Origin of the sequence: Pseudoalteromonas sp. SG45-3, assembly GCF_014164075.1 — a bacterium.
GTDB classification, from domain to species: domain Bacteria; phylum Pseudomonadota; class Gammaproteobacteria; order Enterobacterales; family Alteromonadaceae; genus Pseudoalteromonas; species Pseudoalteromonas distincta.
Genome location: NZ_JACJEN010000001.1, coordinates 346,923 through 404,593, shown reverse-complemented (window position 1 = coordinate 404,593; position 57,671 = coordinate 346,923). Strand labels below are relative to the sequence as shown.

At 38.9% G+C, this 57,671-nt stretch carries 54 protein-coding genes and 1 tRNA gene (1 of these 55 only partly in view); 10 read left to right on the top strand and 45 right to left on the bottom strand.

The window, feature by feature from the left end:
* Positions 1 to 62: 62 nt before the first annotated feature.
* From H5126_RS01785 to H5126_RS01690, 20 genes are all read right to left on the bottom strand, one after another.
* On the bottom strand, positions 63 to 416 hold the full coding sequence (locus tag H5126_RS01785) for a cupredoxin domain-containing protein (RefSeq protein ID WP_008134637.1): 354 nt from the start codon (positions 414 to 416) through the stop codon (positions 63 to 65).
* A gap of 20 nt (positions 417 to 436) precedes the next feature.
* Complete coding sequence (locus H5126_RS01780) at positions 437 to 2,683, bottom strand: heavy metal translocating P-type ATPase (protein WP_182721250.1); 2,247 nt, start codon at positions 2,681 to 2,683, stop codon at positions 437 to 439.
* Complete coding sequence (locus H5126_RS01775) at positions 2,673 to 3,116, bottom strand: MerR family transcriptional regulator (protein ID WP_182715658.1); 444 nt, start codon at positions 3,114 to 3,116, stop codon at positions 2,673 to 2,675. Before H5126_RS01775 ends, H5126_RS01780 begins: the two co-directional genes overlap by 11 nt.
* Positions 3,117 to 3,624: 508 nt before the next feature.
* Positions 3,625 to 4,122, bottom strand: a complete 498-nt coding sequence (locus H5126_RS01770; RefSeq protein WP_182715659.1) for a DUF2059 domain-containing protein — start codon at positions 4,120 to 4,122, stop codon at positions 3,625 to 3,627.
* A gap of 130 nt (positions 4,123 to 4,252) precedes the next feature.
* Entirely contained in the window at positions 4,253 to 4,585 is a 333-nt protein-coding gene (locus H5126_RS01765) for a Na+/H+ antiporter subunit G (protein ID WP_002958501.1), read from the bottom strand.
* Positions 4,586 to 4,594: 9 nt separating this feature from the next.
* The gene (locus H5126_RS01760; protein ID WP_007378493.1) at positions 4,595 to 4,864 is read right to left on the bottom strand and encodes a K+/H+ antiporter subunit F; all 270 of its coding nucleotides are present in this window, start codon (positions 4,862 to 4,864) and stop codon (positions 4,595 to 4,597) included.
* Entirely contained in the window at positions 4,858 to 5,394 is a 537-nt protein-coding gene (locus H5126_RS01755; RefSeq protein WP_002958499.1) for a Na+/H+ antiporter subunit E, read from the bottom strand. The genes H5126_RS01760 and H5126_RS01755 overlap by 7 nt, the downstream gene beginning before the upstream one ends.
* Positions 5,394 to 6,911: a monovalent cation/H+ antiporter subunit D gene (locus H5126_RS01750; protein WP_024595965.1), complete on the bottom strand. Its 1,518-nt coding sequence runs from the start codon at positions 6,909 to 6,911 to the stop codon at positions 5,394 to 5,396. Before H5126_RS01750 ends, H5126_RS01755 begins: the two co-directional genes overlap by 1 nt.
* Entirely contained in the window at positions 6,908 to 7,261 is a 354-nt protein-coding gene (locus tag H5126_RS01745; protein WP_010554685.1) for a Na+/H+ antiporter subunit C, read from the bottom strand. The genes H5126_RS01750 and H5126_RS01745 overlap by 4 nt, the downstream gene beginning before the upstream one ends.
* A complete protein-coding gene (locus H5126_RS01740; RefSeq protein WP_024603510.1) occupies positions 7,261 to 10,053 on the bottom strand; it encodes a monovalent cation/H+ antiporter subunit A in 2,793 nt (930 codons plus the stop codon). Before H5126_RS01740 ends, H5126_RS01745 begins: the two co-directional genes overlap by 1 nt.
* Before the next feature lie 215 nt (positions 10,054 to 10,268).
* Entirely contained in the window at positions 10,269 to 11,444 is a 1,176-nt protein-coding gene (locus H5126_RS01735) for a hypothetical protein (RefSeq protein ID WP_182693399.1), read from the bottom strand.
* On the bottom strand, positions 11,431 to 12,309 hold the full coding sequence (gene nlpI, locus H5126_RS01730) for a lipoprotein NlpI (RefSeq protein ID WP_182721251.1): 879 nt from the start codon (positions 12,307 to 12,309) through the stop codon (positions 11,431 to 11,433). The genes H5126_RS01735 and nlpI overlap by 14 nt, the downstream gene beginning before the upstream one ends.
* Before the next feature lie 141 nt (positions 12,310 to 12,450).
* Positions 12,451 to 14,577, bottom strand: a complete 2,127-nt coding sequence (pnp, locus tag H5126_RS01725; RefSeq protein ID WP_182721252.1) for a polyribonucleotide nucleotidyltransferase — start codon at positions 14,575 to 14,577, stop codon at positions 12,451 to 12,453.
* A 620-nt stretch (positions 14,578 to 15,197) separates the two neighbouring features.
* Positions 15,198 to 15,467: a 30S ribosomal protein S15 gene (gene rpsO / locus H5126_RS01720; RefSeq protein WP_002958490.1), complete on the bottom strand. Its 270-nt coding sequence runs from the start codon at positions 15,465 to 15,467 to the stop codon at positions 15,198 to 15,200.
* A gap of 153 nt (positions 15,468 to 15,620) precedes the next feature.
* Positions 15,621 to 16,580 carry a tRNA pseudouridine(55) synthase TruB gene (truB, locus tag H5126_RS01715; protein WP_002958489.1) on the bottom strand — a complete coding sequence of 320 codons (960 nt, stop codon included), beginning with the start codon at positions 16,578 to 16,580 and terminating at the stop codon, positions 15,621 to 15,623.
* Positions 16,564 to 17,046, bottom strand: a complete 483-nt coding sequence (rbfA, locus tag H5126_RS01710) for a 30S ribosome-binding factor RbfA (protein ID WP_002958487.1) — start codon at positions 17,044 to 17,046, stop codon at positions 16,564 to 16,566. The genes truB and rbfA overlap by 17 nt, the downstream gene beginning before the upstream one ends.
* Positions 17,047 to 17,155: 109 nt before the next feature.
* Positions 17,156 to 19,816: a translation initiation factor IF-2 gene (gene infB / locus H5126_RS01705; RefSeq protein ID WP_002958484.1), complete on the bottom strand. Its 2,661-nt coding sequence runs from the start codon at positions 19,814 to 19,816 to the stop codon at positions 17,156 to 17,158.
* A 25-nt stretch (positions 19,817 to 19,841) separates the two neighbouring features.
* A complete protein-coding gene (nusA, locus tag H5126_RS01700) occupies positions 19,842 to 21,341 on the bottom strand; it encodes a transcription termination factor NusA (RefSeq protein ID WP_002958483.1) in 1,500 nt (499 codons plus the stop codon).
* Positions 21,342 to 21,380: 39 nt separating this feature from the next.
* The gene (gene rimP / locus H5126_RS01695) at positions 21,381 to 21,836 is read right to left on the bottom strand and encodes a ribosome maturation factor RimP (RefSeq protein WP_002958482.1); all 456 of its coding nucleotides are present in this window, start codon (positions 21,834 to 21,836) and stop codon (positions 21,381 to 21,383) included.
* Between the two features lie 281 nt (positions 21,837 to 22,117).
* Positions 22,118 to 22,194 (bottom strand) — tRNA-Met (locus H5126_RS01690).
* Positions 22,195 to 22,629: 435 nt separating this feature from the next.
* Here H5126_RS01690 and H5126_RS01685 point away from each other — a divergent pair.
* On the top strand, positions 22,630 to 23,091 hold the full coding sequence (locus H5126_RS01685) for a globin domain-containing protein (RefSeq protein ID WP_002958480.1): 462 nt from the start codon (positions 22,630 to 22,632) through the stop codon (positions 23,089 to 23,091).
* Positions 23,092 to 23,405: 314 nt separating this feature from the next.
* Positions 23,406 to 24,962: a cryptochrome/photolyase family protein gene (locus H5126_RS01680; RefSeq protein WP_182721253.1), complete on the top strand. Its 1,557-nt coding sequence runs from the start codon at positions 23,406 to 23,408 to the stop codon at positions 24,960 to 24,962.
* A gap of 60 nt (positions 24,963 to 25,022) precedes the next feature.
* On the opposite strand, the gene H5126_RS01675 is transcribed toward H5126_RS01680, so the two are convergent.
* The 9 genes from H5126_RS01675 to H5126_RS01635 all read right to left on the bottom strand — a co-directional run bounded on the left by H5126_RS01675 (position 25,023) and on the right by H5126_RS01635 (position 34,935).
* Positions 25,023 to 25,469 (bottom strand): Hsp20 family protein, encoded by a 447-nt coding sequence (locus tag H5126_RS01675; RefSeq protein WP_024595972.1) that lies wholly within the window; start codon positions 25,467 to 25,469, stop codon positions 25,023 to 25,025.
* A gap of 238 nt (positions 25,470 to 25,707) precedes the next feature.
* The gene (locus H5126_RS01670) at positions 25,708 to 26,238 is read right to left on the bottom strand and encodes a peroxiredoxin-like family protein (RefSeq protein ID WP_039489283.1); all 531 of its coding nucleotides are present in this window, start codon (positions 26,236 to 26,238) and stop codon (positions 25,708 to 25,710) included.
* 113 nt (positions 26,239 to 26,351) lie between these two features.
* Positions 26,352 to 27,749 carry a sigma-54 dependent transcriptional regulator gene (locus H5126_RS01665; RefSeq protein ID WP_182721529.1) on the bottom strand — a complete coding sequence of 466 codons (1,398 nt, stop codon included), beginning with the start codon at positions 27,747 to 27,749 and terminating at the stop codon, positions 26,352 to 26,354.
* Positions 27,750 to 27,758: 9 nt separating this feature from the next.
* A complete protein-coding gene (locus H5126_RS01660; RefSeq protein WP_039489282.1) occupies positions 27,759 to 28,133 on the bottom strand; it encodes an Hpt domain-containing protein in 375 nt (124 codons plus the stop codon).
* 108 nt (positions 28,134 to 28,241) lie between these two features.
* The gene (locus tag H5126_RS01655) at positions 28,242 to 28,982 is read right to left on the bottom strand and encodes a bifunctional diguanylate cyclase/phosphodiesterase (protein ID WP_039489281.1); all 741 of its coding nucleotides are present in this window, start codon (positions 28,980 to 28,982) and stop codon (positions 28,242 to 28,244) included.
* A gap of 500 nt (positions 28,983 to 29,482) precedes the next feature.
* On the bottom strand, positions 29,483 to 29,773 hold the full coding sequence (locus H5126_RS01650) for a hypothetical protein (RefSeq protein ID WP_182695800.1): 291 nt from the start codon (positions 29,771 to 29,773) through the stop codon (positions 29,483 to 29,485).
* A 687-nt stretch (positions 29,774 to 30,460) separates the two neighbouring features.
* Positions 30,461 to 33,271: a PAS domain-containing hybrid sensor histidine kinase/response regulator gene (locus H5126_RS01645; protein WP_182721477.1), complete on the bottom strand. Its 2,811-nt coding sequence runs from the start codon at positions 33,269 to 33,271 to the stop codon at positions 30,461 to 30,463.
* Entirely contained in the window at positions 33,264 to 33,875 is a 612-nt protein-coding gene (locus tag H5126_RS01640) for an isochorismatase family cysteine hydrolase (RefSeq protein WP_182682043.1), read from the bottom strand. The genes H5126_RS01645 and H5126_RS01640 overlap by 8 nt, the downstream gene beginning before the upstream one ends.
* A gap of 22 nt (positions 33,876 to 33,897) precedes the next feature.
* Entirely contained in the window at positions 33,898 to 34,935 is a 1,038-nt protein-coding gene (locus H5126_RS01635) for a response regulator (RefSeq protein ID WP_259398383.1), read from the bottom strand.
* A 258-nt stretch (positions 34,936 to 35,193) separates the two neighbouring features.
* Between H5126_RS01635 and H5126_RS01630 the strand changes: the two genes are divergently transcribed.
* The 3 genes from H5126_RS01630 to H5126_RS01620 all read left to right on the top strand — a co-directional run bounded on the left by H5126_RS01630 (position 35,194) and on the right by H5126_RS01620 (position 38,289).
* Positions 35,194 to 35,457, top strand: a complete 264-nt coding sequence (locus H5126_RS01630) for a GrxA family glutaredoxin (protein WP_024595981.1) — start codon at positions 35,194 to 35,196, stop codon at positions 35,455 to 35,457.
* A gap of 160 nt (positions 35,458 to 35,617) precedes the next feature.
* The gene (locus tag H5126_RS01625) at positions 35,618 to 37,462 is read left to right on the top strand and encodes a DEAD/DEAH box helicase (RefSeq protein WP_024606656.1); all 1,845 of its coding nucleotides are present in this window, start codon (positions 35,618 to 35,620) and stop codon (positions 37,460 to 37,462) included.
* Positions 37,463 to 37,698: 236 nt separating this feature from the next.
* Positions 37,699 to 38,289 carry a membrane protein gene (locus H5126_RS01620; protein WP_024596511.1) on the top strand — a complete coding sequence of 197 codons (591 nt, stop codon included), beginning with the start codon at positions 37,699 to 37,701 and terminating at the stop codon, positions 38,287 to 38,289.
* A 76-nt stretch (positions 38,290 to 38,365) separates the two neighbouring features.
* On the opposite strand, the gene H5126_RS01615 is transcribed toward H5126_RS01620, so the two are convergent.
* From H5126_RS01615 to prmB, 9 genes are all read right to left on the bottom strand, one after another.
* The gene (locus tag H5126_RS01615; protein WP_182721233.1) at positions 38,366 to 39,919 is read right to left on the bottom strand and encodes an AbgT family transporter; all 1,554 of its coding nucleotides are present in this window, start codon (positions 39,917 to 39,919) and stop codon (positions 38,366 to 38,368) included.
* Between the two features lie 142 nt (positions 39,920 to 40,061).
* Complete coding sequence (locus H5126_RS01610) at positions 40,062 to 40,337, bottom strand: YfcL family protein (protein WP_024596509.1); 276 nt, start codon at positions 40,335 to 40,337, stop codon at positions 40,062 to 40,064.
* On the bottom strand, positions 40,334 to 41,497 hold the full coding sequence (locus H5126_RS01605) for an ATP-NAD kinase family protein (RefSeq protein ID WP_154903375.1): 1,164 nt from the start codon (positions 41,495 to 41,497) through the stop codon (positions 40,334 to 40,336). The genes H5126_RS01610 and H5126_RS01605 overlap by 4 nt, the downstream gene beginning before the upstream one ends.
* On the bottom strand, positions 41,487 to 42,041 hold the full coding sequence (locus H5126_RS01600) for an elongation factor P hydroxylase (RefSeq protein ID WP_182695803.1): 555 nt from the start codon (positions 42,039 to 42,041) through the stop codon (positions 41,487 to 41,489). The genes H5126_RS01605 and H5126_RS01600 overlap by 11 nt, the downstream gene beginning before the upstream one ends.
* 118 nt (positions 42,042 to 42,159) lie before the next feature.
* Complete coding sequence (locus H5126_RS01595) at positions 42,160 to 42,621, bottom strand: zinc-ribbon domain containing protein (protein WP_182721232.1); 462 nt, start codon at positions 42,619 to 42,621, stop codon at positions 42,160 to 42,162.
* Positions 42,622 to 42,682: 61 nt separating this feature from the next.
* Positions 42,683 to 43,330 carry a glutathione S-transferase family protein gene (locus H5126_RS01590; protein ID WP_182715667.1) on the bottom strand — a complete coding sequence of 216 codons (648 nt, stop codon included), beginning with the start codon at positions 43,328 to 43,330 and terminating at the stop codon, positions 42,683 to 42,685.
* Positions 43,331 to 43,436: 106 nt separating this feature from the next.
* Positions 43,437 to 43,814, bottom strand: coding sequence for a DUF4112 domain-containing protein (locus H5126_RS01585; protein ID WP_024591638.1), 378 nt, complete (start codon positions 43,812 to 43,814; stop codon positions 43,437 to 43,439).
* 119 nt (positions 43,815 to 43,933) lie between these two features.
* Positions 43,934 to 45,031 (bottom strand): chorismate synthase, encoded by a 1,098-nt coding sequence (gene aroC / locus H5126_RS01580; protein ID WP_002962170.1) that lies wholly within the window; start codon positions 45,029 to 45,031, stop codon positions 43,934 to 43,936.
* Positions 45,032 to 45,095: 64 nt separating this feature from the next.
* Positions 45,096 to 46,031: a 50S ribosomal protein L3 N(5)-glutamine methyltransferase gene (prmB, locus tag H5126_RS01575; protein ID WP_007580615.1), complete on the bottom strand. Its 936-nt coding sequence runs from the start codon at positions 46,029 to 46,031 to the stop codon at positions 45,096 to 45,098.
* A gap of 152 nt (positions 46,032 to 46,183) precedes the next feature.
* Here prmB and smrB point away from each other — a divergent pair, with 152 nt between their 5' ends.
* Both smrB and H5126_RS01565 read left to right on the top strand, forming a co-directional pair.
* Positions 46,184 to 46,741, top strand: coding sequence for an endonuclease SmrB (gene smrB / locus H5126_RS01570; RefSeq protein ID WP_007377742.1), 558 nt, complete (start codon positions 46,184 to 46,186; stop codon positions 46,739 to 46,741).
* A gap of 27 nt (positions 46,742 to 46,768) precedes the next feature.
* Positions 46,769 to 47,698 carry an AEC family transporter gene (locus H5126_RS01565; RefSeq protein ID WP_182721231.1) on the top strand — a complete coding sequence of 310 codons (930 nt, stop codon included), beginning with the start codon at positions 46,769 to 46,771 and terminating at the stop codon, positions 47,696 to 47,698.
* 1 nt (position 47,699) lies between these two features.
* Here the strand turns inward: H5126_RS01565 and H5126_RS01560 are convergent, their stop codons facing one another.
* The 3 genes from H5126_RS01560 to sixA are packed head-to-tail and all read right to left on the bottom strand — an operon-like array spanning position 47,700 to position 49,294.
* Complete coding sequence (locus H5126_RS01560; RefSeq protein WP_182721230.1) at positions 47,700 to 48,437, bottom strand: SDR family oxidoreductase; 738 nt, start codon at positions 48,435 to 48,437, stop codon at positions 47,700 to 47,702.
* Between the two features lie 8 nt (positions 48,438 to 48,445).
* Positions 48,446 to 48,799, bottom strand: a complete 354-nt coding sequence (locus H5126_RS01555; protein ID WP_076925499.1) for a RidA family protein — start codon at positions 48,797 to 48,799, stop codon at positions 48,446 to 48,448.
* Between the two features lie 24 nt (positions 48,800 to 48,823).
* Positions 48,824 to 49,294: a phosphohistidine phosphatase SixA gene (gene sixA / locus H5126_RS01550; RefSeq protein ID WP_170072110.1), complete on the bottom strand. Its 471-nt coding sequence runs from the start codon at positions 49,292 to 49,294 to the stop codon at positions 48,824 to 48,826.
* A gap of 192 nt (positions 49,295 to 49,486) precedes the next feature.
* Between sixA and H5126_RS01545 the strand changes: the two genes are divergently transcribed.
* Positions 49,487 to 52,210 (top strand): insulinase family protein, encoded by a 2,724-nt coding sequence (locus H5126_RS01545; protein ID WP_182721229.1) that lies wholly within the window; start codon positions 49,487 to 49,489, stop codon positions 52,208 to 52,210.
* 54 nt (positions 52,211 to 52,264) lie between these two features.
* Positions 52,265 to 54,517, top strand: coding sequence for an EAL domain-containing protein (locus H5126_RS01540; RefSeq protein ID WP_154903373.1), 2,253 nt, complete (start codon positions 52,265 to 52,267; stop codon positions 54,515 to 54,517).
* Here H5126_RS01540 and H5126_RS01535 read toward each other — a convergent pair.
* Both H5126_RS01535 and yeiP read right to left on the bottom strand, forming a co-directional pair.
* On the bottom strand, positions 54,514 to 54,708 hold the full coding sequence (locus H5126_RS01535) for a hypothetical protein (RefSeq protein WP_024604473.1): 195 nt from the start codon (positions 54,706 to 54,708) through the stop codon (positions 54,514 to 54,516). The two genes, H5126_RS01540 and H5126_RS01535, sit on opposite strands and share 4 nt — an antisense overlap.
* Positions 54,709 to 54,847: 139 nt before the next feature.
* Positions 54,848 to 55,420 carry an elongation factor P-like protein YeiP gene (gene yeiP, locus H5126_RS01530; protein ID WP_002962153.1) on the bottom strand — a complete coding sequence of 191 codons (573 nt, stop codon included), beginning with the start codon at positions 55,418 to 55,420 and terminating at the stop codon, positions 54,848 to 54,850.
* A gap of 194 nt (positions 55,421 to 55,614) precedes the next feature.
* Here yeiP and H5126_RS01525 point away from each other — a divergent pair, with 194 nt between their 5' ends.
* Positions 55,615 to 56,001, top strand: a complete 387-nt coding sequence (locus tag H5126_RS01525; RefSeq protein WP_024596739.1) for an MmcQ/YjbR family DNA-binding protein — start codon at positions 55,615 to 55,617, stop codon at positions 55,999 to 56,001.
* Positions 56,002 to 56,036: 35 nt separating this feature from the next.
* On the opposite strand, the gene H5126_RS01520 is transcribed toward H5126_RS01525, so the two are convergent.
* Both H5126_RS01520 and fadJ read right to left on the bottom strand, forming a co-directional pair.
* The gene (locus tag H5126_RS01520; protein WP_024596740.1) at positions 56,037 to 56,546 is read right to left on the bottom strand and encodes a GNAT family N-acetyltransferase; all 510 of its coding nucleotides are present in this window, start codon (positions 56,544 to 56,546) and stop codon (positions 56,037 to 56,039) included.
* A 74-nt stretch (positions 56,547 to 56,620) separates the two neighbouring features.
* Positions 56,621 to 57,671: the 3' end of a fatty acid oxidation complex subunit alpha FadJ gene (gene fadJ, locus H5126_RS01515; protein WP_182693123.1), read on the bottom strand. The gene runs 1,157 nt beyond the window's last position; only the last 1,051 of its 2,208 coding nucleotides appear in the window; its start codon lies beyond the right edge, outside the window — the gene reads right to left on this strand; the stop codon is at positions 56,621 to 56,623.

The following is a 57,671-nucleotide window of genomic DNA, read 5'->3' as shown; positions in this document are numbered from 1 at the left end:
ACCACTCCTACTCATAGCTTATATAAGGCAACTATACGACCCCAACACCTACTTAGTTCAGACTACTCTGCAACTAGCTTGCCTTTGTACATTTGCATTTGGCAATGAAAGTCATACTCACCGGCTTCAAGCGCAGGTAGTTTAACCGTATTGCCATCACCCATTGCCAGCGTTTTACTTATATCAAGCTGTGGAAATACCACTGTTTCGGCGCACGGCGCGCTGTCTTTTCTATCAAAGGTAAGTACAACCTCTTTGTTGGCTGCCACTTTAATGTGTCCTGGCTTATAAACACCGTTATCAACGACTATCGTTTCTTTGTTGTCATCACTTTGTGTTTGCTCTGGTTTGTATAGCCAAAACCAATAAATAATTGCAGCTATTAACAGTGCACCACCTATATTAATCATCAACATAATGTACTCCTTAGCTTAAATTACGATTTATTTGGTTTGAAAAAACGTAAGCGATTAGCGTTACTTACCACTGTAAGCGATGAAAGTGCCATAGCTGCACCTGCAACAACAGGGTTAAGTAGGATGCCAAAAAATGGATACAACACGCCGGCTGCAATCGGAATCCCCGCCACGTTATAAATAAAGGCACCAAATAGGTTTTGTTTAATATTTGAAATAGTTGCATTACTCACTGCAATTGCATCAGCAAGGCCATGTAATGAACCACGCATTAAGGTAATGTCTGCACTTTCTATTGCAACATCGGTACCTGTACCAATTGCAAATCCTACGTCGGCTTGTGCAAGTGCGGGAGCATCGTTAATACCATCACCTGTCATACCCACTATTTCACCATTTGCTTGGCGTTTTGTTACTTCGTTTACTTTATCATCGGGCATTACTTCTGCAATAAAGTCATCAATACCAACTTGTTTAGCAACGGCTTGTGCAGTGGCTTTGTTGTCACCTGTTAGCATAACTAGGTGGATACCTTTATCTTGCAGGCGTTTAATAGCTTCAACTGAATCCTCTTTAATTGGATCGGCTACTGCAATAATAGCGTGGAGCTTATTATTACTTGCAAAATACATGGGCGTTTTAGCATCACTGGCAAGTGTTTGAGCTTGCTCGATTGCATCATCAACGGCGACGTTGTATTTATCCATTAGCGCTTTATTGCCAAACAACAATGTTTGCCCGTCAACACTGCCAGTGACACCTTTACCTGTAATTGCATTAAAGTCGGCTACTTTACTTAAAGCTAAGCCCTGCTTTTTAGCGTGTGCCGTAATTGCTTGGGCTAGTGGATGCTCTGAGCTACTTTCAAGGCTTGCAACAAGTTGCATTACTGTATTTTCATCACTGTTATTAAAGGTAACTACATCGGTAACTTGCGGTGTGCCTTGAGTAATAGTGCCTGTTTTATCTAAAATCATGGTGGTGATTTTAGATGTTGTTTGCAGCGACTCACCATTTCGAATTAATATTCCTGACTCTGCAGCTTTACCAATACCCACCATAACCGACATAGGGGTTGCGAGTCCTAGCGCACAAGGACAAGCAATAATAAGTACAGTGGTAACCGCAACAACGGCATAAGCAATTGATGGCTCAGGTCCAAAGTTTAACCATGCAAGGCCTGCAAGCACCGCAATAATCATGACTGTTGGTACAAATATTCCTGATATAACATCAGCTAAGCGCCCTATTGATGGCTTTGAGTTTTGTGCACGCTTTACCATATTGATAATATTGGCAAGTGTGGTTTCGCTACCAATGTGCGTGGCTTTAAATAATAAAGTGCCACTTTTATTAATACTTCCGGCAACGACTTTGTCGCCCGTTTTTTTGCTTACAGCCATTGGCTCACCAGTAAGCATTGACTCATCAACCGTACTGCTGCCTTCAATAACATCGCCATCCACAGGGATTTTTTCACCCGGGCGTACGCGTACTTCATCATTTTTTACAACATCACTAATGTCGATGTCTTGCTCTTGACCATCGCGAATAACGCGTGCAGTTTTTGGTTGCAGGCCAATTAAGCGTTTAATTGCTTGTGAGGTGCGCCCACGTGCTTTTACTTCAAAAGCGAGCCCTAAACTAATTAAACCGATAATCATCGATGATGCTTCAAAATATACGTGTCTTGCGACTTGTGGTAATAAGTTTGGTGCTATTACTACGAACATTGAATACAACCACGCAGTACCTGTACCAAGCGCTATTAATGTATCCATATTGGCAGCATGGTTTTTAAATGCCTGCCAAGCACCGTTGTAAAATTGCTTACCTGATATAGCCATAACCACAAGCGTGACTATACCCACTAAAAACCAGGCTATTCGTTGTGTGTCGGTGGTCACACTCATATCAAAAATAAGCCCGTATATCATTAACGGTGCACCGACTCCTAACGCTAATATCATATTACGCATTAGCTTTTTGTAATGTGCCTCATCCGATTTTGCTTTTTCATCAAGTGCATCTTGATCAGACTCGTTACTCATTGGCTTAGCTGAATAACCAATGTTTTCGACTGCTTTAATAAGCGTGCTTTCGCGGGCTTTACCTTCTACACGGACAGTACGCTGTGCAAAGTTCATTTCTACATTTTGCGCGCCTTGCACGCTATTAAGGGCTTTTTCAATTTTAGCCACACAACTGCCGCAATTAGCGCCTTCAATAATAAAGTTTTGCGCGGTGTCTTTTGGATTAGTCGTCATTACGCTGCTCCTTATTTGCAGAATCGTTTATTGGATCAACAAAAGATTCTATTAAACTACACACGTCACTGGCATTTGCACCATCGGCTGATGTATCCCATTGCGCCAGAGCTGCATGCATTCTGTTTCGTAATTTTAATGTTTCTTGAAATAGTGCTTCGGTTTCTTCTAGGCGTTTAGTAATGAGTTTACGCGTTAACGGACAAGGACAATTCCCCTGCTCAGACTCGCCTATAATGTGTTGAATATCTTTGAGTGAAAAACCAAGTTGACGAGAGCTAATAATAAACTTTAAACGCTGCTGGTCTTGCTTTGTATATTCTTGATAACCATTTTTTTCACTGCGTATTGGGTTAAGTAACCCAATTCGTGTGTAATGACGAACAGTATCTGCAGTCACGCCCATTAACTTGGCAAGTTGTTTAACATACATAATTTAGCTCCGTCGTGTTTCAATAGCTTCATAATAAACCTAGGTGCAACACATAGGTCAATGGCTATTTTAAAACTAACAAAATAATACTAATTGGCTCAATTAAGTGCTCTATTTAAGACAATAAATCGAGTGGATAACAGAGCAAAGGTTTCGTTATTTAGTTGTTATTATTAATTGCCCCTGCATCCATGCAGTCGTATCTCAAAAATGTTTAACGCAGTTAGCGCCGAATTTATTCCCTCAAATTGATTATGTATTGTTGCTCATTGGTATAGTGACACAAACATAATTAACTTAAGCTGATATTGGCCGTGTATTATCTGAAGGGGGCGTAATTTAGCAAAGAAGCGCCTAAGTAAGGCGCGTATTAATCTAAGGGAGTGTTAATCATTGGTGATTTAATTTATGCAGACTGTTTGGTCTTTAGGCAAGGCAGAGCCTATGTAGTGTGGTTATCCCCCATAAATAGGCGATAACGCAGCATAAATACCAAACATGCGCTGCCCTAGTTTGATTCGCTACGGCTTTGCTCTAATTCGTCGCTTAGTTGCTGCGCTAAAGTTTGTATTTTAGGCATAGCATCTTTCATTAAGCTTTGTGACATTTGCATAGACTCTTGCATTACAACAGGCATTTTTTCAAGTATTTTTTGCCCTGTATCTGTTTTATAAAACGCTAACATATCGGCAATCTCTTGCTCACTAAAATGCTTGTCGTATACATTGACCATCATTGGCTGCATTTTAGCCCAGCTCATTTCGGTTTTTAATACCGTCGTCATGTCGCTGTAGTATTTATCAAAAATTGCTTGCTCAGAAGGCTTAACACCCATTTGGTCTGACATGCCTTTCATCATACCTTCAACCTGGCCGTACATAGAATCAACCATTGAATCTAAATTCATTACATTAATGAGTTCATCTATTTTTTGCTGCTTAGTATTTTGTTCAGCATATAAACTACTAGAAAAAATTAGCAATGATAAAAGTAGTACCTTACCCATAATAATATCCTTTCATATAAATAATGAATTTATAGTCACATGAATAGTTTGTATTGTAAAGGGTACAAGCAATCATTAAAAAGGCCGAATAAAATGAATTTATTCGGCCTTTTATAAATTACTTTTTGCGTTAGTCGTCTTCTACATTATCTAGGCCTTTAGTGCCTTCTTTGGCTTTTAGCTTATGATGAATAGCTGACTTTATTAGCATGTAACCACTAATCGGTGCTGTAATTAGTAAAAATATAGTAATGAGTATTTCTTTAACACTTAGGCCATGCTCTGAACTTGCAAAATAAACCATAGCCGCAATTAACATACTCGCCATGCCTAACGTGGTTGCTTTAGTTGGTCCATGCAAACGCATAAAAAAGTCAGGTAGTTTAATTAAACCTATTGAGCCAATTAAAATAAACGTACCACCAAATAACAATAATATTGATACAACCCATTCGCTGATCATGTTTTCACCTTATTCAATTATATCGCCACGTAGTAAATACTTACACACTGCAACCGTACTTATAAAGCCGAGCATGGCAATGAGCAGTGCAGCTTCAAAATAAAGCCCTGTATCCATACTAATGCTGTATAAAATAATCAGTGCGATGACGTTAATGTACATAGTATCGAGCGCTAAAACACGGTCAGGCACTGACGGACCGATGATCAATCGCCATAAATTAAGCAATAATGATAAGCCAATCATCGAAAAAACAATGAGTAATACAGTATCTAACATTGAAATATCTCCTTTAGTGGAGCTTCGTAGCGTTGTTTTATTTGTTTGATAAGTGCTTCTTCATCTTTAAGATCAAGCACATGTATCAGTAAGTAGCGTTGCGTTGGCTCTTCACCTTCAGGTAACGACTCAGCAATTGGATAAACCTCTGCACTCACAGTACCAGGTGTAAGCGATACACAACTAGCCAATATAGTAATTGGCATGTCGTGTGTTAAATCTATAGGAACTTTTATAAAGGCCGGACGCAATTTTTTTGATGGTCCAAGTATAAGTAAAGCCACTTGTAAATTTGCAACAACAATATCGTACAGCACTATAAGTAACTGCTTAAGCGCCAAGCCTGGCTTTAAAATCAGTGGCTGAGGGTCTCGAAACGAAAAACTCAATATAGGGATAAGTATCGCAAAAATAGTCGCTAATACTAAGTGCCCTACCGATACGCTATTGTTTAACAATAACCAAACCATAAACAAAAATAAGCTACGAAATGGCGTTGGTAACCAACGAAAACGGGCTTGTAATCTCATCACATGCCTCCTTTAAGTACAGCATTAATACCGCCGCTTAGATCATGTAACTGAGTAGCAGCATTTAGCATATATTCACTTATTGGTCCGCCCAAAATAACTAGCAATGGCGAACATGCAAGTAAAGCTATAATTACAGTTACCTGCAACGGGTGTGCACTTGCACAATCGGCATTTTCGCTACTTTTGCTTCTATGCTCCCAGAACAAAGTTGTGCCAGCGCGCGAAAGCGCTACTAACAACGCAAAACTTGTTACTAAATATACTGGCCAAAATAGTAAAGCTTGCTCACTGTTTAATGTCGCTTTAAGTATCCAAATTTTACCTACAAAGCCTGACAGTGGTGGCATACCAACTACCGTTAAAGACGCAATAATAAAGCACACACCTAATAAAAATGGCTGTTTTACAGAGCGACCTGCTACTAGCCTATCGCCAACTTTACCGCGCTGGATTGAAACTAAGTCTGCTAGTAAAAATAGTGCGGCACTAACAAGTGTTGAATGCACTAAATAATATAAAAGTGCAGCAGTGGCATTTACATTTTGCAATGCTATTAGCGCAACCAGCGTACCTACCGATACTAATACTAAGTTAGAGGTGAGTTTACGTAAGTCTTGTGCTGCCATCACACCAATTGCACCTACTATAATGGTCGCAATTGCTAAGCCCCAAAGCCAAGGCTGCGCCATGTGTTCAAGCGCTCCGGCTTGTTCACCAAATATCACCGTATAAACACGAAGCATAGCGTAAACGCCTACTTTAGTCATAATCGCAAACAATGCAGCAACCACAGGTTTAGCACTTGCGTAAGTATTTGGAAGCCATAAATGCAGAGGTAATAGTGCGCCTTTTAAAGCAAATACTATTAATAGCAGTAAGCCGCCTGCTTTTGCTAGATATACATCATCACCTGTAAGTAGTGATACCTTTTGCGTCATGTCTGCAATATTAAGCGTACCAAGCACACCGTACAAAATACCCAAACCAATTAAAAATACGCTTGAGCCAACTAAATTCAATATTACATATTGCAATGCCGCGCGAGTATTTTGTTTATCACCTGCGTGCATTAACAATGCATAAGATGCAATCAGTAGCACTTCAAAAAATACAAATAGGTTAAATAAATCGCCAGTTAAAAACGCGCCATTTACACCTAATATCAAAAAGTGAACAAGTGGGTGATAAAAGCTGCCTTTTTCATCATCGCCAGCACTACCATATAAAATAGCGCCCAAACCTAAAAATGAAGTTAACGTAACCAATAAGGTAGACAACATATCGGCTACTAAGACTATTCCAAATGGTGCAGACCAATTACCAATAGCGTAAACGTTAATACCTGTATTATTAACATGTACAAGTAAAAGCACACTAATGGCAAAAGTAGCTATTGCCATTACAATTGAAACTAAGCGGCGAATTTTAACGCTTTTACCACATGGTGGCAGCAATAAAATAACAGCCGTCAGCATAGGTAATAAAATAGGGAGCGAAGCTAAATGTTGGATCATTTTTGCTCCTTATTATCTGCAGAGGTGTTGGGCACATAACCATCAACATGGTCGCTACCTAAATCGGCGCGTCCACGTATTGCCAAAATAACCACGAATGCGGTCATCGCAAAACCAATAACAATAGCTGTAAGCACTAAAGCTTGAGGTAGAGGATCGGCGTATTCTGTACCAGTACCAAGCACTACCGCTTTATTAATAGTAAGACGACCTGCTGAAAACAAAAATAAGTTAACAGCATATGAAATCATAGTAAGCCCAAGTACTACAGGAAACGTACGAGCTCTTAGCAGTAAAAACACACCGCAACTGACCAATACTCCAACGCAAGATGCGTACAATAATTCCATTAAATATTTACCTCTTTTTTCTGGGTATCTGCCGTCATATTACCTAAGCTTGCCAAAATCATTAGCGTAGCGCCTACAACCGTTAAGTAAACACCTAGGTCAAATGCAATCGCGCTGGCAAGCTCTGTTTTACCGACAAACGGAATATCAAAGTAGTCAAACCAAGTTGTTAAAAATGGCTTATCAAAGAACCAGCTACCCACACCAGTGAACAGTGAAATACCAATGCCTGAAGCTATGATTTTACGATAATTAACATCAAAACGTCCGTTTATCCATGCTGTACCATGCGCCATGTATTGCAAAATAAACGCGATTGACGTTACCAGTCCAGCAATAAAGCCACCGCCAGGTAAGTTATGTCCACGTAAGAAAATATATGCAGAAACCAATAACGCAAGCGGTAATAAACTTTGTGAAATACTCGCCAGTAAGATTGGATGGCGCTCTCGTGCCCATGGGCGCCCTTCGCTGTCACTTGCTGGCATAAATAATGGGATTCGAGAAAGTACTTTAAATATACCTAATGCGGCAATGCCTAATACGGTAATTTCACCAAGCGTATCAAAGCCCCTAAAGTCGACTAAAATAACGTTAACTACATTAGTACCACCGCCACCAATTTTAGCGTTAGCAATAAAGAAGTCTGAGATTGAATCTAATGGACGTGTAAGTAATGCATAACAGATACTCGCTATAACTACACCTAAAGTAGAGGCAATTCCTAAATCTCGAAGTACGCGTAATGAACTTGATTCTTTTGGCGTATGCTGGGGCAAGAAAAACAATGCCAGCATAAGTAAAATAATAGTAACAACCTCAACAGTTAACTGTGTAAGTGCTAAATCAGGAGCAGAAAAGCGTGTGAATACAACCGATACCATTAACCCTACGATTGAGAGCATTAACAACGATACCATTCGAGAGCGATGCCAAATAACGGTAGCAAGAGCACCAATAATCAATAAGCCCGCACCAATTGCATTGTGCACATCAACAGGGGTAAGTGGCATGCTGCCAGCAAGTTGTTGCATTTCAAATAATGGCCAACCGGCACACAGTAAGACTACCGCTAACATAATTACTAGGTAGCGCTGCAGCGATCCATTTTCGATACTGCTTACCTTTGACTGACACCAAGCAACAACACTTAAAATTACACGTTCAAAGGTTTTTTTAGCATTTAAAGGTGGTAATGACGCTTGAAACTGAAATAGATATTTACGATTAATATAAATAAATAAACCGCCAGCAATCGCCATTGCACTCATTAATAGAGGCAAGTTAAACCCGTGCCAAATAGCCAATTCGTAAACTGGCATTTCTTTTCCAAGTACAGCTAAAGACGCCGCAGATAAAATGCCATCAATTGTAAAGTGTGGGAACATACCCACTAGTAAACAAATCACAACTAATATTTCTATTGGTACACGCATATAACGTGGCGGTTCGTGCGGCGTGCGAGGTAAATCGATTGGCTCACCATTAAAGAACACGTCATGAATAAAGCGTGCGGAGTACGCAACAGCTAATGCGCCTGCAACCGTTGCCAGTACTGGAATTAACCACGACATAGAACCAAGCACTTGCTGATGCAGCGTTTCTGCGAAAAACATCTCTTTAGACAAGAAACCATTAAGTAATGGAACCCCTGCCATAGCAGCCGCCGCGACCATTGCAAGCGTTGCAGTGTATGGTAAGTATCGCCACATACCATTTAATTTACGCATATCGCGCGTGCCTGTTTCATGATCGATAATACCAACGGCCATAAATAACGACGCTTTAAACGTTGCATGGTTAATTATATGAAATATAGCAGCAACAGTCGCAAGCTCAGTATCAAGCCCGAGTAATAGCGTTATTAAACCCAAATGGCTTATTGTTGAGTAAGCTAACAATCCTTTTAAATCGTGTTTGAATAATGCTATGTAAGCACCAAACAACAGCGTAGCTAAACCTGTTAACCCAACAAGTAAGAACCACGTATCGGTGCCAGCTAAAGCAGGATGAAAACGTGCTAATAAAAATATACCGGCTTTTACCATGGTTGCAGAATGTAAATACGCGCTCACTGGCGTAGGCGCTGCCATTGCATGAGGAAGCCAAAAATGAAAGGGAAATTGTGCCGATTTAGTAAACGCACCCAATAGCACCAATACTAATGCTACTTCGTATAAATCGTGAGATTGAATTATCGCTTTACTCGCTAGGATAACATCTAGGTCATAACTACCAACAATATCACCTAATAGCATTAAGCCTGCAAGTAACGCTAAGCCGCCCGCGCCTGTTACAGCAAGAGCCATACGAGCACCCTTTCGCGCTTCAGACTTATGCCACCAAAAACTAATTAATAAAAATGAGCTGATGCTCGTTAATTCCCAAAACAACCACAGCTGAATAACATTGTTAGACATAACAATGCCAAGCATTGCAGTCATAAACAGCATTAAATAACTATATAACTTAGCCATTGAGTCGTTGGCACTGAGGTAGTAACGCGTGTAGAGGATAACGAGCAAGCCTATGCCTAAAATCATAAACATAAACAATAAACTGAGGCCGTCTAACCGCAGAGATAGGTCGAGCCCTATTGACGGGATCCAAGCGAAAGAGTAACGAATGGTTTCGCCCGCTAAAACTGCAGGTGCATGGTATAAAGTTATTCCCAAAGCCGTTAAAGGCGCAAGAGCCGTTAAACTAGTGCTTAAATTGCGGGATAACTTACCTGTGCATGCAGAAATAACACTGCCAATTAAGGATAACAAGGGTATCCAGAGCAAAGTCATAATGTAGGGCCTTTTATAATCATAAGTTTATCAGGGCATCTCTTTTTAATACTAAGGGATGCTTTTACTGCCTGTTTTTAAACGACATTAATGACTATAGTTATACTGAAAAACACTGATTTTGTCTATAAAAAGCGGTTCTGTATGGGTGTTTTTTAAACATGAACTAACAATTTATTAAGCCTACAAAAACAATTAATTAATAGTGATAATTGTTAATTTAATATGGCCTTATTTGCAAATGTAAGCGCGCTGGAGTGGCGATAAGAATTACCATTGGTCATATCTAAATGCTTCAACCAAATCTCTCTATACTGCGCCGAGAGCCCTAACTGCTGATATTGCATAATAGACCAATTTTCACTAGGTTTATATGCAACACCACCTATCTGGCAACTCTTTGCTTTATGCCAGCCTATTGGGGGCGACTCATCATGAGAAATAAATAAATTAGGTGCCACAAAACCTGTTTTTGCACACAACCATGCTTGTTTAGTTTTAGGCAAAGCATATTCATCTTCAAAACCGTTAAAATGCATCAACTCATGCAAAAACACACTGTATTTTGCTTTTGAGTTTATTAGCATTGTTCCTTTAGTAACATTAGCCGTTCCATCTTTTGGCATCATTACTATAAAATCAAAATTGTTAGGAAGCTGGTTATTTAGTTTAGCTGATTGCCAGTCACACTTTGCTATTTGATTAGTGCTACTTTTACACTCAAGCATACCTGCAACGTAAACAGGTTTTGAAAAGCAAAAAATATTTTCACGGGGCTCTGGCTGTTTATTATAAGCATTAATAAACTCGGTGAGTTTATATAAGCCACTGCGATGATCGCTCATAGTCAGCACGTTAAACATACATTGCTTATTAGGTTTACTTATATTTATTAAAGATGAAAAACCGAGAGCGTGGATAAACTCACTAGATACTTTACTCTGTGGTGTTTTTAACTGAAGCTTTAGATGATTTAGCACATCCCCAGCTGGTAATTTTTTTTTACTAGCTAGTAACTTTAAATCGCTCCAACGTGAGTGCTCAAGTAACTTTGCTGCTAATATTTTACGCTCTGGGATTGTTAAATCATTTAATGCTCTGAGCCAAAATTGTTTTGCAGTATCGCTCTGACTGTTTTTTATAAGCTTAAGAGAATACATATATTGGGCTGAAGAAATTTTACTGCGGGCTAGTATAGCTAAAGAGGTATTTGGTAACTGCTCTAAATGATCAGAAAAATAACCAGGTGATTTCCAATAACTTTGTAGCACATTAGCTTTTGCGTTTAAAACATGCCAAAAGCCAATAGCGCCTAGGTGATTACTCGAGCCTGTAACTAACAAACAACATAGTAATACACCTATTAATTTAAAACGCTTAACTTGCGTCAACACCTTGCATCAACTCAAGCTCTAAACGCGCATATTTGTACTCAATAAACTCGTGTACATTAGTTGCTAGCGCAAGCCTAAAGTAGTCTGATGCTAAATACAGCTCACCTGCTGCTTGATGCATTTTAGCTAAATAAAAATAAGCTTCGCATAAACGCTGCGCATATTCTTGCTCAGTTCTAACACCATCACTAATGCCAGATAAAAATGCATGTTCACTCATATCCCCCGTATAAAGAGAAATTAACTGGTACGCCCATTGTGACTCATCAAGCGCAGTGGCATTTTGTTTAAGTGCATCAAGCGCAACGGCTTTATCCTCTTGTGCTTGTGCTAAATAAACCCATAAAACTCGGTACGGATCTTTTGGAGAGCGAGCTAAAAATTCATTAAAATCATTTTTAGCAAGGCCTGCTCTGTCGCCGTAATACAGTGCGATACCACGATTTAAATAGGCGTATTCATGCTCTTCATCAAGTTCTAGGGCAGAATCGAAAAACTCATAGGCTTTTTCATACTGCTGCATAAGCGTATGTTGAATACCTAAAAAATTATACACTTCAGCTAAATCAGGCTTAAGCTTTACTGCGCGATTAAAATCAATACGCGAAAGAGTTGTCATACCTAGACTATCAAAAAGTACACCACGGTCGTAATAAAGCTTAGCTTGTTGTTCTTCGCTTAAGTCGGCTCTATTTAATAGCTCTGAGTAGCGTGCAATAGCAATTTCACTTCTAAAGTCAGAAGCTAAAGGTGCAGTAAATGGCACATTAACAATCGGGGTTGGTTCTGATTCTGTTGTAGTTTGGCAAGCACTTAAAGACAAAATAGCAAAAGATGCCAAAGCTAAATGTTTGATTATCATTAAAATCCTTAATACCAAGATATATCGCGATTAATATAAGACAGACCTTGTCCAATAAGGTTTCATTAAAGCATAAAAAAAGGGGCTAAACAGCCCCTTTTTTACTATCTAGCTAATATAACTAGATTAATAAGTTAGCAATTACGCGTCAGTTGGCGCGTCAGCTGCAGGTGCTGCTGATTCCATTGCTTCTTTAATACTTAGACGTACACGGCCTTGGCGATCTACTTCTAGTACTTTAACTTTAACTTCTTGACCTTCAGAAAGGTGATCAGCCACGTTATTAACGCGCTCAGTACTAATTTGAGAAATATGTACTAGACCATCTTTGCCAGGAAGAATGTTTACAAACGCACCGAAGTCTACGATACGTACAACTTTACCTTCGTAGATAGTACCTACTTCAAGTTCAGCTGTTAATTGCTCAATACGGCTAATTGCATTAGCTGCACTTTCGCCATCTGTAGCGGCAATTTTAATTGTACCGTCGTCACCGATTTCAATCGTGGTACCAGTTTCTTCAGTAAGCTGACGAATAGTTGCGCCACCTTTACCAATAACTTCAGCGATTTTCTTCTGTGGGATTTTCATTGTGTATATGCGAGGAGCAAACATTGATAGCTCTTCAGAAGGAGCAGAAATCGCTTCATCCATCACTTCTAAGATATGTAAACGTGCAGCTTTTGCTTGTTTAAGCGCAATTTGCATGATTTCTTGAGTGATACCTTCGATTTTGATATCCATTTGAAGTGCAGTAATACCCGCAGCAGTACCGGCAACTTTAAAGTCCATGTCACCTAAGTGATCTTCATCACCTAAGATGTCAGAAAGAACAACGAATTTATCGTCTTCTTTAACTAGACCCATCGCAATACCGGCAACAGATGCTTTAATTGGTACACCCGCGTTCATAAGTGCTAGAGAAGTACCACAAACAGACGCCATTGAAGAAGAACCGTTTGATTCAGTAATTTCAGATACTACACGGATTGAGTAAGGGAACTCAGTCAGAGTAGGCATTACAGCTGAAATACCACGCTTAGCAAGGTTACCATGGCCGATTTCACGACGCTTAGGAGAACCAACAAAACCAGTTTCACCTACACAGAATGGAGGGAAGTTGTAGTTAAGCATAAAGTGGTTTTTATGAGTACCAGTTAAATCGTCGATTAACTGTGAATCACGTTCTGTACCAAGTGTCGCTGTTACTAACGCTTGAGTTTCACCACGTGTAAAGATAGCAGAACCGTGAGTACGCGGTAATACGCCAGTCATTACGTCTAGTGCACGAATCATATCTGGTTCACGACCATCGATACGTTTTTCGCCAGCAGCTATACGGCCACGAACGATTTTCTTCTCAAGTGAACCGAAGATTTTGCCAATTTCTTGCTTGTCTAAAGACTCGCCTTCAGCAAGTTCAGCTGTTAATACTGCAACAACTTCATCTTTAGCTTCACCAAGAGCTTCTTTACGCGCTACTTTATCAGTGATTAAGTAAGCTGCGCCTACTTTTTCAGCAGCAATAGTTGCTACTTTATCTTCTAGTGCAACATCTTTCTCAGGTGCAGTCCAATCCCAAGTAGGCTTGCCTGCTTCTGCTTTAAATTCTTCGATTGCAGTAATGATCGCTTGAGATTGCTCATGACCATATACAACAGCGCCAAGCATTACGTCTTCTGCAAGTACGTTAGCTTCTGATTCAACCATAAGTACCGCTTTATCAGTACCGGCTACCACTAAATCAAGTTGGCTTTCTTCAAGCTCTTTTAATGTAGGGTTAAGTACGTATTCGCCGTTGATGTAACCAACACGAGATGCACCAATTGGACCACTGAATGGGATACCAGAGATAGCAAGTGCTGCTGAAGTACCAATCATCGCAACCATATCAGGTTGGATTTCAGGGTTAACAGAAACAACAGTAGCAATAACTTGTACTTCGTTTACAAAGCCGCTTGGGAAAAGTGGACGAATTGGACGGTCAATAAGACGTGCAATAAGAGTTTCGCCATCGTTAGGACGACCTTCACGCTTTAAGAAACCACCAGGGATACGACCAGCAGCGTACATACGCTCTTGGTAGTTAACTGTTAGTGGGAAAAAGTCTTGACCAGGTTGTGCTTCACGCTTACCAACAACAGTTACTAAAACTGAAGTGTCGCCAATGCTTGCAAGTACAGCGCCATCTGCTTGACGAGCGATTGCACCAGTTTCTAGAGTCACTGTATGTTGACCTAGTTTGAATTCTTTAATAATTGCTTGCACTTAAAATATTCCTTAAATGTATTCTAATAAGTTGTCATCAAAGTACCAATTACAGTACATAATTGTATTCAGTTGGAAATCAATTAAGTACTACAATTGGCAATGATGTGAATAATTGCAGATAAACCTTTTTACCTACGCGCATAGTATATACCAAAGCTACTTCAAAATGCGAGTCTAGGGTGTGTTGATCTTTGTGGATTGAAATTTGTTCAATCTAGGGGCGATTTAATCACGGCGCGAGATTTGTAACCTAGTGGGCTAAGTAAAAATCGAGTAACAAAGAGTTAATCGCCCCTAGGATGAACCCGCAGGGCAGCGCATGTTTGGCATTAATGCTGCGTTATCGCCTATTTATGGCGAATAACCACACTACATAGGCGCTGCCTTGCCTAAAGACCAAACATACAGCTGCAAAATTAATCACGAAAGGTCAACACACACTAGCTACTAGATTTAAGCTGGGCTAATGAGTGGGTAAATACAACGATGCTTGATAAGCTATGAAATAGGAGTTTTACAATATAATTCAATAAGTTTATAAATTTGTTTTATTTTCAAACACAAATTTTAGGCACAAAAAAAGGAGCTAAAAAGCTCCCATTTCTATAATCTAGTTCTTAACGACGTAGGCCAAGTTCTTTGATTAGTGCAGTATAACTAGTGATATCTTTACCTTTAAGGTAATCAAGTAGTTTACGGCGAGTGCTTACTTTACGAAGCAGACCACGACGTGAGTGGAAGTCATGCTTGTGATCAGCAAAGTGACCTTGAAGCTTGTTGATATCATAAGTAAGTAATGCTACTTGTACTTCTGATGAACCTGTATCGCCTTCTGCACGTGCAAATTTAGCAATGATATCGATTTTTTCTTGATTGCTTAGTGACATAGTAACTCCAAAAATTAAATTTAAAAGGTGTCTTAGCCGATCACTAATTCAGCCAAAACGATTAAGCCGGCGTATTCTACCAACTGTGGGAATAACTACAAGTTAATTATTCCCATCTACAACTAATAAGCCACTGCTGGGCACACTAATTGCTTATTCAGGCTTTACGTAATCATCTTGCTGGCTAGCAAGACCACGTTTAACCTTTAAATGGCCACTTGAGTTGCGCTCGCCAGTACCTATAAACACACCATCCGCAACAACTTTAATTGCCCCCTCAGGTAAAGCTTCAGGTAACTCGACTGCTTGCCCATGACTAAATACTTTGCCCTGCTCTTTCGAAATTTCAATAACAGGTAAATCAGTTAAAGCAGTGTCTATAGGTAATAACAACGAGTCTAAATAAGTAGAAGGCGCAAGCTCTTCTGCTTTCGCTTTAGCAAGCAACGCTTCAATTTCATCAAGCGAAACCATTTTATCTGCCGGATACTGACCAACAGCAGTTCTGTGAAGCATTATAACGTGTGCGCCACACCCTAGGTTTTCGCCCAAATCATCAACGATTGTACGAATATACGTCCCTTTTGATACATGAGCCGTCATTTGTAATACGTTGTTTTGTTCATCAAATTCGTCAAACGATAAGCTAAACACATTTATTTTTCTGCATTTACGAGGGACTTCAATACCCTCTCGTGCGTACTTATATAATGGTCTACCTTGATACTTAAGTGCTGAGTACATTGATGGATATTGATCTGACTCTCCAACAAAAGCTGCAATTTCTTTTGTTAACTGCTCACGCGTCACATTCACATCTTTCGTGCTTACGATTTCGCCATCAGAATCTGATGTTGTTGTACGCTCACCCAGTTTTGCACGAACGATATAGGTTTTATCTGTATCGAGTAAAAACTGCGTAAACTTAGTCGCCTCACCAAAACAAATTGGCAGCATACCTGTAGCAAGCGGGTCTAAAGCCCCAGTGTGGCCAGCTTTTTGTGCAAAATAAACACCTTTCGCTTGCTGCAGAGCTTTATTTGATGAAATGCCTTGCGGTTTGTTTAACAACAAAATACCGTCAACTGCACGGCCTTTACTGCGCTTTGCCATCTGTATCAGTGCCTTCTTCGCTATCTGTATCTTCTACGTGCTTAGTACTTTGTTCACTATCTGAAATATCAGCATCAACACTTTCTACATCTTCATCGACATGCTTTGCGTTATCTTCGCGGATAATAGAATCCACTAAATTAGAAATACGCATACCTTCCATCAGTGAATTATCAACTACAAACTTTAACTCAGGCATTATACGAGCACGAATACGCTTACCAAGTAACGAGCGAATATAACCCGTTGCTTCATTAAGTACTTTAGCGCTTTGCTTAGCTGCATCTTCATCTTGTGTGTTAAACACAGTGATGAAAATTTTGGCATAAGATAAATCACGCGATACTTCTACCGCTGACACTGTCACCATACCTAAGCGTGGATCTTTAATTTCGCGTTGTAAAATTACAGCAATTTCTTTTTGGATTTGCTGTGCAACACGATCAGTGCGAGAAAATTCTCTCATTGCATTTGTCCTAAAATCATAACTTATTGAAATTTAATAATAAGCTAATTAAATAATGGATACACAAATGGGGGCTAAGCCCCCATTTATTAGTTTAGCGAGCTAACAATTAAAGAGTACGTTGTACTTCAACTGTTTCAAATACTTCGATTTGGTCACCAACACGTACGTCATTGTAGTTCTTAACACCGATACCACATTCCATGCCGTTACGAACATCAGCAACATCGTCTTTAAAGCGACGAAGTGACTCAAGTTCACCTTCATAGATAACCACGTTTTCACGTAGTACACGGATTGGAGCGCTACGTTTAATAACACCTTCAGTAACCATACAACCAGCAATTGCGCCAATTTTTGGAGACTTGAATACGTCACGAACTTGCGCAAGACCAATGATTTCTTGTTTAAACTCAGGTGCTAGCATGCCTGACATTGCTTGCTTAACTTCTTCGATTAAGGCATAAATTACGCTGTAATAACGAAGGTCTAAGTTTTCAGTATCAATCACTTTACGAGCAGAAGCATCAGCACGAACGTTAAAGCCAACTACAATTGCGTTAGACGCTGCAGCTAGTGTCGCATCAGTCTCAGTAATACCACCAACACCAGAGCCTACAATCTTCACTTTTACTTCATCAGTAGAAAGTTTAGTTAGTGAATCAGAGATTGCTTCGATAGAACCTTGAACGTCTGCTTTAAGTACCACGTTAACTTCAGAAACATCACCTTCAGTCATGTTAGTAAACATGTTTTCAAGCTTAGCTTTTTGTTGACGTGCTAGTTTAACATCGCGGAACTTACCTTGACGGTATAAAGCAACTTCACGCGCTTTACGCTCATCTTTAACTACAGTTGCTTCGTCGCCCGCAGCTGGAATACCAGAAAGACCTAAAATTTCCACTGGAATAGATGGACCTGCCGACTTGATGTCTTTACCGTTTTCATCGCGCATTGCACGAACACGGCCATACTCAAGACCACATAATACAATGTCACCTTGGTTAAGCGTACCAGATTGAACAAGTACTGATGCAACTGGACCGCGGCCTTTATCAAGACGAGATTCAATAACAACACCTGCAGCCATACCTTCGGTAGGGGCAGAAAGCTCTAAAAGCTCAGATTGCATAAGTACGGCTTCAAGAAGGTCATCAATACCTAGACCAGTTTTAGCTGAGATATGAACGTACTGCGTATCGCCGCCCCATTCTTCAGGGATAACGTCTAGCTGAGCTAGTTCGTTTTTAACGCGATCTGGATCTGCGCCTTCTTTATCCATTTTGTTTACAGCAATGATTAAAGGAACGCCAGCTGCACGTGCGTGCTGTACCGCTTCTTTAGTTTGTGGCATAACACCATCATCTGCTGCAACCACTAAGATTACGATATCTGTCGCTTTAGCACCACGAGCACGCATTGATGTAAATGCAGCATGTCCTGGAGTATCTAAGAAGGTAATCATATTGCCGTTTACATCAACATGGTATGCACCAATATGCTGTGTAATACCACCGGCTTCGCCAGAAGCAACCTTCGCAGAACGAATGTAATCTAGAGTCGATGTTTTACCATGGTCAACGTGACCCATTACAGTTACTACTGGAGCACGAGGCTCTGACTTACCATCTTCATGGCGGTCGTTAAGTACTGTTTGCTCTAATTCGTTTTCTTTAACAATGATAACCTTGTGACCCATTTCTTCTGCAACTAGTTGTGCAGCTTCTTGGTCAATTACTTGGTTAATAGTAACCATGTCACCCATTTTCATCATTGTTTTAACAACTTCAGCGCCTTTAACAGCCATGCGTGATGCAAGCTCAGCTACTGTAATTGTTTCGCTAATACGCACTTCATTTTTAACATCAACAGTTGGTTTTTGGAAACCATGCTGCAGCGATGCTGGTGCTTTTAATTTAGACTTGTTACGGCCTCTTGACGCTGCAAATTTATCTTTTGCTGGCGCTTTTTTCTTTTTCTTAGCACGGCGAGTGCCTTGCTCATCACGAGCATCGGCAACATCTTCTGCTTCACGTGCATAAGTTGAAGTCGTAAGATGGTGATCCGCTGTTTCTTCGCGTTTCTTACGTTCTTCTTCTTCTTTCTTCCAGCGTGCTGAATTCTCTTCAGCTAGCTTTCTTGCCTCTTCTGCTTGACGTTTCGCTTCTTCTTCAGCTTTCTTCAATGCGGCCTCTTCTGCTTCTTTTTGCAGACGCTCAGCTTCTATGCGATCTTTCTCAGACTTAGCACTTTGCTCTGGGGTCATCTGCTTTTGTTTCGCTTTACGCTCTGCATCAGCTTTGCGTTTAGCTTCTTCTTTGGCTTTACGGTCAGCTTCTTCTTTCGCTTTACGTTCTGCCTCTTGTTTCGCTTTTAATTCTGCGGCTTCTTGTTCAGCTTTTTGTTGCTGTTCAAGACGGGCTTTTTCTTCAGCGGCTAAGCGTGCTTGCTCTTGTTCTTGCTCCATTGCGCTTTTCTTCACGTAGGTACGTGTTTTACGAACTTCAACTTGAACATCTTTAGCTTTACCCGTAGAACCAGTCACACTTAATGTGCTTTTGCTCTTACGTTGTAAAGTCATACGCGCTGGGCCATCTGAACCTGTACCACCATGATGCTTGCTTAAATGATCAAGTAACGTTGCTTTTTCAGCTTCTGTTACGTTATCAGTTGCTTGCTTAGTGATACCTGCTTGTGAAAACTGCTGTAGCAATTTATCAACAGTTGTACCTATATCGCCGGCTAGTTTTTCAACATTTACTTCTGCCATAGTGTGTAATACCTCCGTTAATAAATTACTCGTCTGCAAACCAACAAATGTTTCGTGCAGCCATAATCAGTTCACCCGCTTTTTCAGATGAAAGTTCTGTGATATCAACTAATTCGTCAATACCTTGCTCTGCCAAGTCTTCAAGTGTAACAACACCTTTGCTTGCCATAACAAATGCTAAGTGACGCTCTAAGCCTTCAAGCGCAAGTAAGTCTTCAGCTGGCTCTGCGCCATCTAAGCTTTCTTCCGTTTTAAGTGCTTTAGTTGTCAATGCATCTTTTGCGCGTGAACGCAATAAATCTACAGTCTCTTCATCAAGACCATCAATTTCTAAAAATTCAGACGCAGGTACATACGCCACTTCTTCAAGTGTCGAGAAACCTTCGTTAATAAGTAATGATGCAAACTCATCATCTATATCTAAATTTTCAGTGAATAAGTTAAGTAACTTATCAGATTCAGCTTCATTTTTGGTACGCATGTCTTCAACAGTCATTACGTTTAGTTCCCAGCCAGTTAATTGGCTTGCTAAACGAACATTCTGACCATTACGACCAATTGCTTGCGCTAGGTTATCGGCTTCTACAGCGATATCCATTGAGTGAGTGTCTTCATCCATTACGATTGAAGCAACTTCTGCTGGCGCCATTGCATTGATAACAAATTGTGCTGGGTTGTCATCGTAAAGTACGATATCAACACGTTCACCACCAAGCTCAGACGATACAGCTTGAACTCGTGCGCCACGCATACCAACACATGCACCAATTGGATCAATGCGTTTGTCGTTAGATTTAACAGCAATTTTAGCGCGTGAACCTGGATCACGTGCAGCTGCACGTAACTCAATCATCTCTTCGCCAATTTCTGGCACCTCAATGCGGAATAATTCCATTAGCATTTCAGGTTTAGAGCGCGTTACAAATAATTGTGCACCGCGTGCTTCAGGTTTAACTTCATATAAAAGACCACGGATTCGATCACCCGGGCGGAAGTTTTCACGTGGCAACATGTCATCACGGTAAATTACCGCTTCTGCGTTATTACCTAAATCAAGTACGATTGCATCGCGAGTTGCTTTTTTAACAACACCCGTTACCAGCTCGCCTTCTTGATCTTTGTATGCTTCAACAACTAAAGCGCGCTCAGCTTCACGTACTTTTTGTACGATAACTTGCTTAGCCATTTGTGTTGTAATACGGTCAAATTTGATTGAGTCGATTTGCTCTTCAACATAATCACCCATTTGCAAATCAGGTTCTTCAACCTGTGCTGCTTCTAGAGTGATTTCGCTGTATGGGTTCTCTAAAGAACCATCTTCTAATACAGCGGCAATTTGCCAGCGACGGAACGTATCGTAATCACCGGTTTTACGGTCAATTGCTACACGTACTTCAATTTCGCCATCGTGTTTTTTCTTTGTCGCTGTCGCTAGAGCGAACTCTAGAGCTTCAAAAATCTTTTCTTTTGGAACCGCTTTCTCATTGGAAACGGCTTCAGCAACCAATAATATCTCTTTTGCCATGGGTAATGCCTCGCTTGCCCTATTCCTTCGCACTCGAATTTAAAACTTCGCGATTAAATTCGCACGTTCGATGTTACTAAGCATGATCAGATGCTCTGCACCATCGCTAGATAGTGTGATCATATCGCTGCTAACTGCTACTAAGTCGCCTTTAAAATTACGACGACCATCCTGTGGAAGTTTAGTACGCACGCGTACTTCCTCTCCTTGCGCCTGCTCGTAGTGATCTTGTTTGAATAATAGACGATCAACACCAGGAGACGATACTTCCAAATCATATTCATTTGTAATTGGGTCTTCGACGTCTAAAATCGCACTAATTTGGCGACTGGCATCCGCACAGTTATCAACTGAGATCCCATCCTCATGAGCAATATATACTCTTAAGGTAGAATGGCGACCCGCTTGTACAAATTCAAGACCATGCAACTCAAAGCCTAACATTTCTACCGCAGGCGTTAACATGGTTACTAAATCTTGTTCAAGTTTTGTCACGAAAATCCTCCATACAAACAAAAAAAGGGCTTATAGCCCTAAAATACTGAGTTTAAATTTTAATTTGATAGCAATTGCCACAAATCGTAAGGTGCAGATACAACAACGCCCCGAACCAAGCGGGGCGTCACACCAATAAAGCATAAAACTGTGTGGCCGAGGGCCAAGCTTGGTTGCGAGTCAGTAAACTGACCTAATTAAACTACATAGCCTAAAACGCAAAACGCGCATTACTTAGAATGCGCGATATAAATTAGTAAGGTAATACCTACTAGTAGAATTGGTTGCGGGAGCCGGATTTGAACCGACGACCTTCGGGTTATGAGCCCGACGAGCTACCAGACTGCTCCATCCCGCGCCAATAGATATCAAACCTTAAATTTAATATCGCTGTTAGCTGTTATACAACACACTAAACAATGGCCGCTATTATAAGGATGTACAGGATAATTAGCAACTATAATACGCAATTAGTTTATAAAATTTGCAATTCGTCAAGATGCTAATTTAGTGTATATGTAAGTAACATAAGTAATCAGCCAACTTTATAAAATTCCCATACTTGAGCCATAAAATGTAGTAGCTTATTATTTCAGGATAAAAATCAGATAAACTGAAGTTTAATAACTCTTAAAATACGTTTTAAAGGCTCACTAATTACCAGAAAGTAAATAGATATAACAAAAAGCCATACTTTCACACTAAAAAAACGTGCAGAATTTGAACTGCCCGCTATAATCAACATTATTCCTACTTGATAATAATAGTTATTACTCACTGCAACGAGATAAAAATGAATCAACAACAATCAGCATTATTAAATAACTTAACAATTATTAAGCCTAACTTTCATGCGTTTACGGCTAAATTTCATAGTAAATTAGCCCAATCTAGTATTGAGATGAATTACCCGACGGCCTTACAGTTTAACGAAAAGAGCTTTACCCTCTTTTGCGTATTAGAACGAATTGTTAAGCATTTAGATAAACCAGCATCGGTAGCTCCTTTTTTAGCTCACCATTTAATGTATCTAAAAAAAAGCGGCGCTTCACACAGTGACATTGCCCTTTTATCTAACGCTTTTTACGAAACCCTTGAAGAGCACCTTGGTAAACATTTTACTACTGAGAGTCAGCTCGCTTGGAAAAAAGCGCTTAGATACTTTGAAAGCTTTGCAAGCAATGTTCTTTTCAACGTTACCAATGTGGTTTCGTTACAACAAAGAATGCAGCAAAAGCAAAGTAATAAAATTTAGATATTCAATTTTGGGGGGGTGACTTAATTTACTTAATCTCCCCTTAATTAGACTCGTTTTAACACCATGGTCAAAAACGCCTTGATATGCGGTTAAACTTTTTTGCCCTATTGCTAACAGCACACTGTATTGTGTTATTTACCGCCTATATTCGTTTTACTAATCTATTATTAAACTCAAGAAACAAATAATCCCCAGCATTAAAAACAGCAAACTATTGTCGTTACGCACTTATTTACTCCTATTTGCTTGTTGTAAAATATTAAAACGATCGTTTAATTAACTATGCCCGTATAAAAAAATTTGGCTTTACTATGACCCATCATAAAACACTTAGATTAATACTAGGCGATCAGCTAAACCCATCTCATTCATGGTATAAACAAAAAGACGACGACACGCTTTATCTCATCGCAGAATTAAAACAAGAAACCGACTACGTTAAGCATCACATTCAAAAACTGTGTGCTTTTTTTAATGCTATGGAAAACTTTGCGACTGCATTAAAAACGGCAGGTTTTAATGTTTTGCATTTAACACTTGACGATACCGCTGACGACAAAGATTTAATTGAATTACTCAAGCGAATTGCCGATGAATACCAATGCGAAACTATTGAATATCAATATCCTGATGAGTTTAGGCTTAAGTCTCAATTAGCTAAGTTTAAAAGTGATGGCTCATTTGATGTAATTGCCACAGATACTGAACATTTTTTATTACCGTTCACCGATATAAAAACACGCTTTACAAAAAACAAGCATGTGACAATGGAGCACTTCTATCGTGCTATGCGTAAGCAGTTTAATATATTAATTGATGATACTAAGCCAACCGGTGGCAAATGGAATTTTGACAGTAATAATCGTAATAAATTTTCCAAAGCTGACTTAGCGTGTATACCAAAACCTAAGCTATTCAATAATGATGTTAAGAACATCATTTCTCGCTTAAATAAGCACAAGATCGTTTACTTTGGCGAATTAGCCGATCAGAGACTAGAGTGGCCAACAACGCGTAAACAAGCCATTGAATCTCTAGAATACTTTTGCAAGCATTTACTTAGTTGCTTTGGTCACTTTCAAGATGCGATGACAGATCAAAGTAAAAATAATACCAGCTTGTACCATAGCCGATTATCGTTTGCCCTAAACGCAAAAATACTCCACCCGTTATATGTAATCAAACGTGTAATAAGCGAATACGAAAAAAGACCCAATGAAATATCCCTCTCGCAAGTAGAGGGCTTTACTAGGCAAATATTAGGCTGGAGAGAGTATGTACGTGCCATTTATTGGATTAACATGCCCGACTACGCAGTTAAAAATCAATTACAAGCCAAAAATAAACTGCCATCTTATTTTTGGAACAGCTCTACAAAAATGAATTGTCTAAGCCACTCACTCAAGCAAAGCCTTGAAACCGCTTATGCTCATCATATTCAGCGCCTAATGGTTATTGGTAACTTTTGTATGCTCACAGGAATAAACCCTGATGACGTAGATAACTGGTACCTAGGTGTTTATATAGATGCCATAGAATGGGTAGAAATGCCTAACACCCGAGGCATGAGTCAGTTTGCCGATGATGGAATAATTGCAACAAAGCCTTATGCTGCAAGCGGTAACTACATTAATAAAATGAGCGATTACTGCAAAAGCTGTCAGTACGATGTTAAACAAAAAGTAGGAGATAAAGCCTGCCCGCTAAATAGCCTGTACTGGCATTTCATGAATAAACACAGAGACAGGCTAGAAAAGAACCCACGTATTGGTATGGTATATAAAAACTGGGATAAACAAGAAAAAACACTCCAAGAACAAACGCTGCAACAAGCAACCTACTACCTTAATAATTTAGAAGCGCTGTAAACAAAAAAGCCGCCTCGAATGAGGCGGCTAAGTAATCAGGGGAATATGTACTTTAGAAGATTATTTACCTTCTATTAGATTGCTATTACCAATTTCAATTTTACGTGGTTTTAGCGCTTCAGGGATTTCACGTTCTAAGTCAATACTTAGTAAGCCATTGGCTAAATCTGCGCCAAGTACTTTTACATGATCTCCTAACTGGAATTTACGTTCAAAGTTACGCTCAGCAATACCTTGATGAATAAATTTACGCTCTGCGTTTTCATCTTTATTTGCTTTAGTACCTGTAACTTTTAATGTGTTATTTTCTGACTCAATGGTTAATTCGTTATCGCTAAAACCGGCAACGGCCATAGTGATTCTGTATTTGTCTTTATCGAGTGCTTCTATGTTGTAAGGAGGAAAACTTGGCTGCTTATCTGTATTAGCTGCCGCATCCATAAGTGATGCTAAATGTTCGAAGCCGATAAATGAACGATAAAGTGGTGATAAGTCTACTGTACGCATAATAATATCCTCATATTTAAGCGATATTTTGCATGTGCTCTTCTATTGAACAAGCTCAAGCAAAGTTTAATTAATAGTATAAATTTCAATTGTTTAAGTTTAATTAAGGACCCATCAGGCGTCCTACTTAACTATATATGGACGGTAAAATTGTTTTCAAGAGATTAATTTAAAAAATTAAAAATAAATAAATAAAAAAAGCACTAAAAAGTGCCTTTTGAAACCATGAAAATGAATGTTATTTAATAAATGTGCCTCGGATTGGATAGTCGTTTTCTCTAGAAAACTTAATTCCACCTAGCAGTTGCTCTAAATCAGGACGAACAAATGGGCTGTTTGATATATCGACCATTTGAAGCTGATTTTTTTCATTAAGTACAAAAATGCCTGGCTCAGCAAATGGATGATCAGTTTCTGCATCACTGCGAGGCTCGCTAATATGTAGCCCTAAATCGGTCATTTGTTCGATTGTTAAACCATAGTAAATTGGGAAGTTAATATCTATTTTTTCAAGATGTTTATTAAGCTGCTCATGGCTATCACCACTTACTGCAACCACTTCAACACCAGCATCTTTAAAGTCTTTATGAACTTTAGCAAGCTCGTTAAGTTGCGCAGTACATTTAGGGCAGTGCTGGCCTCGATAAACAACAATCATTTTCCAGGGAGAGTCACTTACTCTATCAACTAAATCTACCTTATTCTCATCAACATCACTCACTACTAGTGATGGCATAATATCCGCAGGTTTTAAACTAGTGTTACTCATTGCGATCTCCTTTTACTGTTTCAGATTAAAAATTAATTTGCTCTTACCCATAGAGCTTAGGGTAACTTTTATTAATTCAACCTGAAAAGTGTAATTAAAAATCGATTATAACTTTAAGACCATCCCTTTATTTTTCTATAAATGGTAGATGCACTAACCCCTAGATAAGCAGCAGCAAGAGGAATATTGTCTTCACAACTTTTAATTGCATTTTCAATCGCCCTTTTTTCAACTTGCCACAAAGGTTCTATATCGTGAACAGACATAGGCGATAATTGAACACTCTGCTCGTTTGTATTGTGAACTGACTTAGCGGATATCGAATGCTTCACAGCGCCTAATCCAAATGAGCTTGGTAGCATGTCTTTTTCAATTACATCGCCATCATTAATAACAACGGTGTTTTCAATTACATTTTGTAGTTCGCGAATATTTCCTGGCCAATCGTAATTACAAAAAAGCGCCTTAACTTCATCAGAAAAACCAGTGAAATGCTTTGCATTACTATCGCTTTTTTGTTTCAAAGTATACTCAGCAAGCAGTAATATATCGCCTCCGCGTTCTCTTAAAGGGGGGAGCTTTACGGGGATAACATTTAAACGGTAATATAAATCTTCTCTAAAACGCCCTTCTGCAACCTCTATAATTGGGTTTCTGTTTGTTGCACAGACTAAACGAACATCGCTGTGTAATACTTCACTACTACCCACCTTACTAAAAATGCCAGTTTGTAAAAAGCGTAATAACTTTGCTTGTAAGTTAAGTTCCATTTCACATAATTCATCTAAAAATAAGGTACCGCCGTTGGCCACTTCAACAGCCCCTTTTCGATCGCTTAATGCCCCACTAAACGCACCTTTAACATGACCAAAAAATTCTGATTCAAATAGCTCAGTAGGGATAGCTGCACAGTTTATGGCAATAAATGGTCCTGTATTTCTCGGGCTTGTATCATGAAGGGTTTGTGCGCAAACTTCTTTACCGGTTCCACTTTCACCTGTGATAAATACACACGCTTTACTTCTAGCTGCACTATCAAGTAATCTAAAAACGGTTTTCATTGCCAGAGATTCACCAACAAAATCTTGATTTTTATCCCTGTTTTTAACCAATGGTTGAACTTTAACTTGCTCTTTTGGCGTCAACGCACTTTCTACTGAGCTAATGAGTCGTTGACTTGTGAAAGGTTTTTCTAAAAAATCAAAACCGCCTAAACGCATTGCTTCCACTGCAATATCAATAGAGCTGTTTGAGGTGATCATGACTACGTTAGCAGGATTTTTCTGCTTATTTACAAATTGTAATACCTCAAGCCCACTTATATCTGGCAAGCATACGTCTTGTACTATGACCGCTGGCATTTTTTCTTTAATACCTACTAAAGCAGAGTACCCATCTGTAAAGTGTTTGCATTGGAAACCAGCCTGTTCAAGCTGACTTGCATATAAAGCACCACTGGCAATGCTATCTTCAACTATATAAACAAGACCTTTATCGATTATATCTGACACGGCTTTCTCCTAGATAGCTATACTATTACTCATTATTTGATACGCATCTCGGGTTTTATCCAAGTTGTGTTTAATAACAAGCGCTGCGTGCAAGTTTTCTTGTGTAGTTGACGGTGGCGAATCGTGTAATTGTGTTGCTAACGCAGCTAAAGCAGATGCACCATATAAAGCTGCTGAATTTTTTAAGACATGCATTACTTCTTTAATTTTTATAGTATCTTCACTACTAATTGCCGTATCTAATTGGTTAGCCATAGTAACTAATTCATCAATAAATAATTTAATTAAACGAGCTAACACAGTTGTCCCAACATCCTTTTCGAGTTGAGTTAATACATTTAGCTCGGTAATACTTTTATCGACAAACTGCTCTGATATGGGCATAGATAACCTTTGTGTAAGTTAAAACTACGTAAACTAATAATATGTAAGAGTTGTAGTTTAAGAGTAATTTGTTTTTTGCATTTTGCAAATCAAAATGAATATAAACATTTACAAAGCCCAAGTATCAATACTTTTAGTTAACGTTTGCGGCTTATCTAGCAGGTACCCCTGAGCTATATCGCAACCAAGTTGTTCTAATATTTGTAATTGCTCATTCTCTTCAATACCTTCTGCTACCGTTTGTAAACCCAATCGTTGAGCCATCGCAATAATTGCGCTACATAACGTAAAGTCTTCATTATTAGTTGCAATACCACTTACAAAACTGCGATCAATTTTTAAACCATCAATATCAAATTGACGAAGTAAACCTAAAGAGGCATACCCAGTGCCAAAATCATCAATCCACACCTTTACGCCTTCTTTGTGGAAGTTTTCAAACGCCTTAGCTATTTTATCAGGACTATGAATGAGCGCTGTTTCCGTTAATTCGACTTTAATAGCCTGTGGTGGTATTTGGTGCTTTTCTAGCAAAGACATTACTTTTGAAAACACATCACCATCTAAGATTTGTACCGGTGAAATATTTAATGAAACAGCAATATCTGTCATACCAAACTGCCGCATATGTTTTAAATCAGACAAACATTGCTCAAAAATCCAGTCACCTAATTCTAAAATCATTCCCGATTGCTCTACATGAGGGATAAACTCATCAGGGCCAACAATGCCAAAGCGCGGTGATTGGCACCTTACTAGCGACTCAAAGCCGACCAGCTTTCCAGATCCCAATGATACAAGCGGTTGATAAACCATTTTAAAATAATTATTTTGCATTGAATCAGACATGATTCTCTCTAACTCATGCCATCTTGCTAGATTGACTGGTTTTTCCGATTCTAGGTATTTAAACGCACTCATGATTTTGCTCCGGTTTCACTCTTAGTGACTTATTATATTAAAGAGCAATTTACAGGCCATTTTAAATACAAAAAAACAGAAATAAAAACCAATATATTCAGGTAGTTAAATTAAAATATTAAATGGATTTACTTCTCCCATTTCATTCGCATTTTGCAATTCAGTTTGCAATGCAGCTACATTGGCAATGTGAGCGCTTAATCGAGCTTATAAAACACAGATAAGCCAGTTAATAGATACTGACCAAAGCTAATATTAGCAATTGTATATGAGAAAAGAGAAAGCTTTGATAAAACCCTGTTTAGGTTAAGCACCATCTAAATTTAAGAGAAAATAAATAATTTTATGGGGAGGGATAAAAAATTAAATTGGTGGTAGGAACATAAAAAAACGCAGGCAACTATAAATAGTTACCTGCGCAAAAGTCTCTAGTTTGAAAGAGTGTCGTTATTTTCGTTTTTAGAAGCTGTTACATGTTGTGCATAGTTGGTATTTTGCGAGTCAAACGTATTACTCATCAACTGCGCGTTTTCAACATCAGCTTGTGTAAAAGTAATTGGCTGAATATCTGCCAGCGGTTCAATCGAATCGCTACCTCGTAAAACTGTTATACCTATTACTAAAGTGGCAACAAGCAAAATTGACAAAACCATAATTTCAGGTGTTAGTACCCAATTGTTACCTTTAGGCTGTTGTTTGGCTTTTGTGTTTGTTTGCATATTGCACCCCTTAAAATTTAACTAAATTCGTCTTGATATGATATTTAATATATTGCGAAAGTCGTGCCAACCAGATAACAACTTTACAAAAAAGTAAAAACCTTACAAAATCATGTCGTTAAAATAAATTAAAGATATGATTGAGTATTTAAATAAAGTTCATAACATTTTATTTTTATTTTGAATTGCAATTTGCGAATCAAATTAAAAAAAACACACTAAAAAACACTCATTAATTACTAAAAAATAAATTTAACTTACCCCTAAAATACTAGGTTAATTTCTCCGTTTATCAAGATTTATGCAACACAAACCCACTTTTTATATTGTCTGTTGATCTTTGCGGATTAAAATTCGTTCAAACTACAGGCGGTTTAATCGCGGCGCGAGGTTTATAACCTAGCGGGATCGGTAACTGCTCCTGCGTTACCCTACTGACTTACATCGATGTAAGACCGAGCAAAGCTTCCGCGTTCTGCTCACGCCCCTTACCTACATCCATGTTGGCAACAAAGAGTAAATAGCCCTTAGGAAGAAACCTTTGGGCAGCGCCTGTTTGGCATTAATGCTACGTTATCGCCCATTTATGGAAAATAACCACACTGCATAGGCTCAACTTTGCCTAAATACCAAACACACTGCTACAAACTTAACCCTAAACGTTTAACAAACCCTAGCCTTCATTGCTCAACTCAGCTTTTCCCACACTTGCGCTAAACGAGAGAGCTTTAAATGTTTAGATTCAATAACCTGCTCTGGGGCATATTTATCAAGTAATAAATAAAGTGTCTCACTTACAATTGGCTTAGCTAAATAGTCATTCATCCCCGCGTCTATAAATCGCTCTTTATCACCATGAATCGCATTTGCAGTGAGTGCTATTATGGGGGTGGTTATACCTAACTTTCTGATTGCTTTAGTTGCAGAAATCCCATCGAGTATTGGCATTTGGATATCCATAAAAATAATATCAATTTCACCGCTTTGCGCCTTTATTATTGCCTCTTGACCATCACTAACAATATGCACACGGCAACCTTTTTGTTCTAAAAACTGCCGAATTACAATTTGATTATTCGTATTATCTTCAGCAACTAATACCTTGGTTCCGCTTAACTGATTTAACCCTAAGGGGCTTTCTAAAGTTTCTTTTTGCTCACGATTGGTAAATATAATATCCAAATAAAACAGCTGCTCTTCTAATAAACTAATTGCCCGTAGTACATGCGATACTTTATAAGGGCCATTTAACCTAAGCTCTCTGTCGTTAATATTTTGCGGTAATAAGCTTTTACCTAGCAAATCTAGGATGAGTAAACACGGTGAATTAAGGGAGTTGTATGTATTTATACGCTCGCGTGTTTGAGCTAACATTTGAGGATCAGTTAGTACAATTGCATCAGGAAAACTATCGTACTTGGGTATATCTGGGCATACTTCGTAGTGTTCAAAAGTGATAGAAAACCGAGTGAGCGTATGCTCCAAGGCTGTTTTTAGAATTTCGTGACTTCCTACTATCCATACTTTTGGCTTTTTACTTCGTGCTGCAAACCCTTCTCTTAAAATTGAGTCAGTTGTGTCTATTTGCAGCGGGTAATTAACTATAAACTCGCTTCCTTTATTAAACTCAGAACTAACCGAAATATCTCCACCTACCACATCACAAATTTGCCTACATATCGCAAGCCCTAAGCCACTGCCACCATGCTTTCGAGTAATTGAATTATCGGATTGAATAAAAGGCATAAACATACTGTCAATTTTATTTTTTGCAATTCCCATACCCGTGTCTTTTACAGATATATAAAGGTTTAAATTATTACCTTCAATATGAGTGCACTTAACAGTAACCGTTATTACACCATGTTGAGTGAACTTAATCGCATTGGCTAATAAATTTATGACTATTTGTCTTATACGGGCATGATCACCAATTACTTGAGCTGGTACATCAGGATAAAAATCAAAAATAACCTCAAGCCCTTTTTGTAAAGCGCTTTGGGAAATTATATCTATTGCTTCTTCAATACACGTATCAATACTAAATGGCTGATTATTGAGTGTTATGGCTTGTGCTTCAAAACGTGAGTACGTTAATACATCGTCCAATACACTTAATAGCGCGTCAGAACTTGTTTTAATCATTTGTGTATAGCGCATTTGTTCAGAAGTTAAACCGGTATGATGCAAAATATCTGCAGATCCAATCACAGCATTTAATGGCGTGCGAATTTCATGACTAATATTTGCCATGAATCGGCTTTTTGACTCCGCTAGGGTTTCTGCCTGATGTTTAGCTTCAAGTAATATTTGCTCGCTTTCAATACGCTCTTGTATATCCACAAGTGTCGCAGCAATTGATGATAAATCACTTTCGTAGCCACCAACAATTGGAGTAAGTGTAATTTCGACCCAGTTATTTATACCTTGTGCATTAATTAAACGTATATCAAAACGACGTATATCACGCTTACCTTGTTTATAATCAAGTAAAGTGCTACTAATTTTTTCTACATCTTCTTTTGCTATAAACTTAATTATAGGTAAGCCAAGGCTCTCATCTACCTTGCTGTGTAGAACTCGCTGCCATGCTTGATTTATAAATAATAGATTGCCAAATGTATCAAGGCGTAAAACAATATCAGGGATATTATCAACGACAGAGTGATAATTATATTCTATCTCTGCCATTGCTTGTTCGGCTTTAACTCGCTGCGTAATATTAGTTTCTATAGCGATAAAGTGCTTTACTTGGCCTTCATCATCTCGCACTGGGTTTGCATCAATAGCAACCCAATAAATATTACCGTTTTTATCGTAATTTGTAGTTTCAACTTGAAAAGGAAGTCCATTTTTTACGGCATGAGACATGACCTTACGGCTTTTTTCACATGTTTTTGGCCCTTGCAGTAAATGACCAGGACTGGTGCCTATAACCTCATCACAGGTGTAACCTGTAAGTACTTCAAAACTATTGTTAACCCACTCAATTACGCCAAATTTATCTGTAATTATCACTAAGTTATTTGTATGGCTCGCAACAAGCGATAAGCGTTTTACATATTTTTGCTGTTGTGTAAGCAAAAGTTGTGAGTCTTTATGACGTTGAATGTCATAGAGTGAACCTATAAAACCGCTTTTTTCATCATAAACTAGCCTCAACTCAAACCAGTTTAAGAGTCCGTGACTATTTTTTATTTGTATTTCTACACTAGGAGTCTGCTTTCCTTCAAGCAAACAACAACTGTATGCAACAAAATGCATAATATCATCGCAATTCATTAACTTAGTAATATTAGAACCAATTAATGAATCGCTTGAGTAACCTAGTTTCTTCTCCCATGCTTCGTTAATATAGGTAAGATTTAAATGTTTATCACACTCAAAAATACATTCATCTAAAATAGCTAATAGCTTTGCTTGACGTCGATTACTATTGGAGAGCTTTTCGACCAATGCATATTGGATTTGCACTTGTAGTTCATCGTTGTTATCCATGCTCTCTCCAATGCTTAATAAAAGTTTTACTATCACAAACTCGCGCATAAAGGGGAAAAACCTCTTCACAGTAAAAAGTTTGTTCAAAAGGAGTGCGACTCGATGTACAGTCACTTAAAATAGTGACGTTAAAACCAAGTTCAACAGCCGTTCGCGCAGTTGAGTCAATACAAATAGAAGTCACCGTGCCGGCTAAAATTACATTAGTGACACCATGTTCTTTGAGCTTTTGCGCTAGAGCAGTATGTGTAAAAGCATTTAAACCTCTTTTCCCAGGCACCACTTCTATAACATTGCTAAAAAAATCTAGCTGCTCAATGGTTTGAGCGCCGTACGAACCTGCTTTAAATGCGCCCACATCAGCAATAGCTTTTAATATGCCAATCGGATTTTTAAGCTCACTGTAGTTTTGTGTAAAATGAATGGGTGTATTAACAACTAACGCAAATTGCTCTGCACAGGCGGCCAATAAAGAGAGTGTATTTTCTACCACGCCAGTAATTCTTGACGACTCTTCAACCACGTCATACAAAATACCTTTTGGTGAAAAGTAATCATTTTGAAAACCAATCAAAATAAGCGCTGTTTTAGAAAAGTCATGCATCATTGCCACCTTATTAACCAATTTAAGACGCTAATTGCCAAGGTTTAATAAACTTTTCGAGCACTGCTTTGGTCACTGGTTTTTGTAAATAGTGCGTAATACCTTTTTCAAATAACTCAGCTATCTGCTCATCCCCTGTTAGCCCCGTTAAAATAACTTTGGGTGTATCATTATTAGGGGTATTTTGACGCACCAATTGCTGTGCTACGTCACTGCCAAACATTCCTGGCATGCGCTCATCTAAGAGCAGTAAATCAAATGGTTCATTTTGAGCAAGCGTTAAAGCACTAGCGCCATTTTCTGCACATGTTACTAAGCAGCCCAGCATTTCGAGCATCACTTTTGTTGCAATTTGGCTTGGTAAGCTATCATCCGCCACTAATACAGATAAACGTGTTTGCGTATGAAATGTTGTTAAAATGGTAATGAGGTCAGTATCAAAAAATGGCCAACCTAGTATTTTTCTAGATAGTTTATTCTCTTGGCTCAGCTCACTGATATCGCTAATAGTGCATAACTTTATGTGTCTATTTATGCTGTCACCATTTAGTTTATCAGTCAGCGCATCACCACTAAGGTGACGTAAATCCTCAATCTGTACCGTTTCCTTAAAAGTGCTATTGAATAATTTAAAATTTAAGCCAAAGCGCTCATGGGTATTATCCGATGTTATTAAACAACTTTTAAATAACGCCTCACAATCAGTTAGAACGTCTATATTTTGGCTAATATCAAGTGCCAAACTAACAGACTCTTTTGTTGCTAAAAGCCCATGAAAATCCAGCGTGCTTACTTGCTCAGAATCATCAATCTGGTAATGAAGGCTAACCCCTTGTATATTTGCTTCTAGGTTAAGTAAAAAGCTCTGCTTTACAGATGCTAGCGCTGGAATCAGAAATTCCTCGCATTGCGCAATCATTTGCTCAAGAGGGATTTGCAAACAAACGTAGTTACATTGCAACTTGTTAATTAAAGTAACTGAAAAATTTCGATTTTGGGTTTTACAATATTTACCGATTACCCCTTGGATAATTTCTAAAACGTGACTATTAATATTCATAAAGTATTCTCGTTAACCCAATGTATAGCTCTTAATCATCAAGTTATGTGCCACAAATTAGTTCTTGTAAACACACTTGCATTCATATACTTAAGTATTAGACAGACAGCGCTTTAGTTTCTCATTCGCATTTTGCAAATCATATTGATATGCAATATATGATTTATAGTTTTTATTAGAATGGTGTAATCGATTTTTTTTGCTTTAAATAATTTTTCAATCATTTAAACTGATTTTAATCAAATTGAGGAGAAAGCTATGTTAACTGTAATTTTTGGCCGTGAAGGTTGTCCATATTGTGTTCGTGCAAAAGATGTTGCGGAGCAACTATCAAATGAACGTGATGACTTTAAATTTCGCTACATCGATATAATTAAAGAAGGCATTAGTAAAGCCGACCTTGAAAAGTCAGCTGGTAAACCTTGCCCTACCGTTCCACAAATTTTTGTGGATCAAAATCACATCGGTGGATTTACAGAATTTGAAGCTTACGCAAAAGAAAACCTAGGCTTGTACAAATAAGCGTTGTATTAAATATGTTAACCAGTTTAATAAACCCCAAATCAAACTGGTTAAATTTCGACCAACATCAAACACATAGAAATTAGTTTCAATTTATACAAGCATTTGCCTCGCGAATCCTATATAATGCGCGCCTCTTTAAATTCGTTGAGGCGTATTAATGTCAGAACCAGTCACGTTTGAATCTCTAAATCTTTCTCCTGCAATTTTGAAGGCAGTTGAAGAGTTGGGTTACAAGACACCATCTGAAATCCAAGCTCAATGTATACCGTTATTGCTAGAAAGAAAGGACGTACTGGGACTAGCTCAAACGGGTACAGGTAAAACCGCAGCATTTGCACTGCCATTACTAAATAATATTGACCCGTCTGTGAAACAGCCACAGATCCTTGTACTCACACCAACACGTGAGCTTGCGATCCAAGTTGCTGAGGCATTCGAACAATATGCTAAACATGTTCGTGGTATTGAAGTATTGGCACTCTATGGTGGCCAAAGCTACAGTATCCAATTAAGCGCACTTCGTCGTGGCGCTCAGGTTATTGTTGCAACTCCAGGTCGTTTAATCGATCACATTAACCGTGGCACTATCAAGTTTGATGCTCTACAAGCACTTGTACTTGATGAAGCCGATGAAATGTTACGTATGGGCTTTATCGATGATGTAGAAAGCATCATGGAAAAAACACCGCGCGAAAAGCAAACATGTCTTTTCTCTGCGACTATGCCTAAGCAAATTCAAAACATCAGCAGCAAGTATATGAATAACCCTGAACAGGTTCATATTTCTGCGCGTAACTCTACAGTATCATCTGTTGAGCAAGTGTTTTGGAATGCAAGCGTACATAAAAATAAAGCAATTGTTCGCTTCTTAGAAGCTGAGCAATATGAAGGTGCTATTGTTTTCGTACGTACGCGTAACGATACAGTACAACTTGCTGAGTTATTAGAGCGCGAAGGTTTCTCTGCTGCTCCACTTAACGGTGACATGAACCAGCAAGCACGTGAACGCACTGTAGATCGCTTAAAAAGTGGCATGCTAAACATTGTTATTGCAACAGATGTAGCGGCACGTGGTCTTGATGTTGACCGTTTAAGCTTAGTTATCAACTACGATATCCCACAAGATTCTGAAGCCTACGTTCACCGTATCGGCCGTACAGGTCGTGCTGGTCGTACTGGTAAAGCAATCTTATTCGTAAAACATAACGAACGTTATTTACTTAAAAATATCATTCGTCATACGAAGTCTGAAATTGCTCAAGTTGAATTACCTACAGCAAAAATTGTTGAAGAAAAACGTATCGAAGCGTTACAAGCAAAATTAACTATTGCGCTTGAAAACAAAGACATCACGTTCTTCAATGAAGTAGCTACTAACATGGCTGAAAAACTTGATCTTCCTCTTGAAAGCTTAGCGGGTGCGTTACTGTGTTTAGCACAGCAACAATCGCCAATTAAAGTTGAAGAAGTTAAGATTCAACCTCGTGAACGTAACGAGCGTAACGACCGCAATTCACGCAACGATCGTGGTGACCGTGGACGTCGTAACGAACGTGGCGGCGAACGTGGTGGTGAACGCGCTGAGCGTAAACCTCGCGAACGTAACAGCCGTGATGCAGGTCCTATGGATACGTACCGTATCGAAGTAGGTCGTGAACATGGTGTTCAGGTTAAAAATATTGTTGGCGCTATCGCTAACGAAGCTGACATCTCAAGCAAGTTTATTGGTGATATTCGTCTACACGACAATCACAGCACGGTTCAATTACCGCAAAACATGCCTAAAGATGTACTTGATCACTTCCAAAAAGTGTTTATTTGTAAACGCCCTATGGGCTTAACAATTACAACTGATCAAGGTCCTGCTGAACCACGTGGCGAACGCTCTGAGCGTCCAGCTGGTGATAAGAAACGCAGCTTTAATAAAGATGACGGCGCACGCGGTGATAAGCGCAGCGGTCCTCGTAAAGAACGTCGCCCTGTAAGCTTCACAGCTAAATAAGCAACGACTCTTTAATAAAAAAACCTTGCCACGAAAGTGACAAGGTTTTTTTGTTTTTAAGCTGCTGCTACAGTGAAAACAAAGTAAACTTTCGCGTCAATTCAATAGCGGCTTGAGATAGTTTTTTTAGCCTGAGTTCGGGTTGCTTAATGCCTATAAATACATTTCTCTGATTTTTAAAATAACAAAAATTCTGTAAACTAGACAAAGGCTATAGTTCACGGACGAATTAAAAATTGAAAAAGATTTACGACAACTTGCTCTTTGTAGCAATAGTACTCCCCATTTTATTATGCATCACTATACCTATTTTAATGGACTTTACAGATCCACCATTCATCTCAAATGAACTATACGACGCTGTTTTCTTTATAACCCTCCCTATTATCTGTTGTGCACTATTTATCTATTTAAATATACTTATATTCAATAAATATAAACGCTGCAGTAAATATAGAGAATCACTTAAATACAATTTCTCAGATACTAAAATAAAATTAGCATCCATTTTCATGTACCCATTATCCCCTTTATTAATCTTTGGAATACTCTATGTTTTTATCTCTGATCCTATTAAATTATGGGCTTACTACACACAAGGCGACTATTGGTATAAAGAATACATCCTGACCGATGTACAAGAGTGTGGCACTGAGTATGAAGATAGCTGTACTCGTTTATACTTCAAAGACCCTAAAACGAATAAGATTCATGATTTTAGGTGGTATGACGATAAGTCTACAATAATGAACAACAAAAATGATTATGTGTATATTGTTGGAGAGGCCAGCTTATTTGGCTATATAGTGAGAGATTTAGAAAGATAACTTAGACTTACTTTTACATTACAGGACTTTTATTTAAAAACCTCACTCAAGTGAGTGAGGTTCATAAAGGTTTAGGTTAAGGCAATGCTGGATAAATGTAGCTTGCATCTAAACCTAAAGGAATACCAAGTGCCCAATAACCTAATAAAAAGATACTCCAGCCAATCATAAAGGCAATTGAGTACGGCAGCATAATAGCAATTAAAGTGCCTATACCGGTGCCTTTGACATACTTTTGACAGTACACCACCACTAATGGGAAGTATGGCATTAACGGTGTAATAATATTAGAGCTTGAGTCACCTACACGATAAGCGGCTTGAGTTAAGTCTGGCGAAATGCCAAGTTGCATTAACATCGGTACAAAAATGGGGCCAAGTAACGCCCATTTTGCTGAACTTGAACCTACAAACAAGTTAACAAAGCCAGTTAAAAAGATAATGCCTACAACCGTTACTGCACTTGGCAATTCCATCGCCTTTAATAACTGCGCACCTTCAATTGCGAGCAGTGCACCTAAATTTGATTTACTAAATGCAGCAATAAATAGCGAACAGAAAAACGCCATGACGATATAATATGCCATGCCGCTCATCGCTTTACTCATAGCATCAATCATATCTTTTGAAGTATTAAAGGTACCTACCGTAAAACCATATACAGTGCCTGGGATCCAAAAAAGTAAAAATATTAGTGGTACAATTGATTGCATTAAAGGAGAGCTAAAATTAGTAAGGGATCCGTCACTACTGCGCATTGCAGAATCGTCTGGAGCAGAGACAAATGCTAATAACGCAAGTCCAGCAATCATCACGGTACTGGCTATATAAAAGGCACGTTTTTCATCACTACGTGCATCTTCAAATACAGGTAAATCCTCTTTAGCACCATCAACTGCTGTTTTTTGTAAACGTGGTTCAATAATTTTATCGGTAATGTACCAGCCTAATGCCACAATAAATAAGCTAGATGCTGAAGCAAATGCCCAGTTATTTAACGGGTTAATTGTTATTGCAGGATTAATTATTTGCGCCGCACTTTGGGTAAAGCTTTGTAGCAATGGGTCGATACCCGATGGAATAAAGTTAGCCCCAAAACCACCACTGACTCCTGCAAATGCAGCTGCAATACCCGCAAGCGGATGGCGTCCTGCTGCATAAAATATAACACCGGCAAGTGGAATAACTAATACATAACCTGCGTCAGTAGCGGTATGGCTCACAATGGCCACTAAAATGATTGAAGGCGTTAATAGCTTTTTAGGAGTAACTTTAAGCATTAACTTAAGGCCGGTATTAATAAATCCCGAATGCTCTGCAACACCGACACCTAACATAGCTACTAAAACGACACCTAAGGGAGCAAAGCCAGTAAAGGTTTTTACCATAGAGGATAAAAAAGTAGCGAGCGAATCACTTGCCAGCATATTATTAATAATAATCGCTTCACCGGTACGTGGGTCTATTGCATCAAAGCTCACGCCTGAAAACCACCACGACAAAAACCAAATTAATAACATTGCAAATAGAAATATTACGGCTGGATCTGGGAGCTTATTTCCTACTCGCTCAACAAAATTTAAAAAACGCGCTACAACCCCTGAAGGTAAAGCGTCTTGATTATTATCCATTTTTATTGTTCCTAAAATTTATTTTAGTAACAATATCGCATAAAAACAAAACAGTAAATTAACATGGGAATGTGCTTTAAAAGTTTTGGGCACAAAAAAACACGATAGTGATAAACAAATCGTGTTTTTTTGCCACTTAGGGTTAAGCGAGGGCTTTAACTTCATCCCACAAGCGTGCAACTAATGCCTTGTCTTCTTCGTTAAGCTCGCCGTTGCGATATGCTTTAACTAAGCTTTGCTCTACAGTTTCATTTAGCTCATCTATACTGATTGTCAGCTTTTCTACTTCGGCATAACCAACTGCAAGATCAAAATGACCTCGTAAATAGCCGCCAGCAAATAACTCATCGTCAGTTGCTTTTATTACTAAATCATCGAAGTACTGCTGGGCTGCATCGATATAGTTCACTAAACTCATTTATTAATCTCCTGGTTTTGCAAAGCACCTGTATTTTCAAGGTTTTGGTGCCCTACTGCATACATAATATGGTCGTTAAATCCGGTGGTTACTTTAATATAACCGGTTAATTCATCATCTAATTCGCCATCGCCTGTATCACAAATAAGGGGGCGACCATTAAGCGCTAGTAGTTTTGTTTTTGTTGCTACTACAATAATATTTTCTTTGCCAATTGCGCGTATAAGCAAAGGACTCAATTGCTGGTTACCACGGCCAAATATATGCCCTTGCCCGCCAATGAGCGTAATGACTAACTTAGTACTTTGATCATGTGTAAGCTCAAGCAATTGCTTAGCCGTTAAATCTTGGGCAACTAAGGTTTGATCTTTTATTAAATCAACACCAAGTAACGTATTTTCAAGCCCCATTTCTTCCATTATGGCTTCAACCGTTGAGCCGCTACCCATAATATAAAATGTGTCTTCATCCATTTGCGATACAACATGCGCTGCAATGTCGGCAAGTACGAGTTCGTCGGTTTCTTTACCGCCATTTTTAACCGCTTGCATATAGCGTACTTCGCTAGGTGTTTGCATTTCGCCGTAGCGTTTGGCTTTTACTGTGCCTTGCCTGAAAGCATCTTCATCTATATCCATTACATCTGCATCGGCTAAGGTAACTAACTCCCCCTTAACCAGCATTTCGACTACGCGCCCTGCAGCCTTTGGCGTGATAGCGTAAACACCAGAATGAATTTTACAACCTGCGGGAATACCAAGTACGGGAATGGTATCCTCTATTGCATGGCAAATGTTACGTGCTGTACCGTCGCCTCCGGCAAATAAGACTAAATCAACACCAGAGTTTTTAAGTATTTTTGCGGCTTGTTCTGTGTCATCTGGGGTTGTTATTGCAGAAGTGTTATATACAACCTCTACATTAAAGCCCAAAGCTTTTGCTGTTTGCTCACCCATGTCACCGTTAACAGTGTAAATGGTTAAGCGTTCTTTATAAGGTAATAGCACCTCAAGCGCTGCTTTTGTTCGGCTATTTGCTTTTGGCTCTGCGCCTAACTCTATTGCTTTTGCCGCTGTGTGTGCGCCATCACTGCCTTTTAAAGCGACTGTGCCACCTAAACCTGCTACAGGGTTTACAATTAAGCCTAATTTAAACGCCATTACAAAGCTCCTTTGGATGTTGCCACTTAAATTGCTGCGCTGTTAAGGGCCACGGTGTATTGTAAAAATCACACACTGCTTTTAAAAGTGACTCTGTACGAGAGTTAAAGCCATTTTCGATTAGCGATAATACCCGTGCATATACTCGCTGCTGAAAATCAAACCGACACGTTTGCTCGCCGTTTAAATTATCCACCGACACATTAAAATTAAACCCTGCTGCGGTGCTTAATAACCACTCTATAGCTTGGGGCTTTATTTCTACCTTTTCAAACTCAGCTTGTTTTTGTTTGTCGCGCCCATCAGGGCAGTACCAATAGCCGTAGTCTTCTAATAACCGACGTGCATCACCGGCCACCAGCCAGTGTGCTATTTCATGTAATGCACTGGCATAAAAACCATGCGCAAATACAACCTGGTGATATGGCACCTGCTCTGTTGCTGGTAAATACACAGGCTCACAATCGCCTTTTATCAGTCGTGTATTGTGACTTTGATAAAAAGTGCGCTCAAAAATTGAAATTAGATCAGCTATTTGATGCATAAAAATTGATTAATTCGTCTCGGTTACAGCGCCATATTAGCGCACTAAAAACGAGACGAATTGTACGGGCTTTTACAACTAAAGTAAAAATAAGGCGTGATAGTAAAATATAAGCGGATTAATCTTTCACTTTATTGATATTTTTAATAATACCTAAACAGTAAAGCGTATTGGCAAGTTCTTTACGCTGTGTTTTTTCACTTGAGGTTTTATTGGCTAAGCGAGTTAACATATCGTACCGTTTACGTAGAGTTAGTATATATCTGGCATGCTTACGGCATTCAAAACAACGTGTACAGTGTGAATCGACCCAAAAATCAAGTACCTCAAACCAATATTGCTGCTCTTGAGCAAAAAAAATAAATGCCTTAGAGCAACTTTCGCACTTCTCTTCAATATCAACATAAAGTGCCCGAGGGTCAATGGCATAGTTTTGCTTTTTTATATCTGCCAATATTACCGTATTAGGGAAGTATTTAAGCCTCGAGTAACGCCAGTGCGCATTCTCTATCGCCTCTATTGTCACTGAGGTATTGGTAGTTATCGGTTTATTGCCATACCTTGGGTGATTTAGATACATGAGCAGCCTAGTTTAAACTTATGATTTTAAGGCACATAACATGCCATATGAAAAACAATAATTATACAGGCGTTCCTGCTTCATCACACTCTACAATATCGGTTTCGGTTAATGCCTGAGTGATCCATGCTTGCAATACGGGGCAACGCATAACAAAGTCACAATATTGTTGCGCCTCTGGCGATAACGTAATTTGATACGTTTTTAAACGCAATACAATAGGTACGTACATAGCATCAGCAATACTAAAGTCACCAAAAAACCACTCGTTTGGAAACACATCTTGTTGCTGTGCAAATATCTCGTCTATACGGGCTATGTCTTTTAATGCTTCGCTCGATAGGTCTACTTTACGGGTAGCTCTTATATTCATTGGCACTTCGCTGCGCAGCGCCATAAAGCCTGAATGCATTTCAGCGCTTAGCGCACGCGCTTTAGCTCTTTGGGTAATATATTTTGGCCATGCAGCGCCTGATAAGTAAGCATCGTTAATATATTCACAAATTGCTAGTGAATCCCAAACCTGTAAATCGCCATCAATTAACGCTGGAACTTTTTGCACAGCAAAGGTCTTTTTTAGTTCACTGTAAAAATCAGGGGTGTCGAGTACCAGCTGGGTTTCACTAAACTCAACATCAAATTTACTCATTAAATACCATGCGCGTAATGACCAGCTGGAGTAGTTTTTATTACCGATAAATAATTGCATATTGTAAATACCAAAGTGAATAGACGCTCCTACCTTACTAGGTGATTAAACAACCAACAACATTTTGTTTAAAGTCTCTTTGCTAACGGTTACTTAAAGCTATTAATTACTCACTTAACTGCTTGTTTAAATGTTTTTTTAATAGTTGTGTATTACGCGTATTAGCTTTAAAAAACGCATCAAATATATCGCCAAAAAATGGCACTAAGCCGCCCACAAAGTCAATGAGCATATTGATAATCATCTTAGTCTTTATACGTTTACTCACACCTAAACGCTGCGCTTCTATAAGCACATAGCTTGATAAAATTAGCCCTGCGGCATCACCTATAACGGGAATTAAACCAATCACAGCCTCTAGGCCTATATTAAATTTAGTAAAAGGAATACCAATGCTGCTATCCGTTAACTTACTGAAACGTTCTAAGCGGGCTATTGCAGCCTGGGCTTTTATTTGTGAGTGTTCATTAATATTATCGTTCATGATTACTACCCTCCTTCTTGCAGTATATAGGACCTACTTGAACAACTCCTGAAAGGCTTTAAACTAAATTACAGACATAAAAAAACGCGGTAATCCGCGTTTTTTATAATTATAAATACTTAAACAGAGCCGTTAATTGGGCCGTGCTGATGATTTACATGCGGATTTTGTCCGCGTTGACGCAGTAAATGGTCCATTAATGTAATAGCCATCATTGCCTCAGCAATCGGGATTGCACGAATACCTACACACGGGTCGTGACGACCTTTAGTGATCATCTCAACCGCTTCGTTGCTTGTATTAATGCTGTTACCTGGAATAGTAATGCTCGACGTTGGCTTAAGCGCAATAGAAGCAATAATATCTTGCCCTGTCGAAATACCCGCAAGTACGCCACCTGCATGATTTGATGTAAAACCCTCAGGGGTTAGTTCATCACGATGCTCAGAGCCTTTTTGCTCAACTACGTCAAAGCCATCACCAATTTCAACGCCTTTAACAGCGTTAATACTCATTAATGAATGTGCAAGTTCGGCGTCAAGACGGTCAAATACTGGCTCTCCAAGACCAACAGGTACATTGCTTGCCACTACTTTTACTTTAGCGCCAACTGAGTCACCTTGCTTTTTAAGGTCACGCATATATTCGTCAAGCGCTTCAAGCTTACTCGCATCAGGGAAGAAGAATAAGTTATTTTCCACTTCATCCCAGTCAAACGTTTCCGCCTTAATAGGGCCAAGCTGACTTAAACATGCTTTAACTTCAATACCATGAAATTGCTTTAAGTATTTTTTAGCAATAGCACCTGCCGCTACGCGAATCGCGGTTTCGCGTGCAGATGAACGACCGCCACCGCGATAATCGCGCAAGCCGTACTTATGCCAATACGTGTAATCGCCATGACCTGGGCGAAATACATCTTTAATTTTGCCGTAATCTTGCGAGCGTTGATCGGTATTTTCAATCAATAAACCAATGCTGGTACCTGTGGTTTTACCTTCAAAAACGCCTGCTAATATTTTTATTTGATCGCTTTCACGGCGCTGCGTTGTATAACGGCTTTGGCCTGGTTTTCGGCGATCTAAATCAATTTGTAAGTCGGCCTCTGTGATTTCAAGACCTGCGGGAGTACCATCAACAACGCCGCCTAATGCAACGCCGTGGCTCTCACCAAAGGTGGACACTTTAAATAACTGCCCAATGCTATTACCTGCCATTAACTTTCCTCATTCCTAATGACTACCAATAGCCAAGCACAGGGCTTGGCTATTCATTTTTTACTTATTTTGCAAAATACTCATCTAGCTGCTTTTTGCTAATTACAAATACACCTAAGCCGCCTTGTTCAAATTCAATCCATTCAAACGGCGCGCCCGGATAAAGTGCATCCATATGTACCATAGAGTTACCAACTTCTACAAATAACAAACCGTTATCAGTTAGGTGTTCACTCGCTTCACTTAAAATAGTACGGGTTACATCTAAACCATCGTGGCCTGATGCAAGCCCAAGCTCTGGCTCATGATGAAATTCGCGTGGCAGGTCAGCCATATCTTCTGCATCAACATACGGTGGGTTTGCAACTATTAGGTCGTATTTTTGACCTGGTACACCGCTAAATACATCAGACTGAATCGGTAACACGCGATCACTTAACATGTAATCGTTAATGTTAATGTCTGTCACTTCAAGCGCTTCATACGATATATCTACCGCATCAACTTGTGCTTCCTCAAAAGCTTGAGCAAGTGCAATTGCGATACAACCCGACCCCGTACATAAATCTAATATGCGGTTTACCGATTGTGGCTCTTCAAGCCAGGGTGTAAAGCGGTTACTAATAAGCTCAGCAAACGGTGAGCGAGGTATAAGTACACGTTCATCCACATAAAATGGCATACCCGCAAACCATGCAATATTTGTTAAGTAAGGTACTGGTGTGCAGTCGTTAATACGTTCTGCAATAAGACCCGCAAGTCGGTTTTTTTCTGTGCTTGTTAAACGCGCGTGCATTAATTCTTTTGGCGCATCAACAGGCAAGCTAAGCGCAGGCAGTAATAAGCTTACAGCTTCATCCCATGCGTTATCTGTACCGTGTCCAAAAAATATACTACTACTTGCAAATTGGCTTGTAGTCCAACGTAACCAGTCATGTAAAGTTGACAGTTCTGCAACGGCTTCTTCGAGTGTTGCTTCTTCTATTTGTAAATCGCTCATATATTTTTACCTGTATTAGCTTACTGACTGTTTTGAGTCTTTAAGACGATTGCATTGCCTATCTGCGCTGGGCAAATTACAATTGCCCCTCATTTAAGTATTGTACCGCCTTTTGCGCTGCGTTTTTACGTTTTTTTGTTTAGGTAATAGTTATGAAAAAAGACACTCCATCACATTCGTCCCTAAGCAATGACGACATAAGCTTATTTCGTCAAACGATCACAGGCGCCAAAGTATTTAAACAAGATACTCATCGTTTTGATACAAAGCCTAAGGTGTCACAAGCTAAGCAATTTGCCCAGCAAAAAAAGCAGGCTCAATCTGAATTTTTCTTCTCAGACGTTTATATTCCCGATATAGACACCCACGGCACGGTTAAATATGTAAAACCTGGCCAAGATACTTTCCTAGCTAAACAGCTTCGCCGTGGTGACTTTGCACCCGATTTGACGCTAGATTTACATGGCTTAAATAAAGAACTTGCTAAAGACGAACTCGCTGGACTCATTCACGAATGTAAAAAGCAGCATTATTATTGTGCATGTGTAGTGCACGGTATTGGTGGCGGCGTACTAAAGCACAAAGTGCCTCAGTACTTAGTACAGCACCCTGACGTAATAGCGATGCACCAAGCCCCTCTCGAATATGGTGGAAGAGGCGCTGTACTTATTTTAATTAATTTACCGCAAAGTGATGAATTTAGACGCTAACTTTAGCCATTACTAGGATGTAACTACGTGCATATTTTTTCAATTATTTTTCCGCTCATTTTTATTGTGGCACTGGGTTATAGCTGTTGCCGATTAAAATTTTTCGACAAGCAGCATATCGCAGGCCTGAGTAAGTTTACTTTTTATATTAGTTTGCCTGCTTTTTTATTATTAAATATGTCGCAAATTAACTTACAGCAAAGTATTAGCCTTTTTGCATTTTTGAGCTTTTACATACCTGTTTTGAGTGTATTTGGGGTGGGTATATTAATTGATCGCTTTTATTTAAGTAAAAAACATTTAAAAAACTACCAACAACACGGTGTATTTGGACTTGCTTCTAGCTATTCAAATATGGTGTTAGTGGGTATTCCTATTGTTATTGCCTCGCTTGGCAAAGAAATGATAGCCATTGCATTTATGATCATTACTTTTCATAGCACATTGTTATTTGCACTTACATTTTTAATAGGCGCTAAAGGTAGCAGCGATAAATTTTCGTGGTCGCACTTTGGTAAAAGTATGGTACTAAATCCTATTGTACTGAGTATTGGGTGCGGGCTTATATTAAACATATTAGGAGTTACACTGTTTAGCGACTTAGCAAATAGTTTGGAGCTATTAGCTAAACCAGCAATTGCCTGTGCGCTATTTGTACTTGGTGCAAATTTAGCTTTTTATAAAATAGCTGCAAATTGGCAACCGGCGTTAATAGCATCAATTTTAAAAATATTTTTATTGCCTGCATTAGTTTTATTGGTAGGCACTTATGTATTTAAGCTAGACACGCAAATACTTAGTGTATTGGTACTTTTAAGTGCGTCCCCTGTTGGCGTAAATGCTTATCTTATTGCGACTCAAATAAAGCAACATGAAGCTACTCTTGCTGGGGCTGTCGTACTTTCTACTATCTTAAGTGTTATTAGCTTTACGTTTTGGCTAGCTTTACTACTTTAGCTTACAAACCGCCGGCTACATCAACAAAGCTACCCGTTGTAAAAGAAGCGTGCTCTGAAGCTAAAAAGTAAATTGCTACAGCAACTTCCTCGGGTGTACCGCCTCTGCCAAGGGGTAATTTACTTTTAAGACGATCGACTCGATTTTTTTCACCGCCATCGCTATGCATATCAGTGTAAATAAGCCCAGGTCTAACCGAGTTAACTCGAATACCTTTACTTGCCACCTCTTTTGCCAAGCCAATAGTAAATGTGTCCATTGCACCTTTAGATGCTGCATAATCAATGTACTCATTAGGAGAGCCCGTTTTAGCGGCCCCCGATGAAACATTAACAATACTACCGCCATTTCCCATTCGCTTTATTGCCTCACGGCTACATAAAAAAGCACTGGTAATATTTGTAGTCAAAACTTCGTTTATGCGCTCAGCACTCATTTCTAACAAGGGCATTTGTGGTTTTAAAATACCGGCGTTATTTATTAGTACATCAAGTTGACCAAAGACTTTATCTATATGCATAAATAAAGCTAAAACGTCAGCCTCTAGTGACACGTCACCTTGAATTACTTCAGCCTCAACTCCTAATTGCTTTACTTTTTCTGCCACCAATATTGCACTAGCTAAATCTGCTTTATAATTAATGCAAACATTATAACCGTGCTTTGCAAAATATAGTGCGGTAGCTGCGCCAATACCTCGACTAGAGCCGGTGATAAGTACAACGGGGGAGCGAGTCATTAAAGCTATTATTCTTTTAAAGCTGCAACGACTGAAATTTCAACTAGCAGAGCATCACGTGCCATTTTAGCTTCCACACAAGCACGTGCAGGTGCATACCCCTCGGTTACCCATGCATCCCATACCGCATTCATATCAGCAAAGTATTCCATGCTTTTTACGTAAATAGTTGCGCTAAGCATATGTTCTTTTGAACTCCCTGCCTCATCAAGTAACGCCTCTACTTTATCGAGCATGGTTTGAGTTTGTTCTTTAATACCTTTTTGCGCGTCGGCGCATACTTGCCCACATAAATACACAGTGCCGTTGTGTTTTACTATGCGGCTCATACGCGCACCTGTTTGTAAGCGTTCTATCGTCATTTTACTTTACTCAATTATTTGTATTTAAACGTTCTCTGGGGCATTTATACTTAAATAACTACTACGCTGGGTTTGCTCATCGTAATTGATTACTGCAACGGCCCCGGTATTAAAAATAGGCATGTTACCTGGGCTTAATTGGTCTACTAAATAACTGACAATAGGCATGTGCGCTACTATAAGCCAAGTATTGCACTTAGGGTGTGCTGCTATAAGCGTTTCGAGGTAGTCGGCTGCAATTTGTGGTTTACCTTCGGGAATAATATCAGATGTGGTTTCGCTAAATTTAAATACATTATTTTTAGCCACACCTGCAGCTGTTTGCTGTGCACGAATGTAAGGACTAACTAACAGTGCATCAGGACAATGTGCTTTACTGAGCCAAAGGCCCATTTTTTCAGCTTCATCGTGCCCTGCTTGGGTTAAATTTCTACCTGCATCATCAGCCTGCATTGGTGTTGCTTCGCCGTGGCGCATTATTAGGATTGTTTTCATAAAAAATCAACCGATTAAAGAATATAAAACAGTAGCCAGTTTGCCCGTTTGTCAGCTATATTAACAACATAAACCTATTTATTTCTAAAATAGTTCTTTCATGAGATTCAGGTAAATCTTTAAGCTGTATTTCGCTTTCCTGAAGCCATCATCTGTTGTTAACAAGTAAACGTTTAGTTTCAGGAGCATCATTTGAATATCAGCCGCAATGATAACAGAGCATACCGCGCGTTTACACTGGACAATGGTCTAAAAGTACTATTAGTGCAAGATAAAGATTCTACAAAAGCTGCAGCATCAATGGCAGTTAACGCCGGACATTTTGACGACCCTCTTGATAGGCAAGGCCTAGCACACTTTCTAGAGCACATGCTTTTTTTAGGTACTGACCAATATCCAGATTCAGGCAGTTTTAATAATTTTGTTTCGCAAGCTGGCGGCAACACGAATGCGTGGACCGGCACTGAGCATACCTGTTACTTTTTTGATATTAACAATCAAGAATTTGAACAGGCGCTTACCCAATTTAGCCGCTTTTTTATTGCCCCTCTTTTAAATTCAGCCGAAACAGAAAAAGAACGCAACGCGATTGAAGCCGAGTTTAAGCTAAAAATAAAAGACGATGGTCGCCGTATTTATCAAGCCCACAAAGAAACGGTAAATCCAGCTCATCCATTTGCTAAATTCTCTGTAGGTAACTTACAAACATTAGCTGACAGAGAGCGCTGTATTAGTGATGAGCTTCGTGACTTTTTTAATAGCCAGTACCAAGCTCAGTGGATGACTTTAGTTATTTGCGCAAACGAAACACTAGATACACTACAAAGCTGGACTCAAACTTACTTTGGCGCAATTAACGGCAACAAAAGCCTTAAAAAGCCAGAGATCAGTGAGCCACTTTATCGCAAACAAGACATAGGAAAAATACTTCATATTGAGCCGCATAAGCATATGCAAAAACTTATCATAAGTTTTGCTATGCCTAATATTGACGACTTTTATCGCCATAAAACAGTAAGCTTTATTGCTCATTTACTTGGCTATGAAGGCGCGGGTTCTCTTTATTCTATTTTAAAAGAGCAAGGCTGGATAAACGCACTTTCAGCTGGCGGTGGTATAAATGGCAGCAACTTCAAAGATTTTAATATTAGCTTAGCGCTTACCGATGAGGGTATTGAATACTTTGAAGATATTATTGAAATGGTGTTTGAATATATTTGTTTAATTAACCATAACACCGAAAAATTACCGCGCTTATACCAAGATAAAAAAAATCTATTACAAATAGCATTCGATAACCAAGAAAAGTCACGCTTAATTGATTGGGTCAGTAATTTAAGCATTAATATGCAGCATTACGATGAAGCAAATTACGTGCAAGGCGACTATTTAATGGAAGGCTTTAAAAAAGCAACCCACGAAATGGCCATGCAGTGGTTAACACCACATAATATGCGCATCGTACTTATACATCCAGATGTAGAGCCTGAACATAAAACAGCATGGTATAACACACCCTATAAAGTAGAACATATTTCACCTAGTTGGCTTGATGCCCTTAGCGAGATAAATAAACCGTTGAGCGAAATGCTGCTACCTACAGCTAATCCTTATTTAACAAAAGAAGTCGTGTTATTTAATGTCGTAAAACCACAAACAAAACCCGAGTTATTAGTAAAAGAACCTGGTTTTGACTTTTGGTTTAAACAAGACAACACATTTCGTGTTGCTAAAGGCCATTTTTATTTAGCAATGGATTCTGATTTTGCTGTAAAAGACGTAAAACATATGGCACTCACCCGCTTATTTACAGATTTATTTATGGATAGCGTGGGCGAGCAATTTTATCCAGCAGAACTTGCAGGACTTAGCTACCACTTAACCTCGCATCAAGGTGGGTTAACTTTACATACTGCGGGGCTTTCATCTAGTCAGTTAGAGCTTGTTGATCAATTAATAGATGCTTTATTTAATGTAGAAATTTGTGCAAAACGCTTTGCTGAATATAAAAAACAACTTGTAAGGCATTGGCGCAATAGTAACCAAAACAAACCTGTGAGTGAGTTATTTAGCATTTTAGGTGCAAAAATAATGCCTTGGAACCCACAACCAGGGGAGCTTGCATCAGCATTAAAAAACACCTGTTTTCAGCAATTTAATGAGTTCAGAACAGACTTTTTTAAAGCACTACATGTTGAATCATTTTTACATGGTAACTGGCAGCAAAGTGATGCAATAGCCTTTCAAAAAAAGGTCGCAGATCACTTAAAAAACGCAGCCATAATTGAAGATTTAAGACGCCCTCTTTTTGAAATTAAAAAAGTAACTCGCTACGAGTTAGAACTTCCTTGTAGCGACCATGCAATGGTTATTTACTATCAAGCGCAAACGGATTGCGTGGCCGAAAAAGTAAAAATGATGGCGTTAAATCATTTAATTAATCAAGATTACTTTAACGAGTTACGAACAACACAACAGCTAGGTTATTTAGTGGGCGCAGGTTATGCACCTTTTAATACTCGTGCTGGAATAGCATTTTATGTGCAGTCACCTAAGTTTGATGCAAAAACATTATTGCATCGTCATAACAGCTTTATTAAAAAATACCTTGATAACATTGATGCACTTGATGAAAACGATTGGCAACAGCAAAAACATGGCCTTAGTACTCATATTGCAGAAAAAGATAAAAACTTGCGCCTGCGCTCACAACGGTTATGGCTTGCTATTGGTAACAGAGATCACGAATTTCATATGCAGCAGCGACTTTTAGATGCCCTAAACGCACTAACACTAAGAGAAGTAAAAGTTTATGCACTAAGCCTATTTGATGATAATAGACCAAGATATGAGCTTTTAAGCTCGGCGAAAGTCAGTAAATCTCAAAATATGCCCGTTTACTCTCAATCTCTTTGACTCTAGGTTTAGCTTGTTTTAAATTATCATTTGTAAATTAGAAGTAATCAAAAAATGATAAAAACAATAATAAAACTAAGCATGCTTGTAGTACTTGCTTACTCATTTGAGCTTTTTGCCTTTGAGTCATCACTTAATTACAACTCAGACAATATACTTATACTAGCAAGCGCCATTATATCGCTTGCTTTGCCCTACCTGTTATTTGTAATCCATAAACTTAGACGTTCACGCCGCCAACTTCGACTTTCGGAAAAACGCCTTAAAAGTACCGTAGAAGGTAGCGGCGATACACTTTGGGACTGGAACATAAAAACAGGCGAAGTTATTCGTATTAACGATAAGTATTTAATGGACTCAACTACGTTAATGGGGTTTCCACCAAATAAAGGCCTTATCCATCCTCACGATATTAATAACGTTGAGCACTTGCTAAAAGTGCACTTTGCAGAGCAGTCTGCTTTTTTTGAAGCTACTTACCGAATCAAAGATACTTTTGGTCGTTGGCACTGGGTGCTCGATCGCGGAAAAATAATTGAAAAAGACGCCAACTTATCCCCCCTTAGAATGACAGGTACCGTTCGCGATATATCACAGTTAAAATCAACTGAAGAGCGCTTAAACCTTTTTGCAAAATGTGTTGAGTCGCTTACTGACGCCTTAGCAATTTACGATAAAAACTTTAAACTGGTTGATATAAACCCTAGCTTTTTAACCTTGTTTGGTGGCGTACGCGAACAATACTTAGGAAAAGATTTTAGCCTATCTGGGTATGAGCCAAGCTACACAAACAGAATTATTGAAATAGTAAAAGAGCGCGAACATATTCAACAAGAAGTGAAGCTTCGTAATAGTGAGCGTATTTTATTACCGATAGAAATATCCATAGATGAAATTAAAAACGATCAAAATCAAATAACTAATTATGTCGTTGTATATTCAGATTTAACAGAGCGTAAAAAAGCAGAATCGCAATTACATAACTTATCGAATCGAGATCGCACAACCAGTCTGCCTAACCGAAATTTATTTTTTACTGATTTGCATAAACTAGTAAAACTCAATTCGCATCACGCCTTGCTTGTATTCGATTTAGATAACTTTAAAAAAATAAATGACTCGTTAGGACATCAGCTAGGTGACAGCTTATTAGCTAAACTAGCAATGCGCTTAAATAAACTAACCCGCGAAAATGATGTGTTTTATCGTTTAGGCGGCGATGAGTTTGCTCTGGTAATGTCTGACACTAACGACATACATGTAATTACACGCATGGCTAAACAGTTTTTAGCAGCCATTGCTACACCATTTAAAATGGCAGGCCACGAACTGGCAATCACCTCAAGTGTAGGTATTGTATTATTCCCTGAAGACGGTAATACGCCAGAGCTTTTATTAAAAAATGCAGATACCGCCATGTATCATGCTAAAAAGAAAGGTAACAGCTACTTATTTTTTAACGACACGATGAACCGTCAAGCCGTTAAACGACTGCAAATTGAAAACCTCATGCGCTTTGGTTTAAAAGAAGACCATTTTGAAGTGTACTACCAACCAAAAATGAATATTCGCACAGGCAAGCTAACCGGAATGGAAGCATTAGTGCGCTTTATTACACCCAAAAAAGGCATTATTAGTCCGGGAGTTTTTATACCTATAGCCGAGGAAACGGGCCAAATAATTGAAATTGGTGAGGTGGTATTAAACAAAGCCTGCAGAGACGTAAAAGAATGGCTAGATAGCGGTTTATTTAGCGGCCGAGTAGCTGTCAACTTATCAGCAAAGCAATTTAGCCTCCCCGATTTAACCTCTCGTATTGACGTTATTTTGCAAAAAAATGAATTACCTTCTTACTTTTTAGAGCTTGAAATAACAGAAGGTACTGTAATGGATGACCCTAAAGAAGCCATTGCAATTATGCGTTCGTTAAGTGCCCGAGGTATTCATTTAGCAATGGATGATTTTGGTACTGGTTATTCATCATTAGCGTATTTAAAGCAATTTCCGCTTAATACACTTAAAGTAGATAAAGCATTTATAGATGACATGACCAACGAACGTGGCCGTAATATGGTCGACTCAATAGTCACTATTGCGCATAACCTTGATTTACATGTAGTGGCTGAAGGTGTAGAACAAGCCCATCAAATTGATATACTCAAAAAGCTTAATTGCGAAACAGTACAAGGTTATTATTATTCCAAGCCACTATCAAAAAGTGAATTTACTGAATTTTTAAAGCAGCAACAAACTAAAGCAGCCCCAAGCTTAATTAGAAAAAATAAAAATGTGGCGTCGATAAATTAAGGGCGCCATATACACGCATTTATTCCTACATTTCTAACTAAAGCGCGACGATAATGTAGATTAAACAAGCACCAGGCTACAGGTCCAAGTAAACCGCCTAAAATCAGCCATCGTTTAATTGGCATGCCTTTTTTAATGGTTTCTAAATACATTAAAGCTATAAATGCACTGCTTAGTAAAACTATAAACAAAGCTACCCCTTAAAGTTGCTCAAAAATACGGCGCTTATTCTAACGCTAACGTGATTAAATTTAAAGCAACAAATCCCCGCGCACAAAAAAGCCGAACCTGTTAAACACAGATTCGGCTTTTAAAATTATAATTTACGCGTTACTTTTCAGCACGACCCATAAATTTGTGTTCAACAGTATTAATACGGATACGGTCACCTGTTGAAATATGCTCTGGCACAGAAATATTTAAGCCAGTAGACATACGTGCAGGTTTTGAACGAGCACTTGCAGATGCACCTTTAATAGATGGGTCTGTTTCTTCAACAACAAGTTCAACACTTGATGGTAAATCAAGTCCTACTGGCGCGCCATCAATAACAATGACGTGTACGCCTTGCGTTTCTTCATTAACAAATAAAATTTCTTCGCTAATAGCATCTTTGTTTAAGTTGTAAGGCGTGTAATCTTCATTATCCATGAACACATACTCGTCGCCATCAATGTACGATAGCATTACTTCACGGCGTGTTAAATCAGCCAGCGTTAGCATGTCACTGTCTTTAAATGTTTCGTCAACTTTACCACCGGTTACCACATCGTATAAACGCATACGGTATAAACTACCACCAGCACGACCTTGCGGCACAGAGCGCACAATATCTTTTACAACTAAAACGCGGCCATTGAAGTCAATAGCAGTACCTTTTTTAACATCACTCGCCTTTGGCATGTGTGAATTCCTATTATTTTTTTGATTGGCAGAAACATACCACGAACTGGATTTTGTTCAACTAAAATTACGTTGGTTTTACGCTACATGTTGTATTAGCTTGTAAAATTTTTATTTATACTAAAATACATATAATCAAATGTGAAAAAAACTGCTATGGTAGCTTTACCGAGTATGACTTCAAGGAATGGATCATGGACCAGAAAAAAGTACATGAGTATTTAGTTAAAAAACCACTTGTTCAGGTTACAAAACCATTTGCGCAAGAGGTTGATGTATATAAAGTGAATCATAAAATGTTTGCGACTCTTGCTATTGGCAATGACGGTCAAACTAATGATGATGGTGAGGTTATTTGGTGGCTTAACTTAAAATGCGATCCTGATGAAGCAATATCATTGCGTGATACTTTCCCGGCAGTGATCCCTGGTTACCATATGAATAAACGCTTATGGAACACAGTAATTTTAGACGGCACAATTGCACAAAGTGAAATTGAGAGAATGATTGATAACTCATTTAATTTAGTCGTAGAAAATATGCCAGAAAAAGACCGCAAAGCTATCGCACTTCACTTGTAGCACTTTTTGGGCTAGGCTACTAGCCCATTAAAACCTTAAACCTTAAGCGTATAAATTAAATCGTCATATAACTTTTCGCCTATTGTATGCACTTTAAAAAGTGTATCGGTATGGGTTAAGCCACACTTACTAAGCACCTTTTCAGAACCAATATTGCCACGCGTTACGACAGCTTTAAACTGCCTAATACCACATTCTTTCCAAGCCCAATCAATCACAGCTCTTAAAGACTCTGTCGCGTAGCCTTTATTAAAATACTCTGGCAATAATAAATAACCAAGCTCTGCGGTTTCTCCGTCATAGGCAAAGCCTGTAACACCCACTGGTTGTTTTGTTTTATTATTAATAATGAGTAAGCACAGTGGGTGGCGTGATTTAGTATTCCACTTAGGTAAGCGTATCTCAAAGCGGTTTCTTATCAGTGACTCCATTGGCATATCAAAACAATACTTAAGGACTTGAGGATCGCGATGAAGCGCTAGAAAAAGAGGCCAATCAGATTCTTCCATTTGGTACATGCTCAATCTTTGTGTAAATAATGTCATTAAGCTCCTCATTTAAATATTAAAAATCATAAAAAAACCGCATCTAAATGCGGTTTTTATAAACAGTAGAAACTTTATTCTTTTGTTTCAATCTCTTTAGTAACTTCAGGCTCAGTGACACTTTGCTCTTGTGGCTCAGTGCTTTGTACTTCAGGAGCTACAACCTCAACAGTTGCTGCATTATAAAAAGTAGTACCAGAGCTTGCCATTGTTACCAGTGACTCACATGGAGCAAAGTTAGCATCGCTGTTAGCTAATGTAGACATATCAGAGCTTATTTTACTTGCGCCTAATTTATCCATATAGCTAAACGGGCCACCTAAAAATGGTGGGAAACCAATACCAAATATTGCACCAATGTCGCCATCACGAGGGCTTGCAATAATGCCATCATCTAAACAGCGTACTGCTTCGTTAAGCATTTTCGATACACATCGCTTAGCAATTTCGCTTTTGTTTAAACGTGGAGCTGGGGTAACACCCAATAGTTCGTAAACTGACTCATCAACCTTTTTGCCTTTTTTGTCGTATTCATAAAAACCACGACCGGACTTACGGCCAAGGCGTTTTGAATCAATCATACGCATAAATGCATCAGGGCCTTTAAAACGCTCACCTAATTCTTTTTCAAGAATTGGAGCAATTTTAGAGCCAATATCAATCCCTACTTCATCAAGTAGAGCCAGCGGTCCTACCGGAAAGCCAAACTCAACTAGGGCTGCATCAATCTTTTCAATTGGCTCACCCGCAAGCATTAAATTAGCAGCTTCGTTTAAGTAAGGCGCTAAAATACGGTTTACGTAAAAACCGGCCATGTCTTTTACAACAATTGGCGTTTTGCCTTGCTTACGTGCAAAGTTAACAACGCGAGCAATAGTCTCTTTAGATGTACCTTCGTGTGGAATAATTTCCACTAATGGCATTTTTTCTACTGGTGAAAAGTAATGTAAGCCAATTACATTTTCAGGACGTGCTGCCTGCGCTGCAATTTGCGAAATTGGTAATGATGACGTGTTACTAGCAAAAATTGTATTTTCTTGGCATTGCTGCTCTACGTCGGCAACCATACCTTGCTTAAGCGCAAGATCTTCAAACACAGCTTCTATTACTAAATCAATGTGTTTA

Excerpts from the sequence above, each read along its gene's own strand:
- H5126_RS01785 (WP_008134637.1), bottom strand. The coding sequence starts at position 416 with ATGTTGATGATTAATATAGGTGGTGCACTGTTAATAGCTGCAATTATT.
- H5126_RS01780 (WP_182721250.1), bottom strand. The coding sequence starts at position 2,683 with ATGACGACTAATCCAAAAGACACCGCGCAAAACTTTATTATTGAAGGC.
- H5126_RS01775 (WP_182715658.1), bottom strand. The coding sequence starts at position 3,116 with ATGTATGTTAAACAACTTGCCAAGTTAATGGGCGTGACTGCAGATACT.
- H5126_RS01770 (WP_182715659.1), bottom strand. The coding sequence starts at position 4,122 with ATGGGTAAGGTACTACTTTTATCATTGCTAATTTTTTCTAGTAGTTTA.
- H5126_RS01765 (WP_002958501.1), bottom strand. The coding sequence starts at position 4,585 with ATGATCAGCGAATGGGTTGTATCAATATTATTGTTATTTGGTGGTACG.
- H5126_RS01760 (WP_007378493.1), bottom strand. The coding sequence starts at position 4,864 with ATGTTAGATACTGTATTACTCATTGTTTTTTCGATGATTGGCTTATCA.
- H5126_RS01755 (WP_002958499.1), bottom strand. The coding sequence starts at position 5,394 with ATGAGATTACAAGCCCGTTTTCGTTGGTTACCAACGCCATTTCGTAGC.
- H5126_RS01750 (WP_024595965.1), bottom strand. The coding sequence starts at position 6,911 with ATGATCCAACATTTAGCTTCGCTCCCTATTTTATTACCTATGCTGACG.
- H5126_RS01745 (WP_010554685.1), bottom strand. The coding sequence starts at position 7,261 with ATGGAATTATTGTACGCATCTTGCGTTGGAGTATTGGTCAGTTGCGGT.
- H5126_RS01740 (WP_024603510.1), bottom strand. The coding sequence starts at position 10,053 with ATGACTTTGCTCTGGATACCCTTGTTATCCTTAATTGGCAGTGTTATT.
- nlpI (WP_182721251.1), bottom strand. The coding sequence starts at position 12,309 with ATGATAATCAAACATTTAGCTTTGGCATCTTTTGCTATTTTGTCTTTA.
- rpsO (WP_002958490.1), bottom strand. The coding sequence starts at position 15,467 with ATGTCACTAAGCAATCAAGAAAAAATCGATATCATTGCTAAATTTGCA.
- truB (WP_002958489.1), bottom strand. The coding sequence starts at position 16,580 with ATGGCAAAGCGCAGTAAAGGCCGTGCAGTTGACGGTATTTTGTTGTTA.
- rbfA (WP_002958487.1), bottom strand. The coding sequence starts at position 17,046 with ATGAGAGAATTTTCTCGCACTGATCGTGTTGCACAGCAAATCCAAAAA.
- infB (WP_002958484.1), bottom strand. The coding sequence starts at position 19,816 with ATGGCAGAAGTAAATGTTGAAAAACTAGCCGGCGATATAGGTACAACT.
- nusA (WP_002958483.1), bottom strand. The coding sequence starts at position 21,341 with ATGGCAAAAGAGATATTATTGGTTGCTGAAGCCGTTTCCAATGAGAAA.
- H5126_RS01685 (WP_002958480.1), top strand. The coding sequence starts at position 22,630 with ATGAATCAACAACAATCAGCATTATTAAATAACTTAACAATTATTAAG.
- H5126_RS01680 (WP_182721253.1), top strand. The coding sequence starts at position 23,406 with ATGACCCATCATAAAACACTTAGATTAATACTAGGCGATCAGCTAAAC.
- H5126_RS01675 (WP_024595972.1), bottom strand. The coding sequence starts at position 25,469 with ATGCGTACAGTAGACTTATCACCACTTTATCGTTCATTTATCGGCTTC.
- H5126_RS01670 (WP_039489283.1), bottom strand. The coding sequence starts at position 26,238 with ATGAGTAACACTAGTTTAAAACCTGCGGATATTATGCCATCACTAGTA.
- H5126_RS01660 (WP_039489282.1), bottom strand. The coding sequence starts at position 28,133 with ATGCCCATATCAGAGCAGTTTGTCGATAAAAGTATTACCGAGCTAAAT.
- H5126_RS01655 (WP_039489281.1), bottom strand. The coding sequence starts at position 28,982 with ATGTCTGATTCAATGCAAAATAATTATTTTAAAATGGTTTATCAACCG.
- H5126_RS01650 (WP_182695800.1), bottom strand. The coding sequence starts at position 29,773 with ATGCAAACAAACACAAAAGCCAAACAACAGCCTAAAGGTAACAATTGG.
- H5126_RS01645 (WP_182721477.1), bottom strand. The coding sequence starts at position 33,271 with ATGGATAACAACGATGAACTACAAGTGCAAATCCAATATGCATTGGTC.
- H5126_RS01640 (WP_182682043.1), bottom strand. The coding sequence starts at position 33,875 with ATGCATGACTTTTCTAAAACAGCGCTTATTTTGATTGGTTTTCAAAAT.
- H5126_RS01635 (WP_259398383.1), bottom strand. The coding sequence starts at position 34,935 with ATGAATATTAATAGTCACGTTTTAGAAATTATCCAAGGGGTAATCGGT.
- H5126_RS01630 (WP_024595981.1), top strand. The coding sequence starts at position 35,194 with ATGTTAACTGTAATTTTTGGCCGTGAAGGTTGTCCATATTGTGTTCGT.
- H5126_RS01625 (WP_024606656.1), top strand. The coding sequence starts at position 35,618 with ATGTCAGAACCAGTCACGTTTGAATCTCTAAATCTTTCTCCTGCAATT.
- H5126_RS01615 (WP_182721233.1), bottom strand. The coding sequence starts at position 39,919 with ATGGATAATAATCAAGACGCTTTACCTTCAGGGGTTGTAGCGCGTTTT.
- H5126_RS01610 (WP_024596509.1), bottom strand. The coding sequence starts at position 40,337 with ATGAGTTTAGTGAACTATATCGATGCAGCCCAGCAGTACTTCGATGAT.
- H5126_RS01605 (WP_154903375.1), bottom strand. The coding sequence starts at position 41,497 with ATGGCGTTTAAATTAGGCTTAATTGTAAACCCTGTAGCAGGTTTAGGT.
- H5126_RS01600 (WP_182695803.1), bottom strand. The coding sequence starts at position 42,041 with ATGCATCAAATAGCTGATCTAATTTCAATTTTTGAGCGCACTTTTTAT.
- H5126_RS01595 (WP_182721232.1), bottom strand. The coding sequence starts at position 42,621 with ATGTATCTAAATCACCCAAGGTATGGCAATAAACCGATAACTACCAAT.
- H5126_RS01590 (WP_182715667.1), bottom strand. The coding sequence starts at position 43,330 with ATGCAATTATTTATCGGTAATAAAAACTACTCCAGCTGGTCATTACGC.
- H5126_RS01585 (WP_024591638.1), bottom strand. The coding sequence starts at position 43,814 with ATGAACGATAATATTAATGAACACTCACAAATAAAAGCCCAGGCTGCA.
- aroC (WP_002962170.1), bottom strand. The coding sequence starts at position 45,031 with ATGGCAGGTAATAGCATTGGGCAGTTATTTAAAGTGTCCACCTTTGGT.
- prmB (WP_007580615.1), bottom strand. The coding sequence starts at position 46,031 with ATGAGCGATTTACAAATAGAAGAAGCAACACTCGAAGAAGCCGTTGCA.
- smrB (WP_007377742.1), top strand. The coding sequence starts at position 46,184 with ATGAAAAAAGACACTCCATCACATTCGTCCCTAAGCAATGACGACATA.
- H5126_RS01560 (WP_182721230.1), bottom strand. The coding sequence starts at position 48,437 with ATGACTCGCTCCCCCGTTGTACTTATCACCGGCTCTAGTCGAGGTATT.
- H5126_RS01555 (WP_076925499.1), bottom strand. The coding sequence starts at position 48,799 with ATGACGATAGAACGCTTACAAACAGGTGCGCGTATGAGCCGCATAGTA.
- sixA (WP_170072110.1), bottom strand. The coding sequence starts at position 49,294 with ATGAAAACAATCCTAATAATGCGCCACGGCGAAGCAACACCAATGCAG.
- H5126_RS01540 (WP_154903373.1), top strand. The coding sequence starts at position 52,265 with ATGATAAAAACAATAATAAAACTAAGCATGCTTGTAGTACTTGCTTAC.
- yeiP (WP_002962153.1), bottom strand. The coding sequence starts at position 55,420 with ATGCCAAAGGCGAGTGATGTTAAAAAAGGTACTGCTATTGACTTCAAT.
- H5126_RS01525 (WP_024596739.1), top strand. The coding sequence starts at position 55,615 with ATGGACCAGAAAAAAGTACATGAGTATTTAGTTAAAAAACCACTTGTT.
- H5126_RS01520 (WP_024596740.1), bottom strand. The coding sequence starts at position 56,546 with ATGACATTATTTACACAAAGATTGAGCATGTACCAAATGGAAGAATCT.